Annotated in this window: 58 protein-coding genes and 2 pseudogenes (1 of these 60 running past the window's edge); 31 read left to right on the top strand and 29 right to left on the bottom strand. The window is 72.4% G+C overall.

Translation table 11 applies throughout. The annotated features are described in order from the left end of the window. Positions 1-22: 22 nt before the first annotated feature. Entirely contained in the window at positions 23-964 is a 942-nt protein-coding gene (locus tag ACIRSS_RS07665; RefSeq protein ID WP_400891828.1) for a glycoside hydrolase family 43 protein, read from the bottom strand. Positions 965-1,247: 283 nt separating this feature from the next. Here ACIRSS_RS07665 and ACIRSS_RS07660 point away from each other — a divergent pair, with 283 nt between their 5' ends. The 3 genes and pseudogenes from ACIRSS_RS07660 to ACIRSS_RS07650 all read left to right on the top strand — a co-directional run bounded on the left by ACIRSS_RS07660 (position 1,248) and on the right by ACIRSS_RS07650 (position 1,912). Then, positions 1,248-1,589 (top strand): hypothetical protein, encoded by a 342-nt coding sequence (locus tag ACIRSS_RS07660; protein WP_400891825.1) that lies wholly within the window; start codon positions 1,248-1,250, stop codon positions 1,587-1,589. A gap of 55 nt (positions 1,590-1,644) precedes the next feature. Next, positions 1,645-1,704: pseudogene (locus ACIRSS_RS07655) on the top strand (hypothetical protein); the annotation flags it as partial. Between the two features lie 58 nt (positions 1,705-1,762). Beyond that, a complete protein-coding gene (locus ACIRSS_RS07650) occupies positions 1,763-1,912 on the top strand; it encodes a hypothetical protein (RefSeq protein ID WP_400891822.1) in 150 nt (49 codons plus the stop codon). Positions 1,913-1,959: 47 nt separating this feature from the next. On the opposite strand, the gene ACIRSS_RS07645 is transcribed toward ACIRSS_RS07650, so the two are convergent. From ACIRSS_RS07645 to ACIRSS_RS07635, 3 genes are all read right to left on the bottom strand, one after another. Beyond that, entirely contained in the window at positions 1,960-2,310 is a 351-nt protein-coding gene (locus ACIRSS_RS07645; RefSeq protein WP_400891820.1) for a hypothetical protein, read from the bottom strand. Positions 2,311-2,633: 323 nt separating this feature from the next. Then, the gene (locus ACIRSS_RS07640) at positions 2,634-3,002 is read right to left on the bottom strand and encodes a hypothetical protein (RefSeq protein WP_400891817.1); all 369 of its coding nucleotides are present in this window, start codon (positions 3,000-3,002) and stop codon (positions 2,634-2,636) included. Positions 3,003-3,305: 303 nt separating this feature from the next. Further along, positions 3,306-3,647, bottom strand: coding sequence for a hypothetical protein (locus ACIRSS_RS07635; RefSeq protein ID WP_400891815.1), 342 nt, complete (start codon positions 3,645-3,647; stop codon positions 3,306-3,308). Positions 3,648-3,901: 254 nt separating this feature from the next. Between ACIRSS_RS07635 and ACIRSS_RS07630 the strand changes: the two genes are divergently transcribed. Both ACIRSS_RS07630 and ACIRSS_RS07625 read left to right on the top strand, forming a co-directional pair. Then, a complete protein-coding gene (locus ACIRSS_RS07630) occupies positions 3,902-4,225 on the top strand; it encodes a WGxxGxxG family protein (RefSeq protein ID WP_400891814.1) in 324 nt (107 codons plus the stop codon). Between the two features lie 847 nt (positions 4,226-5,072). Then, positions 5,073-5,543, top strand: coding sequence for a hypothetical protein (locus ACIRSS_RS07625; protein ID WP_400891812.1), 471 nt, complete (start codon positions 5,073-5,075; stop codon positions 5,541-5,543). 130 nt (positions 5,544-5,673) lie between these two features. Here ACIRSS_RS07625 and ACIRSS_RS07620 read toward each other — a convergent pair whose 3' ends face one another. After that, a complete protein-coding gene (locus ACIRSS_RS07620; protein ID WP_400891809.1) occupies positions 5,674-6,609 on the bottom strand; it encodes a hypothetical protein in 936 nt (311 codons plus the stop codon). Between the two features lie 194 nt (positions 6,610-6,803). Between ACIRSS_RS07620 and ACIRSS_RS07615 the strand changes: the two genes are divergently transcribed. From ACIRSS_RS07615 to ACIRSS_RS07580, 8 genes are all read left to right on the top strand, one after another. Continuing rightward, entirely contained in the window at positions 6,804-7,802 is a 999-nt protein-coding gene (locus tag ACIRSS_RS07615; RefSeq protein ID WP_400891807.1) for a polysaccharide deacetylase family protein, read from the top strand. Between the two features lie 742 nt (positions 7,803-8,544). Next, positions 8,545-9,201: a DUF3152 domain-containing protein gene (locus ACIRSS_RS07610; protein ID WP_400891804.1), complete on the top strand. Its 657-nt coding sequence runs from the start codon at positions 8,545-8,547 to the stop codon at positions 9,199-9,201. Positions 9,202-9,454: 253 nt separating this feature from the next. Further along, on the top strand, positions 9,455-10,306 hold the full coding sequence (locus tag ACIRSS_RS07605) for a geranyl diphosphate 2-C-methyltransferase (protein WP_400891802.1): 852 nt from the start codon (positions 9,455-9,457) through the stop codon (positions 10,304-10,306). A 26-nt stretch (positions 10,307-10,332) separates the two neighbouring features. Next, positions 10,333-11,448 (top strand): family 2 encapsulin nanocompartment cargo protein terpene cyclase, encoded by a 1,116-nt coding sequence (locus tag ACIRSS_RS07600; protein WP_400891800.1) that lies wholly within the window; start codon positions 10,333-10,335, stop codon positions 11,446-11,448. A 28-nt stretch (positions 11,449-11,476) separates the two neighbouring features. Then, positions 11,477-12,880, top strand: a complete 1,404-nt coding sequence (locus ACIRSS_RS07595; protein WP_400891798.1) for a family 2B encapsulin nanocompartment shell protein — start codon at positions 11,477-11,479, stop codon at positions 12,878-12,880. A gap of 5 nt (positions 12,881-12,885) precedes the next feature. Beyond that, a complete protein-coding gene (locus ACIRSS_RS07590) occupies positions 12,886-14,274 on the top strand; it encodes a family 2B encapsulin nanocompartment shell protein (protein ID WP_400891797.1) in 1,389 nt (462 codons plus the stop codon). Between the two features lie 106 nt (positions 14,275-14,380). Further along, entirely contained in the window at positions 14,381-15,271 is an 891-nt protein-coding gene (locus ACIRSS_RS07585; RefSeq protein WP_400891795.1) for an NAD-dependent epimerase/dehydratase family protein, read from the top strand. After that, positions 15,268-15,618 (top strand): darcynin family protein, encoded by a 351-nt coding sequence (locus tag ACIRSS_RS07580; protein WP_400891792.1) that lies wholly within the window; start codon positions 15,268-15,270, stop codon positions 15,616-15,618. Before ACIRSS_RS07585 ends, ACIRSS_RS07580 begins: the two co-directional genes overlap by 4 nt. On the opposite strand, the gene ACIRSS_RS07575 is transcribed toward ACIRSS_RS07580, so the two are convergent. The 7 genes and pseudogenes from ACIRSS_RS07575 to ACIRSS_RS07545 form a co-directional block, all read right to left on the bottom strand. Further along, a complete protein-coding gene (locus tag ACIRSS_RS07575) occupies positions 15,615-16,616 on the bottom strand; it encodes a proline racemase family protein (RefSeq protein ID WP_400891790.1) in 1,002 nt (333 codons plus the stop codon). The two genes, ACIRSS_RS07580 and ACIRSS_RS07575, sit on opposite strands and share 4 nt — an antisense overlap. Further along, a complete protein-coding gene (locus tag ACIRSS_RS07570) occupies positions 16,617-17,528 on the bottom strand; it encodes a dihydrodipicolinate synthase family protein (RefSeq protein ID WP_400891788.1) in 912 nt (303 codons plus the stop codon). After that, positions 17,525-18,709, bottom strand: a complete 1,185-nt coding sequence (locus ACIRSS_RS07565; RefSeq protein WP_400893406.1) for an NAD(P)/FAD-dependent oxidoreductase — start codon at positions 18,707-18,709, stop codon at positions 17,525-17,527. Before ACIRSS_RS07565 ends, ACIRSS_RS07570 begins: the two co-directional genes overlap by 4 nt. A gap of 354 nt (positions 18,710-19,063) precedes the next feature. Continuing rightward, positions 19,064-19,183: pseudogene (locus ACIRSS_RS07560) on the bottom strand (FAD-dependent oxidoreductase); the annotation flags it as partial. Beyond that, positions 19,180-19,431: a (2Fe-2S)-binding protein gene (locus ACIRSS_RS07555; RefSeq protein WP_400893404.1), complete on the bottom strand. Its 252-nt coding sequence runs from the start codon at positions 19,429-19,431 to the stop codon at positions 19,180-19,182. The pseudogene ACIRSS_RS07560 and the gene ACIRSS_RS07555, both read right to left, overlap by 4 nt. Continuing rightward, positions 19,431-20,576: an NAD(P)/FAD-dependent oxidoreductase gene (locus ACIRSS_RS07550; protein ID WP_400891786.1), complete on the bottom strand. Its 1,146-nt coding sequence runs from the start codon at positions 20,574-20,576 to the stop codon at positions 19,431-19,433. The genes ACIRSS_RS07555 and ACIRSS_RS07550 overlap by 1 nt, the downstream gene beginning before the upstream one ends. A 37-nt stretch (positions 20,577-20,613) precedes the next feature. Continuing rightward, positions 20,614-21,249: a helix-turn-helix domain-containing protein gene (locus tag ACIRSS_RS07545; protein WP_400891783.1), complete on the bottom strand. Its 636-nt coding sequence runs from the start codon at positions 21,247-21,249 to the stop codon at positions 20,614-20,616. A 105-nt stretch (positions 21,250-21,354) separates the two neighbouring features. On the opposite strand from ACIRSS_RS07545, the gene ACIRSS_RS07540 reads away from it, so the two are divergent. Beyond that, entirely contained in the window at positions 21,355-21,849 is a 495-nt protein-coding gene (locus tag ACIRSS_RS07540) for a hypothetical protein (RefSeq protein ID WP_400891781.1), read from the top strand. Here the strand turns inward: ACIRSS_RS07540 and ACIRSS_RS07535 are convergent. After that, a complete protein-coding gene (locus tag ACIRSS_RS07535) occupies positions 21,846-22,805 on the bottom strand; it encodes a threonine/serine dehydratase (protein WP_400891778.1) in 960 nt (319 codons plus the stop codon). The two genes, ACIRSS_RS07540 and ACIRSS_RS07535, sit on opposite strands and share 4 nt — an antisense overlap. Before the next feature lie 10 nt (positions 22,806-22,815). Then, positions 22,816-24,015: an MFS transporter gene (locus ACIRSS_RS07530; protein WP_400891775.1), complete on the bottom strand. Its 1,200-nt coding sequence runs from the start codon at positions 24,013-24,015 to the stop codon at positions 22,816-22,818. 90 nt (positions 24,016-24,105) lie between these two features. Between ACIRSS_RS07530 and ACIRSS_RS07525 the strand changes: the two genes are divergently transcribed. Then, positions 24,106-24,804 carry an ArsR/SmtB family transcription factor gene (locus ACIRSS_RS07525; RefSeq protein ID WP_400893402.1) on the top strand — a complete coding sequence of 233 codons (699 nt, stop codon included), beginning with the start codon at positions 24,106-24,108 and terminating at the stop codon, positions 24,802-24,804. A 111-nt stretch (positions 24,805-24,915) separates the two neighbouring features. Beyond that, positions 24,916-26,421, top strand: coding sequence for a DUF2235 domain-containing protein (locus ACIRSS_RS07520; protein ID WP_400891773.1), 1,506 nt, complete (start codon positions 24,916-24,918; stop codon positions 26,419-26,421). A gap of 8 nt (positions 26,422-26,429) precedes the next feature. On the opposite strand, the gene ACIRSS_RS07515 is transcribed toward ACIRSS_RS07520, so the two are convergent. Next, positions 26,430-27,203, bottom strand: coding sequence for an NAD(P)H-binding protein (locus tag ACIRSS_RS07515; protein ID WP_400891771.1), 774 nt, complete (start codon positions 27,201-27,203; stop codon positions 26,430-26,432). Between the two features lie 80 nt (positions 27,204-27,283). On the opposite strand from ACIRSS_RS07515, the gene ACIRSS_RS07510 reads away from it, so the two are divergent. Continuing rightward, positions 27,284-28,210 carry an AraC family transcriptional regulator gene (locus tag ACIRSS_RS07510; RefSeq protein ID WP_400891768.1) on the top strand — a complete coding sequence of 309 codons (927 nt, stop codon included), beginning with the start codon at positions 27,284-27,286 and terminating at the stop codon, positions 28,208-28,210. Here the strand turns inward: ACIRSS_RS07510 and ACIRSS_RS07505 are convergent. After that, complete coding sequence (locus ACIRSS_RS07505) at positions 28,200-30,212, bottom strand: phosphocholine-specific phospholipase C (RefSeq protein WP_400891766.1); 2,013 nt, start codon at positions 30,210-30,212, stop codon at positions 28,200-28,202. The genes ACIRSS_RS07510 and ACIRSS_RS07505 overlap by 11 nt on opposite strands. A 148-nt stretch (positions 30,213-30,360) precedes the next feature. On the opposite strand from ACIRSS_RS07505, the gene ACIRSS_RS07500 reads away from it, so the two are divergent. After that, entirely contained in the window at positions 30,361-30,888 is a 528-nt protein-coding gene (locus ACIRSS_RS07500) for a MarR family winged helix-turn-helix transcriptional regulator (RefSeq protein WP_400891764.1), read from the top strand. Positions 30,889-31,103: 215 nt separating this feature from the next. Here ACIRSS_RS07500 and ACIRSS_RS07495 read toward each other — a convergent pair whose 3' ends face one another. Further along, positions 31,104-32,114: a DUF5914 domain-containing protein gene (locus ACIRSS_RS07495; protein ID WP_400891762.1), complete on the bottom strand. Its 1,011-nt coding sequence runs from the start codon at positions 32,112-32,114 to the stop codon at positions 31,104-31,106. Between the two features lie 181 nt (positions 32,115-32,295). Between ACIRSS_RS07495 and ACIRSS_RS07490 the strand changes: the two genes are divergently transcribed. From ACIRSS_RS07490 to ACIRSS_RS07460, 7 genes are read left to right on the top strand one after another with little or no spacing between them, the layout of a single operon-like run. Beyond that, a complete protein-coding gene (locus ACIRSS_RS07490) occupies positions 32,296-33,378 on the top strand; it encodes a polyprenyl synthetase family protein (RefSeq protein ID WP_400891760.1) in 1,083 nt (360 codons plus the stop codon). Continuing rightward, positions 33,375-34,847 (top strand): phytoene desaturase family protein, encoded by a 1,473-nt coding sequence (gene crtI, locus ACIRSS_RS07485; RefSeq protein ID WP_400891758.1) that lies wholly within the window; start codon positions 33,375-33,377, stop codon positions 34,845-34,847. Before ACIRSS_RS07490 ends, crtI begins: the two co-directional genes overlap by 4 nt. Beyond that, a complete protein-coding gene (locus tag ACIRSS_RS07480; protein ID WP_400891756.1) occupies positions 34,844-35,788 on the top strand; it encodes a phytoene/squalene synthase family protein in 945 nt (314 codons plus the stop codon). The genes crtI and ACIRSS_RS07480 overlap by 4 nt, the downstream gene beginning before the upstream one ends. 1 nt (position 35,789) lies before the next feature. Next, the gene (locus ACIRSS_RS07475; protein ID WP_400891754.1) at positions 35,790-36,146 is read left to right on the top strand and encodes a lycopene cyclase domain-containing protein; all 357 of its coding nucleotides are present in this window, start codon (positions 35,790-35,792) and stop codon (positions 36,144-36,146) included. After that, on the top strand, positions 36,146-36,463 hold the full coding sequence (locus tag ACIRSS_RS07470; protein WP_400891752.1) for a lycopene cyclase domain-containing protein: 318 nt from the start codon (positions 36,146-36,148) through the stop codon (positions 36,461-36,463). The genes ACIRSS_RS07475 and ACIRSS_RS07470 overlap by 1 nt, the downstream gene beginning before the upstream one ends. After that, positions 36,460-37,167, top strand: coding sequence for a class I SAM-dependent methyltransferase (locus tag ACIRSS_RS07465; protein WP_400891750.1), 708 nt, complete (start codon positions 36,460-36,462; stop codon positions 37,165-37,167). Before ACIRSS_RS07470 ends, ACIRSS_RS07465 begins: the two co-directional genes overlap by 4 nt. After that, positions 37,164-38,648: an FAD-dependent oxidoreductase gene (locus tag ACIRSS_RS07460; RefSeq protein ID WP_400891748.1), complete on the top strand. Its 1,485-nt coding sequence runs from the start codon at positions 37,164-37,166 to the stop codon at positions 38,646-38,648. The genes ACIRSS_RS07465 and ACIRSS_RS07460 overlap by 4 nt, the downstream gene beginning before the upstream one ends. Positions 38,649-38,710: 62 nt before the next feature. On the opposite strand, the gene ACIRSS_RS07455 is transcribed toward ACIRSS_RS07460, so the two are convergent. Then, entirely contained in the window at positions 38,711-38,875 is a 165-nt protein-coding gene (locus ACIRSS_RS07455) for a hypothetical protein (protein WP_400891745.1), read from the bottom strand. Continuing rightward, positions 38,872-39,585, bottom strand: coding sequence for a TetR/AcrR family transcriptional regulator (locus tag ACIRSS_RS07450; RefSeq protein ID WP_400891743.1), 714 nt, complete (start codon positions 39,583-39,585; stop codon positions 38,872-38,874). The genes ACIRSS_RS07455 and ACIRSS_RS07450 overlap by 4 nt, the downstream gene beginning before the upstream one ends. An 84-nt stretch (positions 39,586-39,669) precedes the next feature. On the opposite strand from ACIRSS_RS07450, the gene ACIRSS_RS07445 reads away from it, so the two are divergent. Beyond that, on the top strand, positions 39,670-40,782 hold the full coding sequence (locus ACIRSS_RS07445) for an FAD-dependent oxidoreductase (RefSeq protein WP_400891740.1): 1,113 nt from the start codon (positions 39,670-39,672) through the stop codon (positions 40,780-40,782). 21 nt (positions 40,783-40,803) lie between these two features. Here ACIRSS_RS07445 and ACIRSS_RS07440 read toward each other — a convergent pair whose 3' ends face one another. The 5 genes from ACIRSS_RS07440 to ACIRSS_RS07420 form a co-directional block, all read right to left on the bottom strand. After that, positions 40,804-41,316, bottom strand: coding sequence for an RDD family protein (locus tag ACIRSS_RS07440; protein WP_400891737.1), 513 nt, complete (start codon positions 41,314-41,316; stop codon positions 40,804-40,806). Between the two features lie 50 nt (positions 41,317-41,366). Continuing rightward, the gene (locus ACIRSS_RS07435) at positions 41,367-42,017 is read right to left on the bottom strand and encodes a response regulator (RefSeq protein WP_400891734.1); all 651 of its coding nucleotides are present in this window, start codon (positions 42,015-42,017) and stop codon (positions 41,367-41,369) included. After that, positions 42,017-43,204 carry a sensor histidine kinase gene (locus ACIRSS_RS07430; protein WP_400891732.1) on the bottom strand — a complete coding sequence of 396 codons (1,188 nt, stop codon included), beginning with the start codon at positions 43,202-43,204 and terminating at the stop codon, positions 42,017-42,019. The genes ACIRSS_RS07435 and ACIRSS_RS07430 overlap by 1 nt, the downstream gene beginning before the upstream one ends. 25 nt (positions 43,205-43,229) lie before the next feature. Continuing rightward, positions 43,230-43,676, bottom strand: coding sequence for a hypothetical protein (locus ACIRSS_RS07425; RefSeq protein WP_400891730.1), 447 nt, complete (start codon positions 43,674-43,676; stop codon positions 43,230-43,232). A 96-nt stretch (positions 43,677-43,772) separates the two neighbouring features. After that, positions 43,773-46,538, bottom strand: coding sequence for a ricin-type beta-trefoil lectin domain protein (locus tag ACIRSS_RS07420; RefSeq protein ID WP_400891727.1), 2,766 nt, complete (start codon positions 46,536-46,538; stop codon positions 43,773-43,775). Between the two features lie 204 nt (positions 46,539-46,742). On the opposite strand from ACIRSS_RS07420, the gene ACIRSS_RS07415 reads away from it, so the two are divergent. Next, the gene (locus ACIRSS_RS07415; RefSeq protein ID WP_400891725.1) at positions 46,743-47,468 is read left to right on the top strand and encodes a hypothetical protein; all 726 of its coding nucleotides are present in this window, start codon (positions 46,743-46,745) and stop codon (positions 47,466-47,468) included. A gap of 3 nt (positions 47,469-47,471) precedes the next feature. Here the strand turns inward: ACIRSS_RS07415 and ACIRSS_RS07410 are convergent, their stop codons facing one another. Then, positions 47,472-48,044 (bottom strand): CGNR zinc finger domain-containing protein, encoded by a 573-nt coding sequence (locus tag ACIRSS_RS07410; protein ID WP_400891724.1) that lies wholly within the window; start codon positions 48,042-48,044, stop codon positions 47,472-47,474. 82 nt (positions 48,045-48,126) lie between these two features. On the opposite strand from ACIRSS_RS07410, the gene ACIRSS_RS07405 reads away from it, so the two are divergent. Both ACIRSS_RS07405 and ACIRSS_RS07400 read left to right on the top strand, forming a co-directional pair. Then, the gene (locus tag ACIRSS_RS07405; protein WP_400891722.1) at positions 48,127-49,287 is read left to right on the top strand and encodes an epoxide hydrolase family protein; all 1,161 of its coding nucleotides are present in this window, start codon (positions 48,127-48,129) and stop codon (positions 49,285-49,287) included. 55 nt (positions 49,288-49,342) lie between these two features. Beyond that, positions 49,343-49,552: a hypothetical protein gene (locus ACIRSS_RS07400; protein ID WP_400891720.1), complete on the top strand. Its 210-nt coding sequence runs from the start codon at positions 49,343-49,345 to the stop codon at positions 49,550-49,552. A 4-nt stretch (positions 49,553-49,556) separates the two neighbouring features. Here ACIRSS_RS07400 and ACIRSS_RS07395 read toward each other — a convergent pair whose 3' ends face one another. From ACIRSS_RS07395 to ACIRSS_RS07385, 3 genes are all read right to left on the bottom strand, one after another. Then, positions 49,557-49,883, bottom strand: a complete 327-nt coding sequence (locus ACIRSS_RS07395) for a hypothetical protein (RefSeq protein ID WP_400891717.1) — start codon at positions 49,881-49,883, stop codon at positions 49,557-49,559. Between the two features lie 170 nt (positions 49,884-50,053). After that, the gene (locus ACIRSS_RS07390) at positions 50,054-50,785 is read right to left on the bottom strand and encodes a hypothetical protein (protein WP_400891715.1); all 732 of its coding nucleotides are present in this window, start codon (positions 50,783-50,785) and stop codon (positions 50,054-50,056) included. Positions 50,786-51,153: 368 nt separating this feature from the next. Then, entirely contained in the window at positions 51,154-51,549 is a 396-nt protein-coding gene (locus ACIRSS_RS07385; protein ID WP_400891712.1) for an Imm7 family immunity protein, read from the bottom strand. 85 nt (positions 51,550-51,634) lie between these two features. Here ACIRSS_RS07385 and ACIRSS_RS07380 point away from each other — a divergent pair, with 85 nt between their 5' ends. Then, positions 51,635-52,315, top strand: coding sequence for an LppX_LprAFG lipoprotein (locus ACIRSS_RS07380; protein ID WP_400891710.1), 681 nt, complete (start codon positions 51,635-51,637; stop codon positions 52,313-52,315). Beyond that, on the top strand, positions 52,312-53,853 hold the full coding sequence (locus ACIRSS_RS07375) for an MFS transporter (protein WP_400891708.1): 1,542 nt from the start codon (positions 52,312-52,314) through the stop codon (positions 53,851-53,853). The genes ACIRSS_RS07380 and ACIRSS_RS07375 overlap by 4 nt, the downstream gene beginning before the upstream one ends. Positions 53,854-53,910: 57 nt before the next feature. On the opposite strand, the gene ACIRSS_RS07370 is transcribed toward ACIRSS_RS07375, so the two are convergent. Continuing rightward, on the bottom strand, positions 53,911-54,539 hold the 3' portion of the coding sequence (locus ACIRSS_RS07370; RefSeq protein ID WP_400891706.1) for a hypothetical protein. Its footprint extends 220 nt past the window's final position; only the last 629 of its 849 coding nucleotides appear in the window; its start codon lies off the right edge, out of view; its stop codon occupies positions 53,911-53,913.

Below are 54,539 nucleotides of genomic sequence, written 5' to 3'. Positions count from 1 at the left end.
CGCTACCCGAGTGAGTGACACCTCAGCCCAGCCGCGGCACATCGTTCGGGAACGAAACCGGTAGCTCGTACAACCCACGCGCCGTCCGCGCGCCACCCAGCCAGCCGTGGAAGTAGATGTGCCCGTCCACGACGTCGGCGCCGCCCGGGGCGTCCACCTTGCCGCCGAGCAGCTCCGTCGACAGGAACTGGGCGTCGGCCTTCACGAACGGGCCGGTCACCGTCGGCGCCGACGCGTAACACGTGTGGTAGCCCGAACTCTGGAACGTGTCCGCCGAATAGAACAGCAGAAACCGGCTGGCGGTCTTCACCACCGACGGCGCCTCGACGACCGCCTTCTCCGCGTTCAGGTCGGCGCGCAGCAGTTCCGTGCGCGGGCCGGTGAACGTGCGCCCGTCGGCTTCGACCTTCTGCGTCCAGATCGCCGCCGGCGCGCCGGTCGCCCCGCCGTCGCTCTTGTAGAGCAGGTAACGGGTTCCGTCCGCGTCGAGGAACGTCTGCGGGTCGATGTCGCCGTGGTCCTCGGGCACGCAGATCAGCGGCTGGTCGCCGGCCGGAGTGAACGGCCCGGCCGCCTTCGACGCCGTCGCGGCACCGACGCACATCTCCCCGCCCGCCGTCTTCGCGCCCGAGAAGTACATGATGAAGGTGCCGTCCGGCAGCTGGGTGACGTCCGGCGCCCAGAACCCGCCGTCCGGTTTGGCCCACGCGGGAACGGCGCCGAGCGCGTCGCCGGTGATGCGCCACGGTCCTTCCGGCGCCGGCGCGGTCGCCACCGGGACCCGGCCCGAACCGGTGCTCGTCGAGAACGCGAAGTAGCCGCCCGGCGTCTTCACGACGTCCGGGTCGGGGAAGTCCTGGTTGATCAGCAGCCGTGGTTCACTGGCGGCCGACGCCGCCGGGCAGACCGCGAACGCGGCCACCAGCGCGAGTACGGGAGCGAGCGTCAGATACCGGTTGCGCATAGGCGATTCTGCTTACCGTCCAAGGGTTTCGGCAATGACAGGCGGACGCGGTCACCGGGAAGCGTGGACTTGCCCGCGCGCCCGGATCGGGTGGATTCGACCGGCCACCGCCGGGTAGCCGCCGTCGCATGCACGCACCGAAAAGCCGTGGCGCCCACAGCGCCGGCCACGCCGTCGGGGAAGCCGAAGGAGCGGCCACGCGCCAGGAAAACCCCTGGGCAGACCGGGAAAGCCGCTCGATCGCCGGTCGCCGTTCTTCGCCGGGCTGACCGCCGCGGCCGGGGTGGCCGTCACGGTCGCGATCGTCGAGGTCGTGCTCGCGGCGTCCGACGTGCTGCTGCTGATCGGCATCGCGTTCTTCATCGCGGTCGGGCTGGAACCGGTGACCGCCCGGCTCGCCCGCCGGATGCCCCGCGCGCTCGCCGCCGGCCTGGTCGTCGTGACCGGGCTGGCCTTCTTCGCCGCCGCGGCCGTTCCGCTTTCCGACCAGGTCGGGCAGCTGCAGGACGGCGCGCCGCACCACCTGGCGCTGCTGCGCGACCCGGGGACGCTCGTCGGCCGCGCCAACGAGGTGTTCGAGCTCGAAGCCGCCCTCCGCGGCATCGGTCGCGCCGGCCGCGCGTGATCCTGATCGGCGACGCCGTGTTCCGGAGGTCGGGGCTTACCTGGTCGGCAACGTCGTGGTGTCGCTGATCGCGGGTGTCCTGACGTTCGCCTGGCTGTGGGGTTTCGGCGTGCCCTACCCGCTGGTGCTCGCCCTGCTCGTCGCCGTCCTCGACCTGGTCCCGGTCGCGGGCCGTGCGGATTCCCGCGCTGGTCACGGTTGTCGCGGTGCTGATCGGCTTCGAGCTGCTCAGCGTGGTCGGCGCGTTCGTGGCGGTGCCCGTCGCGGCGGCCGTCCTCCTGGTGGTGCGGGAGGTGGCCGTGCACCGGCTCGACCGGACGTGAAGCCGCCGCGCGGGGGGCAACCGCGCGGCGGCTTCGACCTGGACCGGTCAGTTGTCCTGCACGGTCCCGCCGTCGGAGATCGCGCCACTGGCGCAGTTGAACGGGGTCTCGCCCTCGGCGTCGTGCTCGCCCGGGGAGAGAACCGGCACGCCGATGCCGTCGGCGACGTGCTGGACCGGCACCTGGACGCCGAGCACGTTGACGTTGTCGTCGCAGACGCCGCCGACCGCGTTCAGGTTGTGCACCGCGTCGAGGTTCTGCACGTTGCCGAGGCCGACCTGGTCGCTGTGGTCGATCGGGTGCCCGCCGACGGTGATGCCGGTCGCGGACGCGGATCCGCCGAGCACCGCCATCCCGGCGGCGAGAGCGGTGGCGACGAAGCCGAGCTGCTTGATCACTTGAAAGAACTCCTTATGCGACCCACCGGACCGTCCGGTGGGGGATCGGGGAAGGGAACCGGGCCCGGCTTCGGTTCGCCGGGCCGCGGCAAGTCGGTTAGGGTGCGGTTCACGCCGGGTGGGACCGGCGCACTTTCTCCAGGTCGTGACCGGTCCCACCCGTGCCGGCGACGTCCGGCGTCGCGGCGGGCCCGGGACGCGGAACCGGAGTGTGCAGCTCGCTCCGCGTTCCGGGCCCGCGCCACGACGAGGACGCGAATCGCCGGATTCCCGTGCCGGCCGCCGGCTTCCGCACACACAGCGGGTGGCGGCGGCACGGAAACTCAGTTGCCCTGGCTCGTTCCGCCGTCGGTCACCGCGCTCGAGGCGCAGTTGTACGGCCCGTCGCCCTCGGCGGAGTTCTCGCCCGGCGACAGGATCGGGACGCCGATGCCGTTGAGCGAGTCGCGGATCGGGACCTGGACGCCGAGGACGTTGACGTCGTTGCCGCACAGGCCCGGCGTGACGTCCACGTTGTGCAGCACGTCGGTGTTGTTCAGGTTGACGAGGCCGACCTGGCCCATCTGGTCGTAGCCGCCGTGGTGGTGGCCGTGGTGGCCGTGGCCGTCCGGGGTGCCGGCGGCGGCGACGCCACCGGCCAGGAAAGCGCCCGCCGCGGCGGCGGCCGTGACGAAGCCGAGCTTCTTCAGCATGGGATTTCTCCTCGATTGACGATTGCGTCGGATGGGGCGGCAGCGAAGGTGTGTTCTCCGCCCTGTGTGAGGGAAACGTACTGACGCAGCGGCAGCGGTTCCACTCGATGCCACCATCGTGTGGGTGCCGCAAGCCCCTGACCGGCCTAGTAGTGATCCGAATGGGTTAAGCGGATCTGTTTCCCCGCAACTGTTTGCCGACCATGGTGCCGCCGCATCGCTTGTACGGCAATGGGTATCCCGGGCACGCCGAAGAGCCCTGCGCCGCTTTCCGGGCGGCGCAGGGCTGACGTTCTTCGGTTTCTAGCCGGGCCAAGCCTCCGCTTCGGCGGTGAGTGCCGTCGTCACGTCGATTTCGCCGGACCGCACCCGCCACGCGAGTGAGCCGGGACGCGGTTCGAGGAGGTGCCAGCCGGTGACGTCTTCGTCGGTGTAGCAAGGGTTTTCGTCGTCACCGATGCCGAGCGCGGCGAAGTACTGGCGGGCGGGCCACGTTTCGGGAACCCAGGCACGGGCCCAGCGCACGACGATGCGTGCGAGGTCGTTGCGGCCGTCCGCCGGGTGGATCAGGCGGTCGCCGGTCGTGCAGATCAAACGTGCCGAAAAGGTCGCCCCCACCGGGGCGACCACGAGCTGACTTTTCATTACTCCCCCGAGCCCACGGACGTGGACGGTGTTTCGCGATGCGGATGCGCGTGTGCGCGAGAAAAAGGGGAAGGACAGCCGGCGGCGGACGCACGCGTCCTTCCACGGCTCCGGCTTGAACCGAGAGCCATCTTACAAAAGCCGTACGGGCACCGGAAACCGGGTCGTGTCGCCCGTTCCCGTGACAGCGGGTGTGAAGGTGAGGGGCCGGGGTACGCGGCCGGTGATCGTCCGCTCGAACGGAAGGAACCGAAATGAACCGAACAGCACGAAACGTCCTGGCCGCCACCGCCGCGGCGGTGGCCATCGCGATGACCGGGGCAGTCCCGGCCTCGGCGGCGCCGGTTTCGCCGGTGGCTTCCCAGGCCGACGCTGGGACCGACCACGACGACAACGGGTTGTGGGGCCTGCTCGGGCTGGCCGGGTTGCTGGGCTTGGCCGGGTTGGCGCGACGCGGGCCGAAGACCGGGGCCATGGCGGGGTATCCCGCCGCGGGACGGACTCCGCGCGCCGGCGAGGCACCGCCGGTCAACACGTACCCGCCCGCCGAAGCACGCCACAACCCGCCTGGCGCTTGAGGTTCGGGCCGAGACCCGGGAGACGGAGCTTCGAAGCGGGGTTCGCCGGAGAGGTGAGTCCTGCGTGTTTCCCGAGGTCTCGGCCATGCCTGGCCAAGCCCACCGGCGCACGCGACCACCGAACCACGCCGCACCCCGCCCGGTTCCCCAGGACTGGGCCGAAACCCACCGGCCGGCCCGGCGCCGCCAAGCGCGCCGGGACGGCCGGGTGCGTCGGAACTCCTCTCCCGCACCGCTTCCGGTGCCCGAGCTCCCCAGGCGCGCCGCACTTGCCCCATCCTCTCTCCCGCACAGAACGTCCCGGCGCCGACGGCACCGGGACGTTCCGCGTTTTTCTCCGAATGGCGCCTTTGTGTCAGGTCTCGGCACCGAGGAAGCCGCCGGAAGACCGGAAACCGGAGCCGGCGGCCGCCACCCAGATTAGCGAGGCACTCAGCGCGCAAGAAGTGCTTTTGCGTCGTACCCTTCTTAAGAGTGGCTTTCCAGCCGTAGGCAAATGCGCTTGGTTACCCATTAATTCCCCCGACAAACGTCACGTCCGAGTGAAACTCGCGTGCCACGCGAGAACCACTCCAGTCATACCTTCCGTGAAGAAACCCGGGCCATTTCAGCCGTTCATCGTAATCGAGCCTCACCAACGAGTGATGCGATCACGTCAGGTAACCAGCGCACGGAATTGCCGACGATCGGCTTCACGCGAACTCGATGTTTGTTCCGCAGATCCCCGACCCCCTGTGCACCGAGCGGAATCGCCGCGTCCGCCGAGGTCAGCGGATCCGCTCGCGGTAATCGCGTCCGGAGATCACGATGATCTCCAGTCGGTATCGGAATTCCGGAGGAGTACGACATGAAAAGTGCACTGGCCCGTGCGGTCACGGTTTTCCTCACCGCGACGGCGGTGACCCTGACCGGAGTGGGCGTGGCGTCGGCGGGCGGACCCGGCGGCAGCGGCTCGTCGAGCACGACGAGCGCGGCGGCCCAAGTCCAGTCCCTGCGCGACCAGCTGGTCTCGCGCGCGGACGGCGGCGACGTCGCCGGCACGCGCGTCACCCTGACCGACCTCGATCCGGTGCTCACGGATCTGGCCCAGGGCAACCGTTACACCATCCAGGCCGACACCCGCGACAAGGCGGCCACGGCCCGGCAACAGAACACCGAAGCGCGCGACGGCGTCGACCGGCTGGCCGCGGACCTGAAGGCCCGCCAGAGCCTCCCGCCGGTTTCCGCGCTGCTCAACGCGCTGCTGCAACGGCTCCTGATCTCGCTGTCTTCGCTGGTGAACGACCTTCTCGGCGGGCTGCCCGTCCCGATCGGCTAGGGACCGGTCGGAGACCCCGGACGGACAGCCGGCGATGGCCCGGTGCGGCTGACCTCACCGCACCGGGCTTTCGTCGTGGACAAGGAGAAAGCCCGGTGCGGATCCGCACCGGGCTTTCGCGCGAACACCGCTATTCGTAGACGACGTACGCGGGCACCGGGCTCAGCGCCAGCACCTCCGCCGGGGTCATCAGGGCCGCGCCGCGGCGGGTGTCCTCGTCGAAGAACAGCTTGAACCCGGGCCGCACGTGCTCCGGCCGGGTCGTCATGAGCGTCTTCCACGTCGCCTTCTTGGCCGCCGCCGAACCGATGCCATCGACGACCTTCACCGGCGCGACGCCGGGGTGCGCGTGCAAGAGCTCTTCGTCGCGCACCACCGACGACGCCACCTGGTGGTACACCATGACCTTGGCGGGCAAGCGGTGCGCTTCGGCGAGGCCGCCGAGGTAGCGCGCGACGCCGTCGAGCTCGTCCCCGGTCGTGCGGCCGAACTTCTTCCCCGGCACCACCCCCGGCTCGACGGCCCACTCGGGGTCGAGCGCGACACCGACGTCCGGCTCGGTCAGCCAGCGTTCGTACGCCTGCACCTCGGGCAGGAAGTCGGCGCGGCCGGGCTGGATGTTCAGCAGCAGCAGGCCGTTCAGGGCGCGCGCGGCGTCGAGGTAGTCCCGCACCGTCCCCTCCGCGCAGCGGCTGCGGTACATGCCGTCGTCGCCGGGCGAGCGGTGCACGGTGGTCGCGATCAGCTCGACGACCGGGGTGATCGGCCGGCCCGCCGGGAAGGCGCGGATCCGCTGGCGCAGCTCGCGGCTCGCCGCCGTCAGATCGCCCGTCATCCGGCCGAGCGCTGGGGACCCCGGTGCGCCGCAGAAGCCGACGAGCAGGCCGTTTTCCAGGGGGTTCGGCGGTGGTGCCGGCGGGGCCGGCGTCGCCGTGACGGGCACGGCGAGGGCTCGGCCGGACCGGCGCGCGCCGCACGCGGTCGCCGCGAGACCGGCCAGAGCGACGGTGAGGACCAGGCGTCGATCGAGGATGCGTCCGGCGGCGGACGCCGTTTTCGGGGCCATCGCAGGGAAATACCCGCGATGATCTTCGCGCAAACGCCGGGCGCGACGATCACCGCATCGTGCCGGGAGCCGTTCCGCGGCCGGGCCCGCTGCCTGCGGAAACGTGGATTTCCGGCCTGTGGCGGGGAAATCCGCGCTCACCCGACCCGGTGGGCCGGGCCGCGCCGCGGCGGCCACGGCTCCACACTTCCCGCATGCGTAGCCTTTTCCGCCTCGGCGCGGGGTTCGCCGCCGTGGCCGCCGTGACGGCGTGCGGCGGTCCGGCACCCGCCGGGACCCCGGCGCCCCGCCCGGCGCCCGCCGCCGCCACGCCCACCCGCGTCACGCCCGCGTCCGCGCGGCAGGCCGGGGCCGACGAGCTCGGGCGGGTGCCGATCCTGATGTACCACCGGATCGCCGGGCACCCGCGGTCGGTGTACGACCGCACGCCCGCCGACTTCACCGCGGAGCTCGAGCGGCTGGCGGCGGAGGACTACGTCCCGGTGACGACGGCCGAGCTGGTGTCCCGCCGGCTCGACCTCCCGGCCGGCGCGCACCCGGTGGTGCTGACCTTCGACGACGGCGACCCGAGCACGTTCGCCCTGACGCCGCAAGGACAGCCGGCGGCGGGCACGGCGATCCGGATGCTGTTCGACGTCGCGGCGAAGCACCGCCGGTTCCGCCCGGTGGCGAGCCTGTACGTCAACGAGCACCCGTTCGGCGCGCCGGACGACGGGCCGGCGCTGCGCTGGCTGGCCGCGCACGGCTTCGAGATCGGCAACCACACGCGCCACCACACGAACCTGCGCACGGCGTCGGAGAGCGAGGTGACGACGGCGATCACGGAGGAGGACGCGGCGATCCGCGCGACGGGCTACCAGCCGCGGACGTTGGCGCTGCCGTACGGGACGCACCCGCGGCGCGCGGAGTCGGCGTTGCGGGGACCGGGTTACTCCTACGAGGGCGTGCTTCTGGTGGGTGCGGGGCCGGCGCCGTCGCCGTGTTCGGCGGCCTTCGATCCCGGGGCGATCCCGCGGATCCGGTCGCAGTCGAGCGGCGCGGAGGCGGAGTACGGCTCGTCGCACTGGCTCGACGTGCTGGCATCGCCGCACGGCCACCGGTACACGTCCGACGGAGACCCGTCGACGGTGGCGTACCCCCGATCGGAGACGGCCCCGGCCCCGGCGTGCGCGAGCGTGGGCCTTGCCTACTGAACCGGCGCGCGTCGATTGGCTGCCGCAGCCGAGGCCCCGGCCTCGGGCGGTCCAGCAGGTGGAGGAGGAACCGGCGGCCGGGGTGCCGCGCCCCCGCCGCCGGCTGCGTTTGCGGCGCGCGGGGGCGGGTGCGGTTCCCCGGCCGCGGTCGCCGCAAGGAAGCGCGGCCGGGGTCGCACGAACGGGCTTCACGACCGAACCGCCGCATGCGTCCTTGACCGCACCGGCCGAACCATCGCGCCTGCAAGCACAAGCGCGCCCCGCGCAGGCGCCCTCGATCGCACCATTGCGCCCACAAGCGAGCCCGGCAACCGAACCACCTCCCCTGAACCTGGCCCCGCTCGCCCGACCGCGCACCCCACAAGCACCACCGATCCCGGCGACTCCGCACCCGACCACGACAGCCGAGCCGACTCCAGCGGCAGTACAACCCGCCGCCCCGGTGGCCGATCCCGCCGGCCCTCCGAACCCCGCACCCACCGAACCCCCGCCACCCATCATCTGGCCATCAGATCCGGACCCCGCGCCACCCACGACCGCCGTTCTCCCACTGGCGACCGAACCCCGTCGCACCACCGAGGAAAGCACCGCCGACAACCTCCTGGAGTCGCCAGCCGCGCCGCCATCACCAGCAGCCTGGTGGCCCCCGGCAGTCCTGGTCTTCGCCATCGCCCTGGCGGTCGCCCTCCTTCTCCTCCCCCGCGCCGCCGAACCGCGGCGCCTGAGCGGCACCCCCACTCCAGTGACCCCCACTGCGCCCATCACCACCCGCGCACCGGAACCCGCCGCTCTTCCCGACGGCCCGCCCGTCACCCCCACCGGCGCCGAGACCTGGCACATCGTCCCCGGTCCGCGCACCCTCGCCGGTACCGGCCCTCGGGACCTCACCTACACCGTCGAAATCGAGGACGGCGTCGACGCCCCCGGGTTCGGCGGACAAGTGGACGCCATCCTCGCCGACCGGCGTGGCTGGATCGGCCAGGGCCGCGTCACCTTCCGGCGGGAAATCGCGCCCGACGCGCGTCCGGACGTGCGGATCAGCCTCACCACCCCCGGCACCAGCCGCGCGCTGTGCGGGTTCGCCATCCCCTACGACTCCTCCTGCCACGTCGCCCACCGGATCGTCGTCAACCTCGCGCGGTGGGTCCGCGGCGCGCACTCCTTCGGCGGTGACCTCACCGGTTACCGCACCTATGCCGTCAACCACGAAATGGGTCACGTCCTCGGCTACGGGCACGTCGGCTGCCCGGCGCCGGGTGCCCCCGCGCCCGTCATGATGCAGCAGACCTTCGGCCTCTCGAACACCTACCTCGCGGAGCTGAACCGCGCCGAGCCCGGGGCCGCCAGGCGAGTCGAGCCGGACGGTGCCGTCTGCCGGCCCAACCCGTGGGTCGGCTGAGGCGGCGACCCACGGTCGCACCTCGTCAACCGGACGAGTCACGGCCGATCTCGAAAGGGTTCCTCCGCGGCCGTCGCCCACCACCGCCCGCAGGGCCGTCGTTGGGCCAGACGGACCACACCCCGGGCAGCGCGAGTGAAGCTCCTTGTCCCCCCGGATCTTCCGCCACTAGCGTCGACGGGGAGGGGACGACACCGGGCTGTCCGGAGAGTTCCTTGCACACCAAGGAAAAACGCGAACGAGGAGTTTCTCGATGACGGCTCTCGACCAGCCCGTGACCCGCACCGCGTACCAGCAGTCGGTCGCCGACTACTGGAACGCGGAGAAGGACCCGGTGAACCTCCGGCTGGGCGATGTCGACGGTCTCTACCACCACCACTACGGCCTCGGCGACTACGACCCGGCCGTGCTCGAAGTCCCGGAGCCCCAGCGCGACCAGGCGATCATCGCCGAGATGCACCGGCTCGAGACCGCGCAGGCCGACGTCCTCCTCGACCACCTCGGCCCGATCGGGCCCGCCGACCGGCTGCTCGACGCCGGCTGCGGCCGGGGCGGCACGAGCGTCATGGCCCACCAGCGCTTCGGCTGCCAGGTCGACGGGATCTCCATCTCCGAGCAGCAGGTCGCGTTCGCCAACGAGCACGTGCGGCAGCGCGGGATCGACGGCTCGGTCCGCTACCACCTGCGCAACATGCTCGACACCGGCTTCGAATCCGGGGTGTTCCAAGGGATCTGGAACAACGAGAGCACGATGTACGTCGACCTGCACGAGCTGTTCGCCGAGCACGCGCGGCAGCTGAAGCCCGGCGGCCGGTACGTGACGATCACCGGGTGCTACAACGACGTCACCGGCGGCCGGTCGCGGGCGGTGAGCCAGATCGACCAGCACTACATCTGCAACATCCACGCCCGCGGCGACTACTTCAAGGCGTTGTCGGACAACGGGTTCGTGCCGATCAACGTCGTCGACCTGACGGCCGCGACGATCCCGTACTGGGAGCTGCGGGAGCAGTCGTCGGTCGCCACCGGCGTCGAGAAGCCGTTCCTGACCGCCTACCGCGAGGGCAGCTTCCACTACCTGCTCATCGCCGCCGACCGCGTCTGAGGCGTCCGGCGACGAGGGAGAGCACCATGACGACCGGCACCGAGTGTCCACAATGGACGAGCGGGGGTACCGCGAGCCTGCTCGCGGGCCCGTTCGGCATCGGCACCGCGGCGGCCCGGATCGCGACGCAGTTCGCGCCGGCGCCCGGGCAGGACCCGGCCTACGCCCATCTGCCGTGGGGAGACGGCAGCGGTCCGCCGTTGTACTGCCCGGTCGCCGGCCGCGTCGACGACGCCCTCGCCGGGGAGGTCGACCGGCGGCTGGTCGCCTGGGCCGAGGAGTGCGGGTTCACCGGCGCGGGCCTCGACCAGATCGCCCACGCCGGCTTCGGCAGGCTGGCGATGCTCGCCCACCCCGACTGCGACGACCCGGACCGGCTGCTCGTCGCGGCGCAGCTGAACGCGGTCTGGTGGGCGGCCGACGACTACTACGCCGACGACAGCACGCTGGGCGCGGCGCCGACCGAACTGCCGCCACGCCTGGCGCTCGTCATGGCGGCCATGGACCCGGTCGCGCCGGCCGGGGAGTTCTCGGCGCCCCTCGAAGAAGCGCTGCGGGCGGACCCGATCCTCGTCGGGCTGCACTCGGCGGTCGGTCACCTGGGGCAGCACGGCTCCCCCGTGCTGGTCCAGCGGGTCTGCTACGCGACGTTCTCGATGTTCGTCAGCTGGGACGCCTACGCGGCGTGGCGCCACACCGGGCGATACCCACCGGCGTGGGAGTACCTGGCGGCCCGCCAGCACGACAGCTTCTACACGTCGATGACCCTCGTCGACGCCGTCGGCGGCTACGAGCTGGCCGCGCCGTTCTACTACGACCCGCGCGTGCGGGAGGCGATGATGCGGGCCGGAACGGCGTCGGTGCTGGTCAACGACCTGCACTCGGTGGCCAAGGACGCGGCCGACGAGAAGCCGGTCTGCAACATGGTCCTGCAGATCGCCGCCGACCGGGGGTGCTCGGTCGAGGAGGCGGTCGAAGCGACCGTCGAGCTGCACAACAAGATCGTCCACGAGTTCGAGGACGGCCACCGGGAGCTGATGGCGGTCCCGTCGCCGGAGCTGCAGCGGTTCCTCGTGGGCGTCCGTTCCTGGATGGGCGGCGGCTTCACCTGGCACGCCACCAACCCCCGTTACCGATCTTGACCTACGAATCGATTGGGTGGTTTTCGCTGTGACCGTCACCGACCCGGTGGACACCGACCAGGCACCACTGAGCCTCGGCCGGGCCGCGGCCCGCACCCTGGCCACCACGACCAAGTCGGTCCCCCAGATGCAAGGCATCTCCTCCCGCTGGCTGCTCAAGATCCTCCCCTGGGTCGAAGTCTCCGGAGGCGCCTACCGCGTCAACCGCCGCCTCTCCTACTCCGTCGGCGACGGCCGCGTCACCTTCACCACCACCGGCACCGACGTCCGCGTCATCCCACCCGAACTCGGCGAACTCGCCCCCCTACGCGGCTACGACGACGAAGACGTCCTCACCGAACTCGCCGCCCGCTTCACCCAGCACACCTACCACCCCGGCGACGCCCTCGTCGAATTCGGCTCCCCCGCCGACCAGGTCTTCCTCATCGCCCACGGCAAAATCACCAAAGCCGGCACCGGCGCCTACGGCGACCAAACCGTCCTCGGCACCCTCGCCGACGGCGACTACTTCGGCGACCACACCCTCATCCAGCGCGACGGGATCTGGGAATTCACCGCCAAAGCCGTCACCACCTGCACCGTCCTGACCCTCCCCCGCCCCGCCTTCGACGACGTCCTCGCCCGCTCCGAGACCCTGCAGGCCCACCTCGACGCCTACGTCGCCGGCGGCGCGTCCGCGCGTAACGATCACGGCGAAGCGGAAATCTCCCTCGCCTCCGGCCACGACGGCGAACCCACCCTGCCCGGCACCTTCGTCGACTACGACGCCCAACCGCGGGAATACGAACTCTCCGTCGCCCAAACCGTCCTACGCGTCCACTCGCGGGTGGCCGACCTCTACAACCAGCCGATGAACCAGATCGAACAACAACTCCGGCTGACGGTGGAGGCGTTGCGGGAACGCCAGGAACACGAACTGATCAACAACCCCGGGTTCGGGCTGCTGCACAACGCCGACTTCGCCCAGCGCATCCCCACCCGCACCGGCCCACCCACCCCCGACGACCTCGACGAACTGCTCGCCCTGGTCTGGAAGGACCCGGCGGTGTTCCTGGCCCATCCCAAGACGATCGCCGCGTTCGGCCGGGAGTGCACCAAAGCCGGGCTGTATCCCGACGCGGTCGACCTCGGCGGGCACCACGTCCCGGCCTGGCGGGGGGTGCCGATCCTGCCGTGCAACAAGATCCCCGTCTCCGACACCCGCACCAGCTCCATCCTGCTCATGCGCACCGGCGAACAGGCCCAGGGCGTGGTCGGGCTGCACCAGACCGGACTGCCGGACGAGTACCAGCCGGGGCTGAACGTGCGGTTCATGGGCATCAGCGAACAAGCGATCATTTCTTATCTGGTGTCGGCGTACTACTCGGCGGCGGTGCTGGTGCCGGACGCGTTGGCGGTGCTGGAAAGCGTCGAACTCGGCCGGGAAGGCTGAGACCCGTGACGGTGACGGAGGAAACGGCGTCCCTGCAGCTGTCGCTGAGCGTCACGGCCGCGCGGACGCTGACCACCACGACCAAAACCCCGCCGCAGATGCGCGGCATCACCACCCGCTGGCTGCTCACCCAGCTGCCCTGGGTCGACGTCCCCGCCGGCAGCTACCGCGTCAACCGCCGCCTCACCTACACCGTCGGCGACGGCAAAGTCTCCTTCTACACCACCGGCGCCCGCGTCCACGTCGTCCCCGCCGAACTCACCGAACTCGAACTCCTGCGCGGCTTCGGCGACGAAACAGCACTCGGAGCGCTGGCCGACGCCTTCGAGCAACGCGAATACGAACCCGGCTCGACGATCGTCGACGCCGGCACCCCGCTGGACACGTTGTTCCTGCTCGCGCACGGCAAAGTCACCCAGCACGGCCGCGGCGAATACGGCGACGACGTCACCCTCGGCACGATCACCGACGGCGACCACTTCGGCGCCGAACTCCTCGCCCGCGACGACGCCACCTGGCCCTTCACCGCCCGCGCCGCCACCCGCGTCATCGCGCTCGTCCTGCCCGCCGACGCCTACGCCCGCCTCAACGGCCGATCGGAGTCGCTCCGCAGCCACGTCGCCGAAGCCATCGGACGGCCCCGCAAACCCCAGAACGCCAAGGGCGAAGCGAGCATCGACCTGTCCGCCGGGCACGACGGCGAACCGATCCTCTCCGGCACCTACGTCGACTACGACCCATCACCACGCGAGTACGACCTCGCCGTCGCGCAAACCGTGCTGCGGGTCCACAACCGCGTCGCCGACCTCTACAACAACCCGATGAACCAGCTCGAACAACAGCTGCGGCTCACCGTGGAAGCGTTACGGGAACGGCAAGAACACGAACTGGTCAACAACACCGACTTCGGACTGCTGCACAACGTCGACCTCAAACACCGCCTCACCACCCGCACCGGGCCACCCACCCCACTGGACCTCGACGACCTGCTCTGCCGACGCCGCAAGACGAAGTTCTTCCTCGCCCACCCCCGCGCGATCGCCGCGTTCGGCCGCGAATGCACCCGCGCCCGCGTCTACCCCGACACCACCCTCCTCGACGGCAAACGCGTCATCGCCTGGCGAGGGGTACCGATCCTGCCGTGCGACAAGATCCCGATCACCGACACCGGCACCACGTCGATCCTCGCGATGCGCACCGGCGAAGACGACGCCGGCGTCATCGGCCTGCGCCCCAAGGAGCTCCCCGACCAGTACCAGCCCGGGCTCAACGTCCGGTTCATGGGCATCAACGACCGGGCCGTGACGTCGTACCTGGTCAGTGCCTACCACTCGGCCGCCGTGCTGGTGCCGGACGCGCTCGGCGTCCTGGATCACGTGGAAACGGGTTACTGACTTGCGTCTGATGCAAGTATCAATTGTCAAAGTTGCGTGGCACGACTACCGCCGTGGCTCCTAACTTCGGAAGCGTCAACGAGTTCCCCGAAGAAGGAGCAGCACCATGCACGTGTTCGTCACCGGCGCGACGGGGTGGATCGGCACCGCCGTCGTCGACGAACTGCTCGGCGCCGGGCACGAGGTCACCGGCCTCGCCCGCTCGGACGCCGCGGCCCTCACGCTCGCCAAGAAGGGCGCCCGGGTCCGCCGCGGCGACCTCGACGACCTCGACGGCCTCCGCGACGGCGCGATCGACGCCCACGCCGTCGTCCACCTGGGCAACAAGCACGACTGGGCGAACCCGGCCGAGAACAACCGGACCGAACGCGCCGCCATCGAGGCGATGGCCGGCGCGCTCGCGGGCACCGACCGGCCGTTCCTGCTCGCCGGCGCGCTCGCGGGCCTGGTCCAGGGCCGGCCCGCGCTCGAAACCGACGTCTCCCCCGCGGTCGGCCCGGACTCGATGCGCGGCGGCGGCGAAAACCTCGCGCTCGAGTACGTCGAGAAGGGCGTCCGGGTGGTCAGCGTCCGCTTCGCGTCGTCGGTGCACGGCGTCGGCGACCACGGGTTCCTGGCCTCCATCACGGCGGCGGCCCGCCGGCACGGCGTGTCCGCGTACGTCGGCGACGGTGCCGCGGCCTGGTCGGCGGTCCACCGCCCGGCCGCGGCCCGGCTCGTCCGGCTCGGCCTCGAGGCCGCCCCGGCGGGCGCGCGCCTGCACGCGGTCGCCGAGGAAGCCGTCACGACGCACGAGATCGCCGAGGCGATCGGGCGCACGCTCGACCTGCCGGTGGCCTCGGTCGCGCCGGAGGATGCGGCAGAGCACTTCGGGTTCGTCGGCCGGTTCTTCGCGACGGACATGTCCGCGTCGAGCGCCCGCACCCGCGAGCTGCTCGGCTGGACGCCGTCCGGGCCGACGCTGGTCGAGGACATCGAGGCGGGTGCGTACGCGTGAACGCGACGGTAACCGCCTTCATGCTGGTCAAGACCACGCCCGAATGGCTGGCCATGACGGTCGAGCAGCGGATCGAGGCCTTCCGCACCGAGATCGTCCCCGCGGTCGAGGAGAAGACCAAAGGCGTCCGGTCGCGCTTCTACGACACCGAGTTCTACTCGGCGCGCGTGACCGACGTCTGGGTGTGGGAGGCCGTCGACCACGAGGCTTACCAGCTCCTGGTCGAAGCCCTGCGCGAAACCCCCTTCTGGGACCGCTGGTTCGAGGTCGCCGAGATCCTGGTCGGGGTCGAGAACGGGTACGCCAGGAACTACGGCGTCGACGCGGTCGCCAGCATCACCTCCTAGAGCACGAAACCCGTCGGGAAGGGGTCATCGGGATCGAGCAGGTAGGTGGCGGTCCCGGTGATCCACGCCCGGCCCGAGAACTCGGGGATCACCGCCGGGACGCCGCCCACCTCCGTCTCGCCCACCAGTTCGCCGGTGAACGTCGTGCCGATGAACGAGCTGTTCTCGAACGGCGTGTGCAGCGGCAGCTCGCCCCGCGCGTGCAGCTGGGCCATCCGGGCGGAGGTGCCCGTCCCGCACGGCGAGCGGTCGAACCACCCGGGGTGGATGGCCATCGCGTTCTGCGATCTGCGCGCGTCCGAGCCGGGCGCGAGGAACTGGACGTGCTTGCAGCCGCCGATCAGCGGGTCGGCCGGGTGCTTCGGCGGCCGCTGGTCGTTGATCGCGGCCATGATCTCCAGGCCCGCACCCAGAATGCGGTCCTTTTCGGACCGTTCGAACGGGATGTCCACTTGGGACAGTTCGAGGATGGCGTAGAAGTTGCCGCCGTAGGCCAGGTCGTAGCGGACCTCGCCGAGCCCGGGCACGTCCACGAGCGCGTCGCGCTCGGCGAGGAACGACGCCACGTTCCGCAGCTTGACCCGTTCGGCGCGCCCGTCGCGGACCGTGACCTCCGCGTGCACGAGCCCGGCCGGGGTGTCCAGGCGCACCACGGTCGTCGGCTCGGTCACCTCGACCATGCCCGTCTCGACCAGCACCGTCGCGACGCCGATCGTGCCGTGGCCGCACATCGGCAGGCAGCCGGACACCTCGATGTACACGACGCCCCAGTCGGCGTCGTCGCGGCAGGGCGGCTGCAGGATCGCGCCGCTCATCGCCGAGTGCCCGCGCGGCTCGTGCATCAGGAACTGCCGGAGGTGGTCGAGGTGCGCCATGAAGTACCGGCGGCGCTCGGCCATCGTGTCCCCGGGGATCGGGCCGACGCCGCCGGTCACCACCCGGGTCGGCATGCCCTCGGTGTGCGAGTCGACCGCCGTGATCGCGCGTGAAGACCGCACCTACGCCACCCCCAGCGCGGCCAGCGCCCGGCCCATGTCGGCGCGGACCTGCTCGCGGTGGACATCGGAGAGCGGCCCTCGTGGTGGCCGGCACGGCCCGCCGTAGCGGCCCACCATGTCCATCCCGAGCTTGATGGCCTGGACGAACTCGGTGCGCGAGTCCCAGCGGAACGCGGCCACCAGGGGCTCGTAGAGGGCGCGGGCTTCGTCGAGCTTGCCCGCCGTGGCCAGCTCGAACAGGCGCGCCGACTCGGCCGGGAACACGTTGGGGAACCCGGCGAACCAGCCGGTCGCGCCCATCAGCAGGCTTTCCACGACGACGTCGTCGGCGCCGCTGATCACGGCGAGCCCCGGCGCCCGTTCGCGGATTTCGAGCACGCGCCGGACGTCGCCGGAGAACTCTTTGACGGCGACGACGTTGTCGATCTGCGCGATTTCGGCGAGGAGGTCGGGCGTGAGGTCGACCTTCGTGTCGAAGGGGTTGTTGTAGACCATCACCGGCAGCCCGACCGACGCGACGGCTTCGAAGTGGGCGAGTACCTCGCCGCGGTTGGCGCGGTAGAGCGTCGGGGGGAGGCAGAGGACGCCGTGCGCGCCGTCCTCGGCCGCCGCCTCGGCCCAGTACTTGGCCTGGTGCGCGCCGGGTCCGTGGACGCCGACGACGACGATCCCGTCGCTTCCGACGGCCTCGATCGCGGTGCGGGCGACGCGGCGGCGTTCGTCGTCGGTGAGCGAGGAGTATTCGCCGAGGGAGCCGTTCGGGCCGACGCCGCGGCAGCCGTTCCCGACGAGCCAGCGGCAGTGTTCGGCGTAGGCGTCGTAGTCGACGGCCAGCCCGGCGGGGGCGGCGTCGTCGGTCTTGTACGGCAGCGCGGCGGCGACGACCACACCGCCGAGATCGCGAGTGCTCATGACTCTCCTTCGGGTGCGGCGAGCTCGCCCAGGCGGATCGGCTGGGCGATCGGTCGGTGGTGGCGATCGGCGCCGCCGCAGAGCTCGGCGACGGTGGGGCCGCACATCCGGCCCTGGCACGGCCCGAGGCTGGCGCGGGTGCCGAGCTTGAGCGCGTGCGGTCCCGGCATGACGGGGTCGGCGACGGCTTTCTTCAGCCGGCCGTAGGTGGTTTCTTCACAGCGGCAGACGATCGTGTCGTCGCGCAGCCAGCCCCGCCAGGCGGCGCCGATCGGGTGGGCGGTGTTCAGCCGGCGCGCGAACGCCCGGGCGCGGTCACGTTTGCGGAGCAGGTCGCGGCTCGCGGTGCCTCCGGCGGCGGTACACCCGGCGATGGCGCCTTCTGCGCGTGCGGCGTCCGCTCCGCCGATCCCGGTGACCTCTCCCGCGGCGAAAACGTTTGCGACGCTGGTGCGCTGGTCGCCGTCGACGCGGACGAAGCCGTCGTCGAGCACGCAGCCGGCGGCGACGGCCAGCTCGGGTTGCGGCACGAAGCCGTGCCCGACGCAGACGGCGTCGACGGCGTGGGTGCGTTCGGTGCCGGGGACGACCGACCAGTCCGCGCGGACGCGGGCGGTGACGACTTCGCGGACCCGGTCGTCCCCGTGGGCTTCGACCACGACGCGGCCGAAGCAGTAGGGGACGCGGTGGCGGGCGAGGGTGGCGGCATACCGGGCGAGTTCGGCGGCTTTGCCGGGGTGGACCTTCCCGGACCATCCTTTGAGGACGGTCACGGCGGTGTTGGCTTCGAGGACGGCGACGACATCGGAGCCGACGGCCAGCAGCGATTCGGCGACGGGCAGCAGGAAGGGCCCGGCCCCGGCGACGAGAACGCGCTTGCCGACGGCGACCCGTTCTCCCTTGGCGAGGGCTTGGGCGGCGCCCGCGGTGTAGACCCCGGGCAGCTGCCAGCCGGGGAACGGGAGGACGCGATCGTGCGCGCCGGTGGCGAGGACGAGGGCATCGGGTTCGAGGGTGTGCTTCTGCCGGGCGGAGCCGTCGGCCGGGCCGCGCAGGATGTGGATCCGGAGGGCGGGTGGCGGTCCGCCCGGGCTGGGGCTGCCGACCCGGGCCGCCGCCGCGCCGGTGCCGCCGGGACCGGCAGCCGCCGAGCCAGCACCGCCAGGCCCGACAGCCGCCACACCGGCACCGCCGACACCGCCGACACCGACAGCCACCGAGGCAGCACCGCCAGGCCCGACAGCCGCCACACCGGCACCGCCGACACCGACAGCCACCGAGGCAGCACCGCCAGGCCCGACAGCCGCCACACCGGCACCGCTGAGGCCGGGATCGCCAATCCCAGCGCTGCCAGGCCCGGGATCGCCGGTCCCGGCGGCCGCGCCAGCGGTGGGGCCCAACTCGGCACCGCCGACCTCGCCGCCGCCCGGGGCTGCGGCTGTGGCTTCGATGGCCCACACCGTGCTCTCCGGCCACCACTCGCAGCGGCTCAGCACTTCCCCGAAACCGGGCGGGTCCGGGTGGAACTTCCGGTGGTACTGCCCGCCCGGCGCGTCCGACTGGTCCACGACCGTCACCTCGGCCCCGGCCCTCAGGGCGTGCTCGGCGGCCGCCAGTCCGGCGGGGCCCGCGCCGATGATCACCACCCGCCTCATGCTTCCTCCTGCCGGGACTGGGTGCGGATCTCGTCGCCGTCGGCGGCTCGGCGGCGGCACGCGCGGACGTCGGGCACTCCGTTCACCGTCACCAGGCAGTCGAAGCACGCTCCGATCCCGCAGAACACCCCGCGCGGCGCGCCGGATCGCGTGGTGCGCCACGACGTTCGCCCGGCCGCCAGCAACATCCCGGCCACCGTCTGCCCCGCGATGCCCGCCAGCGGCTCGCCGTCGACGCTGATCTCGATCACGCCACCACCGCCGGACGGTCCACCGTGAACTCCTCCACCGGCATCGACAGCGGGGACCCGGTCAGCAGTTCACGCAGCAGCCGAGCCGTGCCGACGCTCAGGCCGATGCCCGCGCCTTCGTGTCCCGTTGCGTGCCAAAGGTTCCCGAGCCGTGGGTCCTCGCCGAGGACCGGGAGGTGATCGTCCACATAGGGCCGGAAGCCGCCGTACGCGCGCATCACCGCGGCGTCCGCCAGCGACGGGAACAACCGCAGCGCCTTGACCGCGATCGCGCTCAGCACCGACGGCACGATCGTGTCGTCGAACCCCACGCGGCGGCGCGACGAGCCGATCAGGACCGTGCCGCCCCGCGTCGACTCGACGACAGCCGACGTCTGCAGCTCGCCGTCGCCGGACCCGACCGCGCCCACGTAGTCGGCGTCGTACACCTTGTGCCGGACCACGCCGGGCATCGGCGTCGTCACCAGCACCTCGCCGCGGCGGGGCCGGACCGCGATCGGCGCCCCCAGGCGCGCCGAGACCTCGCCCGCCCACGGGCCGGCCGCGTTCACGACGACGTCCGCCTCGAGGACCTCGCCGGGCACGCGGACCCCGGTGATCCGGTCGCCGCGCACGACCGCGCCGGTGACCTCGGTGCCGGTGCGCAGGCGAGCGCCGTGCGCGAGGGCCGAGCCGAGCAGGGCGAGAGTCGCGCCGGCCGGCTGGACCTGCGCGTCCTCCGGGTAGCGGACGGCGGCCGTCACCGCGCGGGTCAATGACGGTTCGGCCGCGAAAAGGTCCACTGTGGATAGTTCTTCGACCAGCACCCCCGCCGAGGCCTGCGAAGCCGCAAACGCCTTGAGTGCCTTCGCACCGGCTTCGGTCGTGGCCACGACGATGCCGCCCTTCGGGTCGAACTCGCAGCCTTCGCCGAGTTCGGCCGCGATCTCCGGCCACAGCCGCGCCGAGAGCTGCGCGAGCCGGAGCTCCGCGCCAGGACCCTTGTCCGAGACGAGCAGATTGCCTTCGCCATGCGAAGTGGTGCCGCCCGCAGGCCGGCCGCGGTCGACGACTACGATGCCGAACCCGGCGAGGCTCAGCTCCCGGGCGCACGCCGCCCCGACGACACCGGCCCCGATCACCACCACCCGCGTTCGGTTCATCGACCCTCCGGTGTTCGGTAAAGCGAACGATCGGAGGTTAGGTCTCCGGGGCCGCGGGTGTCAACGGGTGCGGCCGCCCGTCGAGCCGTTCGCCGTCGCGGTACTGCAGCAGCAGCACCGAGTGCACGGGCGCCGCCAGCGCCGTGTAGCTGTGCGGCTCGCGGGCGTCGAAAGCGACGTAGTCCCCGGGTCCGAGGTCGACGGTCCGGCCGGCGACCTCCACGCGCAGCCCGCCGGTCTGCACGACGGTGTGCTCGACCCCGACGTGCCCCTGCGACCGCTGCGGCGCGTCGCCGCGGACGACTTGGTCGTAGACCTCGAAAACGCTGTTCCCGTCCTCGATCCGGCGCAGCGGCCGCAGGTCGACGCCCTCGCCGCGGAGCACCTCCACGTCGGCGGCGCGCACGACGGTCAGGCCGCCGCGGGGCCGGTGGTCGAGCAGGTCGGAGATGGCGACTTCGAGGGCGCGGGACAGGCTGAAGACGGTCTCGATGGTCGGGTTGCCGGTGCCCGCTTCCAGCTGCGAGAGGGTCGCCTTGCCGATGCCCGACCTCCGCGACAGCTCGGACAGCGACAGGCCCCGGGCGGCCCGCGCGGCGCGCAGGTTGACGGCGAGCATGTCCCGGATCGACGGCTCGGTCGCGGTCGTCCCGCCGTTCGGTAAAGCGTCCATCGAGCGTCGTCTCCGTTCGGTTTGCCGATCGCGGCCCATGATGCCACGCCGGGCCGCCGTGCCAGAATGGGCGCGCACCGATCACCACCCTGGGGGAACGCTTCCGTGGACATCTCGTCGTCGTTCGTCTACACGCCGGAAATGGCGAAGCAGTCGTTCCGCGCCTGCCACCCGAAAGCCCCGGTCGCCCGCTGGCTGCCGGCCGGGATCTACGTGGTGCTCGGGATCCTGGCGCTGACCGAAGCTCTCCAGGGCGCGGAGCCGGACCCGGTCGGGCTCGTCGTCGGCGTCGTGGTCCTGCTGCTCGGCCTCGGCTGGCCGGTCTTCTACGCGCGGCGCGTCGCCCGGGCGCTGCGGCCCTTCGCCGAGCCCGGGACGACCCGGCTCGAGCTGACCGACGCGGGGTACGCGGCCGAGGCTCCCGGGCGGGCGGTCAGCCGGCTGTGGCCGACGTTCAAGAGCGTCGCGCTGGTGCGGGGGTTCTGGGTGCTGAGGACGGAGTCCGAGGGCACGCTCGCGTTCCCGGCGAGCGTGCTCGACGCCGCGCAGAACGAAGTGTTCCGCGCGGTCATGCGGGAAAAGGGCCTGCTGAAGCGTTAACAGCCGAGCCAGCCGCGGTAAGCCGCCAAGTCGACGTTGCTGCCGCAGACGATGGTGGCCACGTGCCGCCCGGCGAAGCGGTCGCGGTCTTCGAGGACCGCCGCCAGGCCGAGCGCCGCCGACGGCTCGACGACGAGACCCGCCTGCTCCAGGAACAGCCGCAGGCCCGCGATGATCGACGTCTCCCGCACCAAGACCGCGTCGTCGGCGACCTGGAGCAGGTCGTCGAGGACCTCCGGGATGGGGAAGCGGCCAGCGACGCCGTCGGCGATCGTGTCGGCCGAGTCCGTGGTGATGACCCGGCGTTCGCGCCACGACCGCGCCATCGCCGGCGCGCGTTCGGGCTGGATGGCGATCACTTCGGTGCCGGGGGCGAGGGATTTCAGGACGTGGCCGACGCCGGTGGCGAGCGCGCCGCCGCCGAGGGCGACGAGGACGGCGTCGAAGGGGCCGGCGTCGGCCAGTTCGAGGCCGATCGTCGCCGCGCCTTCGCAGGTCTCGACGTCCAGGCTGTCCTCGACGAGCCGGACGCCCCGCCGCCGTGCCAGGTCCGCCGCACGGGAGCGGGCCGCCTCGAAGTCGCCGTCCACCAGCTCCAGCCGGGCGCCGAACGCCCGGATGCGCTCGAGCTTCGCGGCGGGCGCGAACCGCGACGCCACGACGGTCACCTCGATCCCGCGGGGCCGTCCGGACAGGGCGAGGGCCTGCCCGAGGTTGCCGGCACTGGCGCACACGGCGGCGCGCTCACCGCGTTCGGCGAGACCGTGCGTGACGAGCTCGGTGCCGCGGCCTTTGAAGCTGCGGACGGGGTTGGCGGTTTCGAGCTTGACGCTGACCCGGCAGCCGAGTTCGCGTTCAAGGGGTTCGCAGCGGTAGAGCGGGCTGTCGAGGAAGACCGGATCGATCACCCGGCGGGCGGCCCGGATCCGGTCGAGGTCGAGGCGCGTGTCCGGCACGGTTTCGAGCCTAGTCGCGGAAACGAAGCCCGCTGACCAACGCGGGTTCCCGGGTCCGGAGCGCCCAGCGGGTCAGCCGCGGGAGGGGCGCGACGGCGACCAGGAACACCAGCGCGACCAGCACCCACCCCAGCGCGCCGAGGCCGCCGACCGCGAGGGTGAACACGCCGGGCCCGACCATCTGGACCGTCGCCGTGGCCGCTTCGCTCGCCCCCTGGTACGCGCCCTTCGCCTCCTCGCGCATGAGCCGCACCGACAGTCCCCAGTTCGCGGCCACGTAGCTCAGCTCGCCGACGACGTGCAGCACCGCGGCCAGGACGACCACCGTCACCGCGCCCGCTCCCCCGCCGCCGGCGGTGGTCGCCAGGAGCAGGCAGCTCGCGGCCAGGACCACCCCGGACACCACCGCCGTCCGGGCCGCCTGGCGCGCCGTGCGGCCGAAGCGGGCGAACGGGACCTGGAACACCGCGATGCCCACCGAGCTGAGCACGACCACGACCCCGCCGAGCCCCAGCGGCAGCCGCGTCGAGCCGGACAGCCACAGCGGCAACCCGGCCGACAGCATCGCCCAGCACAGGGACAGCACCGCCGTCACGCCGGCGACGCACAGGTACGGCCGGTCGCGCAGCACCTCCCGGGCGCCCGGGCGCCGGGCCGGGCGTCCTGGAGGTGCGGGCACCAGCAGCGTCGCGCCCGCCAGGACCAGGAAGCTCAGCACGTTGCCCACGATGGCCAGGGTGTACGCCCACTTCGCGTCGGCGGTCAGGACGAGCGCCCCGAGGCCGGCGCCGGCGGCGTACCCGACGTGCTGGGCGACCCGCTGCTGCGCCAGTACGCGCAGCCGGTGCGCCGGGTCGGCGACCAGGCCGGTGACCAGCGCCGTCCGGATCGCGGTCCCGCCGGTGGCCAGCGCGGTGAACGGCACCGTCACGGCCAGGAACGAGACCGGGCCGTCGACCACCAGGTAGCCGCCCATCGCGGCGGCGCGCACGAGCGTCACCGCCACCAGCACCGCGCGGGGGCCGGCGCGGTCGGCGAACGCGCCCAGCGGCACCGCGGCGGCCATGCCCACCGCGCTCGCCACGGCCATGCCCACGCCCACCGTCACCACCGGCAGCCCGAGGATCCGGGTGAAGTAGAGCGCCCAGATCGTGAACCACAGGCCGTCGCCGAGCGCGGAGACGCCGCGGCCCCACAGGAGACTTCTCATGCACCCACCCTTCACAAGAGCCTGAATGGTAAGCACGGCAGTCATCGTTCAGCAACCCGTGAATGGTGTTAGGATTCCGGCGTGCGCGGAATGGTCGAACCGGAAAGCGCGGTCCAGGCCGCGATCGTCGGGCTGACGCGGGAGCTGTCGGATCCCGTGCGGCTCACGGCGTTGCAGCTGCTCGCGGCCGAAGGCCCGCACACGATGGTGCAGCTGGCCGACGCGCTGGGCATCACCGCGCCGCGGCTGGGCAACCACCTGGCCCGGCTGCGGGCGGCCGGGCTGGTGACGGTCGAGCACTCCGGGCGCCACGCGCTGTACCGCGTCGGCCGCGACGACCTCCTGCCGGTGCTCACCGCGCTCGCCCGCTACGGCGGCAACGACTCGGTGGCACCCCCGCGTCCGGCGGAGTCCACTGTGGACATCGCGCACACGTGCTACGACCACGCGGCCGGCCGGCTCGGCGTGGCCGTGTTCGCCATGCTGGTCGACCGCGGCGCGCTGCGGCCCCCGGACGGCTCGGCGGCCGACCTGGCCCTGGGGCGTGACGTCTCGGCGTTCCACGACCTCGGCGTCGACCCGGCCGCGGTGGACCCGGGCCGCCGCCGCTGGGCGACGGCGTGCCTCGACCGGACCAACCGCGTCCCCCACCTCGGCGGCGCCCTCGGCGGGCGGGTCCTGGACGCGCTCCTCGACGCGGAGCTCGTCCGGCGCGGGGACGCCGACCGCGAGCTCGTCGTCACGCCGCTCGGCCACCGGAAACTCGGAGCGCTGCTGCCCGGCTTCTGAACCCGCCGTATCCGGCGGCCCCCGTTCCGCCTCCTACAGACCTCGGGACTGTAACCGCGGGCGGGATCGATGCGACTCCCAAGCATCCCGAGTGGAGCGAAGGTGAATCGGATGAGCGAGCCGAGCCGCGCGCGGCGGCACCTGGTCGTCTGCTGCGACGGCACGTGGAACACGCCGGACCAGCAGCAACAGGGCCAGCCGGCCCCGTCGAACGTCGCGCGGATCCACCACGTGGTGGCCGAGCGCGACAACCAGCTGCGGTACTACCACCCCGGCGTCGGGACCGGGCCCGGCCTGCTCGACCACCTCGAAGGCGGGCTGGTCGGCAAAGGACTGTCCGAAAACATCAAGAGCGCCTACGGCTGGCTCGCCCGCACCTACGAGCCCGGCGACGCGATCCACCTGTTCGGGTTCAGCCGCGGGGCGTTCACCGTCCGCAGCCTCTCCGGGATGCTCAAGCGCTGCGGCCTGCCCGCGACGCTCAAGCAGGCGGATTCGACGAAGTTCTGGGCCGAGGTCGACCGGCTCTTCACCGACGTCTACCGGGCCGGGGCCGGCGAGGCGGCCTCACCGGTGCCGATCGAGTTCCTCGGGGTCTGGGACACCGTCGGCTCGCTCGGCATCCCCGACTGGCTCGGCCCGCTGAAGCTCGTCGAGGACCACGTCGGGCACCTCCCCCGGTTCCACGACACGAAGCTCGGCGAGCACGTCCGGCACGCCCGTCAGGCACTCGCCATCGACGAGATGCGCGGCCCGTTCATGCCGACGCTGTGGTCCGAGGTGGCCGAGGACCGCGACGTCGCGCAGGTCTGGTTCCCGGGCGACCACTGCGACGTCGGCGGCGGCCACGACCGCACCGGCCTCTCCGACGCCGCACTCCGGTGGATGATCGACCAGTGCCAGGCCGCCGTCCCGGATCTCGTCTTCGACAAGGCGATGTACGAGCAGATCGCGCCGGACGCCCAGGACGTGCTGCACAACTCGCTCCACAGCGTCTACACGGTCCTGTGCCCGGCGCCGCGGGCGTTCCCGTTCATCACCGCGGGTTCCCCCGACGTCGCGCAGTCCACTGTGGACCGGCAGACGGCACCGCCGATCACGACCGGCCCGTACCGCCCCGGAAAGCGGCTGGAGGCCGGCGCCTCCGCGACCGTCGACGTCTACGCCGGGAAGCCGTGGAACTGGACGGGCCTCTACCTCGAGCCCGGCGACTACGCGTTCAGCGCCGAAGGGAGCTGGCTGAACGGGAAGGTCGCGCACCACCCCGACGGCACCGAAACCGACGCCCGCCTGGACTTCCAGGACGTCCTGCACGCCCTGGCCACGACGTCCTCCTGGCTCCAGACCCAGCTGGCGCGCCTCAACGACGCCGACGCCCGCTCGTTCGGCGGCCGCCGCTGCGAAGACGCGAAGTGGATGGCCTTGATCGGCGCGGTGGCGGCCCCGAACCTCGACGCCCACGACGTCCAGCAGCCCTACGACGCCATCCCGATCGGCGGCGGGGTGAAGCGGTGGACCAACAGGAAACCGGGCTACTTCTACGCCTACGCCAACGACAGCTGGCTGGGCTACTCGAGCAACCGGGGTTCGCTCAGGCTGACCGTCACGCGGCTCTGACCGTCCCTTCAGGTCCAGGTGGTCGCGGCGACGAACCGCTCGAACGTCCGGGGCGGCCGGCCGAGCGCGCGTTCGACGCCGTCGCCGAGGTCGGCTCCCCGGCCTTCGCGCAGGTCCGCGAGCAAGCCGGTGAGCAGCCGCGCCACCGGCGACGGGACGCCGAAGGAGATCTGCCGCTCGACGAACGCCTCGGGCTCGACGTCGACGTACTCGATCTCCCGTCCGGCGGCCCGTGCGATGACGTCCACCGCCTCGCCGAAGCCGACCGCCCGCGGGCCGGTCAGGTCGTAGACCTCGCCGTGGTGCCGGTCGCCCGTCAGCGCCGCCACGGCGACGTCGGCGATGTCCTCCGCGTCGACGAAGGGGGCACCGCCGTCGCCGGCCGGCAGGCTCAGCACGCCGGCACGGATTCCCGGCGCCCACGGGCCTTCGCTGAAGTTCTGCGCGAACCACTGGGGACGCAGGATGGTCCAGCCCACACCCGAGCCGCGGACCGCCTGTTCGGCGGCGTGCAGCGGATGCCCCTCCTCCCCCGCCCGCGGAGCGGACAGCAGGACCAGCCGGGACACGCCCGCGGCGACCGCGTGGTCCACGAACCGCGGCAGTCGCGCGGCCTGCAGGTCGGGTTCGACCAGGTAGCAGGCCGTGACGCCGGTCAGCGCCCAGCTGGCCGGGTCGCCGAGGTCGAAACCGCCGGCCCGGGAGGCGATCCGGGCGTTGCGGACGCGCTGGGCGACACGGCGGCCGGTCTTGCCGGTGCCGCCGAGGATCAAAGTGGTCATGCCCTCAGGCAACCGCGAACCGGCAAGACGATCCATGGGAAAACGTCGATGATTCCTTTGTGATCGTCTACGGTCGGGTCATGGACGTGCTGAGCGACCTGCTGCACCGGGCCCGCGCCGCGGACGCGCTCGTCCGGCAGCTGATCCAGCGGCCGCCGTGGTCGATGACCTTCGCCGACCCCCCGGCGCTCACGCTCGTCGCCACCCTGGGCGGGCACGCGTTCGTCAGCCTCCGGGACGCCGAACCCGTCCGCCTCGCCGCCGGCGACATCGCCCTGGTTTCGGCCGCCGGCCACACGATCGCGGACGACCCGGCCACCGCACCCCAGGTCGTGATCCGGGGCGCGAAGAAGTACCCGCTCACCGCCGACGTGAGCCCGCGGGCGCCGCGCACCTACGGCGACGGCGCACCCGGCGCGACGACGATGCTGCGCGGTGCCTACGAACTCCACGGCGTCGCCGCCGAGCGGCTCCTGGGCACGCTCCCGCCGCTGGCGGTCGTGCCCGCCGGTCCCCGGACGCGGGCGGCGCTCGACCTCCTGGCCGGCGAGGTCGCCCGCGACGAACCGGGCCAGGACGCGGTGCTCCGCCGGTTGCTGGACCTGGTCCTCGTGCTGGCGCTGCGCGCGTGGTGCGCGGCGACGGACACGCCGCCGGCCTGGTACCGCGCACTCGACGACGAGGGCATCGGGGAGGCGCTGCGCCTGCTGCACGCCGAGCCCGCGCACCGGTGGACGGTCGCCTCGCTGGCCGCGCGGGTCGGGCTGTCGCGGGCCGCGTTCGCCGCGCGCTTCGCGCACCTCGTCGGCGAGCCGCCGCTGACCTACCTCACCGGCTGGCGGATGACGCTCGCCGCGGATCTGTTGCGCGACACCGAAGACACCGTCACCGCCGTCGCGAAGGCGGTCGGCTACGCGGACCCGTTCGCGTTCAGCGTGGCCTTCAAACGCCACCGCGGCGCCAGCCCGTCGGACTGGCGCCGCGGCCGGGTGGACGTCAGTCCGTGAGCGTGGCCGGGTCGCTGGTGCTCGGCCGGCCGTTCTCGAGGTGCCCCGCCAGGCGGCGCAGGAACTTCGGGTCGCGGTCCGAGGTCACCGAGACGTCGTACCAGTTGCCGCTGCGGTGGGTGTCGACGTGCTCGACGACCCGCGCGCCCGGCCGGAGCCGGCGCGTCGTCGAGCAGCGGCCGTACGCGTCCGCCACCGTCAGCTGCACGGTCGTGGTGCCGGTGTTGGTCAGGACCAGTGCGAAGTCGTCACCCTCCTGGCGGACGCCCACCTCCGGACCGGCGGTGCCGCCCCGGAACTGCCGCACGAACCCGTTGGGCCCGTAGGCGGTGTAGTCGTACGCCCCGGCGGCGGGCAACGCGGCCGCCAGCGACTTGCCGGCACCCGCCGTGTACGTGCGCGGCTCACCCGACGGCGTCACGACGTAGAAGGCCGCCCCCGCGCGGCCGTGGTTGGCGAAGGTCACCGTCAGCTTGCCGTCCGCCACCCGGGCGTCGGCCGCCAGGTCGTACGGGAGCGCCCGCGCCGGCCGCCGGCCGCGTTCCTGCTTGGGCAGCGCGTTGTGCGCCGGGACGGCGGGCACGTAGTCCGGGTGCCGCTTGCGGTCCGGCGGCTCGTAGCCGGCGGTGTCCGGCAGCGCGGGCACCCGGGCGTCGGTGCGGGCGAAGTCGAACGCCGAGGTCAGGTCGCCGCAGACCGACCGGCGCCACGGCGTGATGTTCGGCTCCTGGACGCCGAAGCGGCGTTCGATGAACCGGATGATCGAGGTGTGGTCGAACGTCTCCGAGCAGACGTAGCCGCCCTTGCTCCACGGCGAGACCACGAGCATCGGGACGCGCTGGCCGAGCCCGTACGGGCCGGCCGGGTTCGCCGCCGAGCCCGCGAAGATCTCGCCCGTCGTGTCCACAGTGGACTGCCCGGCCGACGCGTACGGCGGGACGACGTGGTCGAAGAAGCCGTCGTTCTCGTCGTAGGTGATGAGCAGCGCGGTCTTGCTCCACACGTCCGGGTTCGCGGTCAGCGCGTCGAGCACCTGCGCGATGTACCAGGCGCCGTAGTTCACCGGCCAGTTCGGGTGCTCGCAGAACGCCTCGGGCGCGGTGATCCACGAGACCTGCGGCAGCTTCCCGGCCTTGACGTCGGCGCGCAACCGGTCGAAGTAGCCTTCGCCGGCCTTCGCGTTCGTGCCGGTGCGGGCCTTGTCGTACAGCGGGTCGCCGGGCTTGGCGTTGCGGTAGGAGTCGAAGTACAGCAACGAGTTGTCGCCGTAGTTGCCGCGGTAGGCGTCGTCGATCCAGCCCCAGCCGCCGGCGGCGTCGAGGCCGTCGCCGATGTCCTGGTAGATCTTCCACGAGACGCCGGCCCGCTCGAGCCGCTCGGGGTAGGTCGTCCAGGAGTAGCCCTTTTCGTCGTTGCCGAGGACCGGGCCGCCGCCCTGGCCGTCGTTGCCCGTGTAGCCCGTCCACATGTAGTAGCGGTTCGGGTCGGTCGAGCCCATGAACGAGCAGTGGTAGGCGTCGCAGATGGTGAACGCGTCGGCCAGCGCGTAGTGGAACGGGATGTCCTCGCGCGTCAGGTACGCCATCGTGGTCGAGCCCTTGGCGGGCACCCACTTGTCGTACTTGCCGCCGTTCCACGCGGCGTGCGTGTCGTTCCAGCCGTGCGGCAGGTCCTGGATGAACTGCAGGCCCAGGTTGTCGGCTTCGGGGCGGAAGGGGTAGATGTCGCGCTTGCCGTCGGACTGCGCCCACACCGGCTTGCCGTTCGAAAGGGTCGCCGGCCGCGGGTCGCCGAAGCCGCGTACGCCGCGCATCGTGCCGAAGTAGTGGTCGAACGACCGGTTCTCCTGCATGAGGACCACGATGTGCTCGACGTCCCGCAGCGTGCCGGTGCGGTGGGCGGCGGGGATTTCGGCCGCGCGCGCGATGCTCGTCGAGAGCGCGGAAAGGGCGGCGGTGCCGCCGGCCAGCTGCAGGAAACGCCGTCGGTTGACGTCCGTCATGGGGACTCCGGGGGTGTCGGGGTGGAGAGCCGGGTCATTGTGCGTAGGGCTACGAGAACCTGTGCCGGGCCCGAGGCTAACTCCGGGCGAAACTCCGGTAAACGGCTTGACGCAGATACGGAAGTACGTACTAATGTAGTGCTTCACAATGAATGACTTCTCGAACGACCCCGACGACTCCCTCTACTCCCCCGACGTCCGAAGCGCGCTCGCCGGCTTCACCCGCGGCGAGGACACCGGCGCGCTCGAAGCGGCGGCCGCCGTCCGCGCGGCCGCGCGCAGCCTCGACCAGCTGCGCTCGCACGGCACCGACAGCCGCGGCCTCAGCTCCGGCGCACTCGACCTCCTGATCCGGCTCAGCGCGGCGGAGGCGAACGTCAAGGACCTCGCCGCGTCGGCCGGGGTCAGCTCGCGGAACGTGACGGGCCTGGTCGACACGCTGGAACGGGCCGGGCACGCGGAACGGGTCCCGGACCCCCGCGACCGCCGGTCGGTCCTGGTCCGCATCACCGACGACGGCCGGAGGTGGCTCGAGGAGTTCCGGCGGCCGTCGCAGCTGGCGATGGCGGCGCTGTTCCGCGGGTTCACGGAGGAGGAAACGACCCGGCTGCGCCACCTCTGCCTGCGGCTGGTGGAGAACCAGCAGCACCTCGCCCGGCACCTGGAGAACCGATGACCACGCGCGACACCCGCGGTGTCATGCCGGGAACGCTCTCTTCAGCCATCCGGAAAGGTGGCAGCGGCGCCCGCCCGACTGCCCGGATCATGGAGGTCACGGGCTGAGCTCGAACACGGGCGGGGCACCGCCGCGAGCCGTGTACCCGGCTCGCCGAGCGACAAACTCCGCTCGCGTCGGCATTCGGCGCAATCGATCCGTCGCCGCCCCCTCTGTCAGCTCGCGCGCAACGCGTAACGGCGTTCGGCGTACGCGAGGTCGTCCCGCCACAAGCGGGCCGCCGTGTGGCGCATCAACGGGCGGATCGCCGGGGCCAGCTTCGCCGCCACCGCGAAACCCGGCCGCTCGGAAGCGGCGATCGTCGCCTCGATGACCGCCGTGCGCGGGCGGCCGTCGGGGCCCGGGCCGAGCGGGGTCGCGTGCGTCTCCACCACGCTGCCCAGCCCCTCGCCCTCGACGATGCGCATCACCACCGTGCGCGGCTCGGGGCAGGTGAACTCCGCCAGCACCGGCACGCCCCAGCGGCCCGCCAGCCGGAACGTCACCTCCACCAGGAACCGGTCGTCGGCGTCGGGTACGTCGATCCCCTGCGGCGCTTCGAGCACCCGCAGGCGGCTGAACGAATACGGGTGGAACCACGCGCCGTGCCACGGGTCGAGGCGGTTGGCCACCACGTCCTCGGGTTCGCACGTCCCGGTCAGCGTCGCGACGGCGTCGATGCGGGACGGGCCCGGCGGGCGGGCCGGCACCACCGGCGACTCCGACGGCTGCTCCCCACCCAGGCTGTCCAGGCGCGCCCAGACGAGCACGCCGTCGTCGTGCGCCGGCACCGGGGACCACGTCCCGCACCGGGAGCCGTCGATCCGCAAGCCGTGCCAGCGGCAGACCAGGCCACCGCCGTCGACCCGCGCGTCGGCCAGCGGCGCGCCGAGGTGCGGGCACGCGCCGGGGCCGATCCGGACGTCCCCCTCCGGCCCGCGCCACGCGACCAGCTCGCGGCCGCCGACGGTGACGCCGAACGGCCGGTCCGCGCGCACCTCCCGGCTCGCCGCGACGACGAACCAGTTGCCCGACGGGCGCGCCGAAGCGCGCTTGCCCGCCGCTTCGATCACGGCGGGCGAGCAGTCTCGGTAGGTCGGTTCCTGCTTCGCCCAGCGCGGTTCCGCGAACGGCTGGACGGGCCATCGCCGCGGCCACCGCGCGGCGATCCGGCGGCTGACGTTCATCGGACCATCGTGGCCGATCCGCATCGGGCTCGCAACGTCACCGAATTCGGCTGCCCAGCGAGCGCGAACGCGTTTGTCACGGTAAAACCGGGGTATCAGCCAGGCGATCCGGCGTGCCCCTCGATGCTCGCCGACTGGGTGCATCGTTTTTGCATCGCAAGACGGCGAGAGAGGAGCCCGGATGACCGCGACCTCCACGGCCGCCGGACCGGCGGCGTGGCTCGACGCGCTGCGCCGGCGCTGCGGGACCGACGTCCACGCCTTCGTCACCGAGCGGGTGCGCGAGCACTTCACCGGGCGCGCGGCGGACACCCCCGCCGCCCGCGCGCTGCCGGAGTTCGTCACCGGCGGCAAGTTCCTCCGCCCGATGTTCGCCTACACGGGCTGGCGCTGCGGCGGCCCCGAAGACGCCGCGGCCCTGCGCGCCGCGGCCAGCCTGGAGCTCCTGCACTGCTTCGCGCTGGCCCAGGACGACGTCATGGACGGCTCGGCCCGGCGCCGCGGCCGCCCGTCGCTGCACGTCCGCTTCGCGCGCTGGCACGAGGAACAGGGCCTGAGCGGCTCGGCGGCCCGGTTCGGCGAGTCGGCCGCCGTGCTCATGGGCGACCTGTTCCTCGTCTGGTCCGAACAGCTGCTGCGGGAAAGCGGGCTCGACGCCCGCGCCCTCGCCCGCGGCCGGCCCAGCTACGACCTGCTGCGGTCCGAGCTGGCCGTCGGCCAGCTCGGCGACCTGGTGAACGACGCCCGCACGCTGCCGTCCTGGGCCGACGTCCTCGACGTCATCCGCCGCAAGTCCGGCAACTACACCGTCCGCCGCCCGCTGGAGTTCGGCGCGGCGCTGGCCGGCTGCCCCGAAGACGTCGTCACGGCGCTCGGTACCTACGGCGGCCTGCTGGGCGAGGCGTTCCAGTTCCGCGACGACCTGCTGGGTGTGTTCGGCGACCCGGCGGTCACCGGCAAGCCCGCGGGCGACGACCTGCGCGAGCGCAAGGCGTCCAGCGTGGTCGTGCTCGCCCGGGACCTGGCCGACCGCCGTCAGCGCACCGAGCTGAGCGAACTTCTCGCCCTGGAGGAGGTCGACGACTACGCCGTCACCGCGTGGCGGGCGCTGATCACCGCGACCGGCGCCCGCGACCAGCTCGAGAAGTTCATCGACGAGCGCGTCCGGCGCGCCCTGGAGGCGATCGATCTGGTCGCCCTGCCGCGGCAAGCCGCTTCCGCGCTCACGGTCCTGGCGAACCGCTGCACCGAGCGCGTCCGATGAGGACGGTCACCGGACGCACCGACCACGTCGTCGTGGTCGGGGCCGGCCTCGCCGGCCTGTCCGCCGCGCTGCACCTGGCGGGCCGGGGCCGGCAGGTCACCGTCGTCGAACGCGATCCCGGGCCCGGCGGCCGCGCCGGCCGGGTCGAGACCGGCGACTACCACCTCGACACCGGGCCGACGGTGCTGACCATGCCGTCGATCCTCGCCGGCGCGTTCGCCGCCGCGGGCGCGGAACTGGCCGACCACCTGCGGCTCACGCGGCTCGACCCGGCCTACACCGCGCGGTTCGCCGACGGGTCCGTCCTGCCGGTGCACTCCGACGCCGACCGGATGACCGACGCCGTCCGCGAGTTCGCCGGGCCGGACGAAGCCGCCGGGTACCGCCGGCTGCGCGCGTGGCTGACTCGGCTGTACGCGGCGGAGTTCGACCGGTTCGTCGCGAGCAACATCGACTCGCCGCTCGGCCTGCTGTCGACGGACCTCGCCCGGCTCGTCGCGCTCGGCGGGTTCCGGCGCCTGGACCGGCGGATCGGCGCGTTCCTGCGCGACGAACGCCTCAAGCGCGTCTTCACCTTCCAGGCGCTCTACGCCGGTGAGTCGCCGATGCGGGCGCTCGCGCTGTACGCGGTCATCTCCTACATGGACACCGTCGGCGGCGTGTACTTCCCCGAAGGCGGGATGGCCGCGGTGCCCCGGGCCATGGCCCGCGTCGCGGAAGCGGCCGGCGTGCGGCTCCGGTTCGGCGAACCGGTCCTGGCGCTCGAACGCCGGGGCGCGCGGATCACCGCCGTCCGGACGTCCGAGGGCCGGATCCCGTGCGACGCCGTGGTGCTGACGACGGAACCGCACGAGTCCTACCGCCTGCTGGGCCGCGCGCCGCGCCGCCCGGTCCCGCTGCGCCCGGCGCCGTCGGCGCTGGTGCTGCACACCGGCGGTCCCGGGGACTGGCCGGTCGGGCACCACACGATCTCCTTCGGCCGCGGCTGGGCGTCGACCTTCCGCGAGCTCATCACCGACGGCAGCCGGATGAGCGACCCGTCCCTGCTGATCACCCGCCCGACGGCGACCGACCCCGGGCTCGCGCCGCCCGGGCGGCAGCTGTTCTCGATCCTGGCGCCGGTCCCGAACCTCGAGCGCGGACCGCGCGACTGGGACAGCGAGGCCGAGCCGTACGCCAAGGAGATCCTCGACCACGTCCGCGCCGATCTGCTGCCCGGCTTCGAACCGGAGGCGTGGCACGTCATCGGCCCGGCCGACTGGGCGCGCCGCGGGATGGTCGCGGGGACGCCGTTCAGCTACGCGCACTCGTTCGTCCAAACCGGACCGTTCCGGCCGCGGAACCTGCCGCCGGGCGCGGAGAACGTCGTGCTCGCGGGCGGCGGGACCGTGCCGGGGGTCGGCGTCCCGACCGTGCTGCTCTCCGGCCGGCTCGCCGCCGACCGGATCACCGGGGAAGGAGCCAGATGACCCGCCGCGAGCTGGACGCCGCCGGCATCACCGGGTCCGGGCTGCGCGAGGCCTACCGGCACTGCCGCGAGCTCAACGCCCGGCACGGCCGCACCTACTTCCTCGCCACGCGCATGCTCGCGCCCGCGCAGCGGCCGGCCGTCCACGCGCTCTACGGGTTCGCCCGGCGCCTCGACGACCTCGTCGACGAGCCCGAGCCCGGCGCCACCCCGGACTCGATCGCCGCGACCCTGCTCGACGTCGAAGACGGGTTCCTGAAGGAGCTGGCCGCCGGGACGAGCGACGACCCGTTGCGCGCCGCCGTCATCGACACCGCGACCCGGTACGCCATCCCCGAGCCGCACTTCCGCGCGTTCTTCGCCTCGATGCGGATGGACCTGACCGTGACCGGCTACCCGACCCGCGTCGCGCTCGACGAGTACGTGCACGGCTCGGCCGAGGTGATCGGGCTGCAAGTGCTGCCGGTCCTCGGCACCGTCGTCCCCCGGGACGAGGCCGGGCCGCGGGCCGCCGCGCTGGGCAAGGCGTTCCAGCTGACCAACTTCCTGCGCGACGTCGCCGAGGACTTCGAGCGCGGCCGGGTCTACCTGCCGGCCGACGAGCTGGCCGCGCACGGCGTCGACCGCGACCGGCTCGGCTGGTGCGTCCGGGCGCGCCGGCTCGACGCGGCGGTCCGGCGGGCGCTGGCCGAGCAGGTCGCGGCCACCCGCCGCGTCTACACCTACGCGCGGCCGGGCATCGCCATGCTGCACCCGGCGTCACAGCCGTGCGTGCGGACCGCGTATGTCCTTTACGGAGGGATCCTGGACCGCATCGAAGCCTTGGGCTACAACGTGTTCGCCGGGCGGGCCCGCGTGCCGCGGTACCGGCGGCTGGCCGCGGCCGGCGACGCGCTCGTCCGGGCGCAGTGGGCGCGGCGCCGCCACCCGGCGGTGACGTGACGTGGGCCGCTGGGAATACCTGGTCGTCCTCGGCGCGTGCGTGCTGGTGACGTTGCCGCTGGAGCTGGCGGGCGCTCGCGCGTGGCGGCGGCCGCGGCAGCTGGCGCGCGCGGTGCTGCCGGTCGCGGCGGTGTTCCTGGTGTGGGACGTGCTGGCCATCGCCGCCGGCGTCTGGGACTTCGACCCGGCGTTCGTCACCGGGCTGCGCATGCCGTTCGGGGTTCCGCTGGAAGAGGTGCTGTTCTTCGTCGTGATCCCGGTCTGCGGGATCCTGACGTACGAAGCCGTCGACCTGACCGGGCAGCTGCTGCGCCGGCTCGCCCGGCCGATCGCCGACCGGCGGCGGGTGCGGCGCTGATGCCCTGGGGTTACACGGTTCCCGCCCTCGCCGCCGTGCTCGCGGTCGTCGCGGCGGAGGTCTTCCTCCTGCGCACCGGGCTGTTCCGGCGGACCACGTACTGGGTCACCATGGTGATCGTCATCGCCTTCCAGATCCCGGTGGACGGCTGGCTGACCAAGCTGTCGGCGCCGATCGTCCGCTACTCCCCCGCGGGCATCACCGGCTGGCGGTTCCCGTGGGACATCCCGGTGGAGGACTTCCTGTTCGGCTACGCCCTCGTCACCGCGGTCCTGCTCCTGTGGGAACGCGGGAAGTCGCGAAAGGACAGTGCATGAAAGGCAACGGCCTGCCCCGCGCCGAAGTGCCGGCGGCGTTCGACGCGGGCGCGGCGGCCTACGACCGGCTCGTCGGGCTCAACCCCGGCTACCACCGCGACCTGCGGCTTTCGGCGCGGCGGCTCGTCCGGCCGGGGCACCAGGGGCTGCGGATCCTCGACGCCGGCTGCGGCACGGGCGCCTCGACGGCCGCGCTGCTGGCGATCGCCCCGGACGCGCGCGTCACCGCGATCGACGCGTCGGGCGCGATGCTGGCGCGGGCGCGCGCGAAGTCCTGGCCGTCCACAGTGGAGTTCCGGCACACCCCGGTGGAGAAGCTGGCCGGCGTGGCGGGCCCGTTCGACGCGATCCTCGCCGCGTACCTGCTGCGCAACGTCGACGACCCCGACGCCACCCTGCGGGCGTTGCGCGGGCTGCTGCGTCCCGGCGGACAGCTGGCGCTGCACGAGTACTCCGTGCGCGACTCCCGCCGCGCGCGCTGGGTGTGGAACGCGGTGTGCGGCGCGATCGTCATCCCGCTGGGCTCGGTCACCACCGGCGACGCCACGCTCTACCGGCACCTGCGCCGCAGCGTCGTGGCCTTCGACGGCGTCACCGAGCTGTGCTCGCGCTTGTCCCGCGCGGGTTTCACCGACGTCCGCACCGGCACGATGCCGGGCTGGTCCCGCGGGATCGTCCACACGGTCCTGGGCACCGCGCCGTGATCGCGGGCCGCGACCGCCGGGCCGAGACCCACCCCGCCCCCGGCGGGCTGCCCGACGCCGGGCGGCTCGGCCGCCGTCCGCGCGCGGCCGTGATCGGGGGCGGTATCGCCGGGCTCGCCGCGGCGACCGGGCTCGCCGAGCGCGGTGTCGAGGTGACGGTCTTCGAGCGCGAGAGCTACCTGGGCGGCCGCGCGGGCGGCTGGCCCGAGCGGCTGCCGGACGGCACCGGAGTCACCATGAGCCGCGGGTTCCACGCGTTCTTCCGCCAGTACTACAACCTGCGGGCGCTGCTCACGCGCACCGACCCGGGCCTGGACCGGCTCGTCGCGGTGCCCGACTACCCGCTCGTCGACCCGCACGGCCGCACCGACACGTTCGCCGGCCTGCCGCTGACGCCGCCGTTGAACGCGCTGGCGTTCGCCTTGCGCAGCCCGACGTTCCGGGCGCGCGACCTGGTGCGGCTGGACGGACGGCGGGCGCTGCCGCTGGCGACCGTCCGCGTCCCCCGCGTCTACGAGCAGCTGGACCACCTCGACGCGGCGTCGTTCCTCAGCGCGATCAACTTCCCCGCGGCGGCGCGGCACCTGGCGTTCGAGGTGTTCTCGCGCAGCTTCTTCGCCGACCCGAGCGAACTTTCCGCGGCCGAGCTCGCGACGATGTTCCACCTGTACTTCCTGGGCTCCTCGGAAGGCCTCCTCTTCGACGTGCCGGCCGAGCCGTTCCCGCAGGCGCTATGGAACCCGCTCGGCGACTACCTTTCCGGGCGCGGCGTGGACATCCGCCTCGGGACGGCCGTGCGCGAAGTCGTGCGGGAGGACGACGGGTTCTTCGTCGACGGGACCCGGTTCGACGCGGCCGTGCTCGCCTGCGACGTCGCGGGGCTGCGCCGGATCGTCGCGACCTCGCCCGGGCTGGGCACGCCGTCGTGGCGGGCGGCGGTCGCGGGGCTGCGCACGGCACCGCCGTTCGTGGTCCGCCGGCTCTGGCTCGACCGGCCGGTGCGCGCCGACCGGCCGGCGTTCCTGGGGACGGGCGGGCTGCCGCCGCTGGACAACATCAGCGTCCTGGACCGCTACGAGGGCGAAGCCCGCCGCTGGGCCGCGCGCACGGGTGGCTCGGTCGTCGAGGTGCACGCGTACGCGTCGCCGGACGGCGCGGGCCTGGACGAACGACTGCACGAGCTGTACCCGGAGACGGCGGCGGCGCGGGTGCTGGGCGAGATCACGGTGACGCGGCAGGACTGCCCGCTGTTCCCGGTCGGCGGGTTCGCGACCCGGCCGGCCGTGGTGACCCCGGAGCCGGGTCTGGTCCTGGCGGGCGACGCCATCCGGGTCGACCTGCCGGTGGCCCTCATGGAACGGGCGGCGACGACCGGCTGGGCGGCGGCGAACGAGCTGCTGACCGGCTGGGGCGTGGCGGGGCACCCGCTGCGGTCGGTGCCGAACCGCGGACGGCTCCGCCTGCTCGACCGCCTGGTGTGACTCAGCGCGCGGTCCGACGTGCGCGGGATCCACGCCGCACTCGGGACAAGGGGCGTCCGCGGTCAGCGACCACCGGCAGGCGCGGCACGTGGGCAGCGGGTCGACGCCGGACTCGAACGCGTCGGCGCGGGCGGCGTCCCGGCGGCCTTCTCCCGGCGGCGGCGCGCCGCGAAGTCCTCGCTCTGCGCCTGCCGGCTGGTCACGCTGCCGGCCTGGTGATCACTCACCGGCCGAGGTTGTCGAGCATCAAGCCGAGCGTGAACTCGAACCGGTCGTGCCCGGCGCCCGAGGTCAGCTCGGCGGCGTAGCGGCGGGTCTGCGGGAACGTGTCGGCCGGCAGCGCGGCGAACCGGCTCAGCAGCTCGTCCCGGCCGACGACCCATGCGTCGTCCGGGTGCTTCCGCCGCTGCCGGACCAGCGACTGCTCCCAGGCGTAGGCGCTGACGTACAGCGACAGGGCGTCGAGGGCCCAGGCGGCGGTCCGCGGCTCGATCCCGCCGGCGAGCAGGATCGCGAAGAGCCCTTCGCGGACGCGCAGCGCGTCGAGGTTGGTGGGGACCGTGCCCAGCGCCGCGCGCGAGACCCCCGGGTACTTCAGGTACTGGTCGCGGATCTGCGCGTACGCGTCGAGGATCTGCGTCCGCCACCTGGCCGGGTCCGGTTCGGGCAGCACCACCTCGGAACAGAGCCGGCCGACGAGCAGGTCGTCGATGTCGTCCTTGTTGACGATGTGCGCGTACAGCGACGACGGCCCGGTGCCGAGCACCGCGGCGACCCGGCGGATGGTCAGCGCGTCGTAGCCCTCGGTGGCCACGACCTGCAGGGCCGCGTCGGTGATCCGGTCGACCGTGATGGGCTTCTTGGGCGACGACGCGGCGGAGTCCCCCGCGGGCTGGGCGTGGCGGGCGGCTCGGCGTTGCCGGGGGTCGGCGGGCATGCCGGTCACTCTAGCTTGCGACGAACTTAGTTCGCGTGTTAGAACTTAGTTCGTAATGGACGAACTAAGTTCGTGAGGTGCGAGATGCGAGTATCCGTCGCCGGAGCCGGCTTGGGAGGTCTGTGCCTGGCGCAGGGCCTGCGCCAGGCCGGGATCGAGGCCGAGGTCTACGAGCGGGACCCGGCGATCACCGCGCGGTTCCAGGGCTACCGGCTCGTGCTGAACCCGGCCGGGTTCGCGGCACTGCAAGGCTGTCTGCCGCCACGCTGGCACCCGTTGCTGGACGCGATCGTCGGCGACGCCTACGGCGAGCGGCTGGTCCTGGACCCGCGGCTGAACAAGATCGGCGAACTCGGCCCCGGCCGGACCGGGACCGTGGTCGACCGGCACGTGCTCCGCCACCTGCTGCTGACCGGGCTCACCGTCCACACCGGAGCCGCTCTGACCGGCTACGACGTGCTGGACGACGGCAGGGTCGAAGCCCGGTTCGCCGACCGCGACCCGGCGGTCGCCGACCTGCTCGTCGGCGCGGACGGGATCGGCTCCCGGGTCCGCGCGACGCTCTCGCCGCGGACCACGCCGATCGACACCGGCGTCCGGTTCGTCATCGGCCGCACGCCGCTGACCGAGCAGTTCGCCGGCCTGAGCCGGGCGTTCGGCTCGAAGATCGCCGGCGACGGCGTGAGCCTGCTGCTCGGCGCGATGCGCTTCCGCACCCCGCCGAAGCAAGCCGCCGAAGAACTGGCACCCGAGGTGACCCTCCCCGACGTCCGCGACTACGTGCGGTGGGCCATGATCCTGCCGCCCGCCGGATCGGCCGGCCCGTCGCCGCAGGAGGCCGTTCTGTCCAAAATGGACGGCTGGCACCCGGACCTGCGCGCGCTCGTCGAGCAGTCCGATCCGGACAACAGCACCCTGCTGTCCATCCGGGTGGTCGAGCCCGGCGAACGCTGGGCACCCGGCCCGGTCACGCTCCTCGGCGACGCCATCCACGCCACCTCCCCGACCGGCGGCAACGGCGCGAACACCGCCCTGCGCGACGCCGACCTGCTGCGCCGCTGCCTGGCCGACGGCCGCCAGGACCTTCTCGGCGCGGTCGGCGACTACGAGCGGCAGATGTTCGAGTACGGCGCCGAAGCCGTGCGCCACAGCCTCGACGCGCTTCCTGCCTTTGTCCCGCAACGGGAATCGGTCTGACAAGCGGCGAGCACGGTCGTGCTACGCGCGCTCGGCGCGGACCACGAGCGTCCGCGCCACCAGGTCGCCGATCCGCTGCCGGCGCTGGGTCGCCACGATGCTGACCACGGCCACGAGTCCCAGCAGCAGCCCGTCGACCGTGAGGAGCACCCACCGGATCAGGTAAGCGCGCGCCTTCGGCTGCCCGCCGCGCAGGGTCTGCACCCGCAGGCCCATCACCAGCATCCCGGGCGTGCTCCCGCCCCGGCGCACCGGAACCCAGATCTGGATGACGATGTCGCAGGCGTAGGTGACGGCGAGGAACGCGACCGCCGGCGCCCACAGGATGAGCTTCGGTGGCACGAAACCCCACCGCACCAACGGAATGGCGACCAGGCCGGCGCCGAGCGCGGCGAAAACCCCGATGCCGACGGCAAGAGCCCAGTCCAGTACCGCTTGGACCACCCTGCGCCCGGCCATCCCCCACCGCTCCGCCGGCTCACCCGCGCGGTCGGTGGCGGGTGGTTCCGGGGCCGATCCGGGTGAAGTGGTCACCGCGCTGACAGCACACTCGGCGAGTCTTCCACATCGGTCAAGCACCGCCGTCAGCCGAGCAAACCGCGTTGCCACGCCCAGATCGCGATCTCCGTGCGGTTGCGGAGCCCGAGCTTGCGCTGCACGCTCCCCAGGTGCGTCTTGACCGTCGACAGCGAGACGCGCAGGTCGTCGGCGATCTCCGCGTTGGTGCGGCCCCGCGCGACCGCGAGCACGACGTCGGACTCCCGGTCGGTCAGGAGAGCAGGCGTCCCCTCCGCGCGCCGCCGGGCTTTTTCGGTGAACCGGGCCAGCAGGCGCACCGTCACCGACGGCGAGACCATCGCCTCGCCGTTGGCGGCAGCGCGCACCGCGTCGACCAGCACCCGCGGCCCGGCGTCCTTGAGCAGGAACCCGCAGGCGCCGCCGAGCAACGCGGCGTAGACGTTCTCGTCGGCGTCGTAGGTCGTCACCACCACCACCTTCAGCGGGTCGGCCACCGCCGGCCCGGCCAGCAGCTCGGTCGCCCGCAGGCCGTTCACCCGGGGCATCCGGATGTCCATCAGCGTCACGTCGGGCCGCAACCGCCGCGCCAGCCGGACCGCGGTCTCGCCGTCGGCGGCCTCGGCGACCACCTCGATGTCCGGGGCGGCGTCGAGCACCAGCCGGAAACCGGTGCGCACCATCACCTGGTCGTCGGCCACCAGCACCCGGATGGTCATCAGATCCCCCGCGGCAACGCGTCGAAGGGAGCGTCTTCCCCGCCGAGCGGCAAGCGGGCCGCGACCCGCCACCGCGAGCCCGCCTCGGGCCCCGCGGTCAGGGTGCCGCCCAGCATGGCCAGCCGCTCGGTCATGCCGACGATCCCGAACCCGCCGGGCGAGGGCAGCGGGGTCGCGGGCACGCCGTCGTTCCGGATGTCCAGCGCCAGCTCGTCGGCCTCGACGCGGGCGGAGACGGCCACTTCGGTCGCCGCCGGCGCGTGCCGCCGGACGTTGGTCAGCGCCTCGGTCACGACGCGGTGGATCGTCGTGGCGAGCTGGGCCGGCACCGGCAGCTGGTCCAGCTCCTCGGCGATTTCCGCCCGTGCGAAGGAGCCGGTGGCCGCGCGCACCGCGTCACCGAGGACGGCGCCGGCGGGCGGCGGCACGCCCTCGGTGTCCCGCAGCATGCCGACGAGCCGGCGCGCGGCGGCCAGCGCCGCGCTCCCGGCCTCCTCGATCTCGCGGTAGACCGCGGCGTGGCCGTCCTCATCGGGTTTCGCCTCGGTGATCGCGCGGGCGGCCTGCACGCGCACGACAATGCCGCTGACGTGGTGGGACACCAGGTCGTGCAGCTCCCTGGCCAGCTGCAGCCGTTCGTGGCCGCGCACCCGCTCCAGCGCGTCCCGCTCCCGGCCGTCCGCCGCGCGCAGGATGAGCCCGACCCCGAGGCAGGCGCCCCAGTACGCCGCGGCCGCCACGGCCAGCAACGCCGCCGGGCCGTCCGATCCGTAGCGCAGCAACGGCGCCGCGATCATCACGACGCCCAGCGCCGGTGCCAGCGCGGCCGCCCGCTTCGGCTCGAGCTTGCGGCCGGCCGACGCGGCGAGCACCCCGGTCGCGACGATTTCGGCGATCGGCGGCTGGCTCCGCGCGCCGGTCATGATCGGCACGGCGGTGCCGAGCACCGACAGCGCGGCGACGGCGCTCCCCAGGACGCCGATGTGGCGGGGGAAGCGCCGCCGCAGCACCACCAGTACCGGGACAGCCGTGCCCGTCGAGGCCAGTCCGCCCAGCGGGACGGCCCAGCCGGCGCCGCCTCCGGGCGTGCGCAGGACCAGCAGCACATCGGCGACCATCGCCGCGGCGAGCACCACGATCTCGGTGCCGAGCATGCCGCGCCGGGCCCGGGCCCCCGTTCCGCGCATGGTTGTCATGATCCACCGGCCGGGATCACCCCGCGCGCCGGGCTCCGGCGATGTAGCGGTTGGACGGTGGCAGGTAGCTGACCACGGTCGCGACGACCGCGACCCCGCAGCTCGCGTAGCCGGCCCACGACGGTTCCGTCGTCAGCAGTGAAGCGGCTTGGAGCAGGGTGATCACGGTGAGCGTGACGCGGGCCCAGTTGCGCCCGGCCTTCAGCTTGAACGACAGCCACAGGTAGACGAGCGCGATGACCGCGGCGATGGCGACCGGGACGGCCTGCGCGACCAGCGTGAGCCGGTCGAGCTGGTCCTGCGTCATCGACGGGTTGGTGCGGCGGAGCGCCGCCGCGATTTCGTCGCGCGCGCTCAGGATGAGCAGCGCGCCGGCGATCGCGGAGACCGTGGACACGAGGAAGCCGAAGAAGGCGGCGATGATCGTGCCGGGCGGGTTCGCCCGGACCGTTTCGGTAGTCATACCGGGAAGTTAGGTCCCGCCGCGGCCCCGCACCCGCTGAGCCGCGGCCGTCTCGTACTTTCGGCCGAGGGAACACTCCCCGCGCGACTCGCCCGCTCAGCCGCGGGACCACTGCTGGTTCGCCGCGCCGGTGCAGGGCCAGATCACGAACGGCGTGCCGTCGGCGGTGCCGTGACCCTTCACGTCGAGGCACTTGCCGGACCCGACGTTGACGACCGCGCCACCGGACTGAACCCGCCACTGCTGCGTGGCGGCCCCGGTGCAGCCGTGGATCTGCACCGCCGTGCCGTCGGCCGTCGCACCGCCGGCGGTCTCGAGGCACTTGGTGTCGAAGACCTTGAGCTGGTTCGTCGCCGTCGAGGTCCACGCCTGGTTGCTGCCGTTGTTGCAGCCCCACAGCGCGGGTACGGTGCCGTCGGCCTGGTTCGCCGCCGGGACGTCGGCGCACTTGCCCGACTCCGCGGACTTGAGGATGCCGTCGGTGTCGCCGCGGGCCCACTTCTGGTTGGCGCCCCCGGTGCAGTCCCAGAGCACCAGTGCGGTACCGGGTGCCGTACCGTGCGCGCTCGCGTCGAGGCACCGGCCCGATCCGGCGTTGACGACCGAGCCGTCGGCGCCGACCGTCCACTGCTGCGCGGCGGAGTTGTCGCAGTCGTCGATCCGGACGGGTGCCCCGTTGTCCGCTCCGCCGGTCAGGCACTTGGTGCCGTAGACCGTCAGCTGCCCGGCCGGGGTCGCGGTCCAGCTCTGGTTGGCGCCGCCGGTGCAGTCCCACAGGGCGACGGCGGTGCCGTTGGCCTGGCTCGCCGCCGGAACGTCGGTGCACAGCCCGGACTCCCGGCCTTTGAGGATGCCGCCGAGGTCGCCGTCGGCGTTCGGGGTGACGGAGACGTTGTCGAAGAGGTTCGTCTGGTAGCCGACGACACCCAGGCCGACGAGCCCGGTGGTGAACGCCGTGTCGGTGACCGCGCCGAGCACGACGCCGTCGACGCTCGCGGTGATCCGGTTGCCGCTGAACCCGAGCTTGACCGTGTGCCACGTGTTCAAGCCCAGTGCCGCGCGGGAACCGGAGGCGAGGGTGGTGAGCACGCCACCGCTGCTGTTCTTGGCGATCGACCACGCGCCCGTGTCGGCGACGCGCAGCTGGTAGGCGGCTTGGTGGCTCTGCGGCCGGTTCTGCAGGCCGGCTCGCCCGAGCAGTGTCACCGTGCCGGCCTGCTGCATGTCGAGGTCGGTGCTGACGGTGTAGTTGCTCCAGTGCGGGTCGCCGGCGAGGGTGAAGGCGTCGCTGTCGTCCTGCCACTCGATCGGCCGGACCGGGGCGACCTGCTGCAGGCACTGCCCGCCGCGTCCGGCGGCGCAGGGGCGGACCTCGAACGAGCCCTGCATGTCGGAGAAGTACCTGGCGGCACTGTGCGCGGGGTAGCCGTCGAAGGTCTCGGAGTAGGGCAGGCCCAGCGTTCCCGCCGCGGGACCGGTCGCGGTGCCCTTGCCCTGCCCGGTGGTCGTGGTGACCGTGTAGATCCGGTTCGGCTGCAGGGTCAGCGAGTACTTCCCCGACGACGGGACGACGTCGGCCTGCTTCACGAAGTAGTCGGCGGCGTTCGAGGACCCGAGGTCGGTGGACCAGACGTGCACCGTGCCGCCGCTGAGGTTTCCGGAGACGGTGACGTCGACCGTCTGCGCGGCCGTCGCGCTGGTGGTTTCGTAGATGGTCGAGTAGTCGGTGCCGTTGACGGGTTTCAGGGAGATGTAGCTGCCTCCCGCGCGGTTCCCGCCGAGGTAGCCGCTCGCCGAACCGGTGAGGAACTTCCAGCCGGGCTGGGTGAACTGGGCCACCTGCGCGTTGGCCCACAGGTTCTTCCCGAGCTGGTAGGCGCCGGACCACGGTGTGTTCGCGGTGGCGAGACCGACCGTGCTGTAGGGCAGGTTGGAGTACAGGGCGGCGATGAGGGGCCAGTTCATGAAACCGGTCATCCGGCCGTCGAGGTAGCCCCGGGTGATCGTGCGGATGTACGCGGCCGAGCCGGCGTTGAAGTCCTGCGAGCCGAACTCGCTGGCCCACAACGGTTTCCCGGTGGCGACAGCGTTGGCCGATGACGCGCACGTCGTCGCGTCGGAGAGGTAGCCGCACGGGTAGTGGGAGCCGACGACGCCGACGGCCGCGTCGAACCGGCTGTCGGCGAGCATGTCGTCGGCGGTGTTCCAGCCGGTGTCGTCGCCGACGATCTGCACGGCGCCGTAGCCACGCGCGTTCAGTGCCGAGCGCAGGTTTTCGTACCAGGTCTTGTCGTGCCCGCGTTCGTTCCAGCCGCCGAGGTAGCCGATGGTCAGGCCGTGCTGCTTGGCGCAGTCCAGCCAGGAGATGTCGTAGTCGATCATGTCCTGGGACCAGAAGTTCCCGCCACCGACCCAGCCCGGCGCCGCCCACGGCAGCGCCACCAGCTTGATCGCCGGGTTGCGGGCGACCGCCTGTTCACCGAGCCAGAACTCGTAGCCGGCGTTGCAGTCGATCTCACCGCGCACGTGCTGGTGGCTCGGCTCGGCACCGTCGGTGGAGTTCGCGTCCCCGCCGATCTCGAGCTTCAGCAGCTGCACCGCGGCGCCGTAACCCGGTTTGAACAGGTAATCGAGGAGCTGGGCCCGTTGCGCAGGCGGGTAGTCGATCAGCAGCCGCGAATTCCCGCCACCGCCGCTGATGGCGCCGACGCCGTCGAAGGTGCGCCCGGTGCTGCCGCCGTCGACGGCGATCGTGGTGGTGGCCGCGGCCGCGGGCGTCGCGACGGCTCCCAGCGACGCGGCGGCGAGCAGAGCCGCCGGGAACAGGAGGAAAAGCCGGCGGGGTAGCGTGCCGCGGCGCATGGGAGGTCTCCTTCGGGCTCAGCAGGAAGGGCGCTCGGAGTCGGACATCCGCGGTACCAGCACAGTGCCCGGCCCGACGTGGAGTCAAGGCCCGCCGGCGATCGTGTCTCGTGATTGGTCCGGTCCAGTGCGCCCTCGGCCTCGGCCTGCCTGACGCAGCAAATCCGGTTCCGTGCGGAGCGCCGGCGAGGGAGGATGCCTGCCATGGGCTCGGACTGGTGGTGGACGTTGGCGTTACCCGGCGGAACGCTGACCCCGGCGACGGCCGAACGGCTGCTCGCGCTGGCCGGCGCGGCCGGGCTGTCGCCCCACCGGCCGGGCGGCGGGATCAACGGCTTCGACAACTCCCCGGGCCACGAGGGCGAACATCGGGTGCTGGACCGGGAAGAGCTGGTGCCGGCCCTCGCCACGGGCTCGTGGAGCACCAACTTGTGGACCCGGTCCGAGGCGGACGTCCTCGTGACAACCAGGCCCGGAGCGCACGGCTGGGACTCGGTGACACTGTCGCTCGACTCGGTTCACTGCCGGCGGGAGCCCGATGCCCGGGCCGAACCGTTCCGGGAACTGCACCGGCGGCTCACCGAACTGTGGATCGCCATCGCGGACGAGACCGGCGCGCTGTTCGGCCGCGTCGAGGACGAGTGGTCGCTGGAGCAGATCTGGTCCGAGCTGCCCGATCCGACGCTGCGCGCCACCCCGCCGGCCCCGGGTTCGTGGCCGGACTGGCTGAGCTGGTCGACCTACTTCGGCGCCGAGCGCCACCGGCAGCTGGCACCCCTCCCCGCGGAACTGGGCGCCGGCGTCCGCCGGACTCGCCGCGGCGCAGCGGTCATCGAGCTGCTGACCGACCCGGCCGCCGTCGATCCCGTGCGGTTCGCTCGGCTGCACCGCGAGTACCGGCGGGCCGTCGGAGCCGGCCTTCCGTCGTGATCGTCACTGCCGGGCCGAGTTTTTCCGCTGGTTGGCGGTGAACCGCGCTTTCTTCTGACGGTTCCCGCACGTGTTCATGTCACACCACCGGCGCGTACGGCTTTGGCTGGTGTCGAAGAAAGCGGCTTGGCACGTCGGCGAGGCGCACAAGGCCAGTTTCCCGTCCCGTTCGCCGGCGATGATGCTGATCGCGTCGGCGGCGATCACGCCCAGGGCATCCTCCACAGAGGACGCCGAGCCGAGTTGCCAGCGCCGGTCGCCTTCGGGCGTCAGGATCGCCGCGGCGCGGCCTTGAGCGCTGCGCTCGTTGATGATCCGGACAGCGGACTCGGGAAGCGCGTCCTCGGTGGCGGCCGCGGTGGCGGTGGCGTGGATCGCTTCCCGCAGTTCCCGGGCGAGTTCGAGCTGGGCGGCTGTGCAGGACTGCACGGCGAGGCCGTTCACGTTCAGCCAGTCGACGAGCCGCTCCGGCGTCGGAATGCGCTCCAGGGCGTTGCCCCGACGCTCGGTCAGCGTGCCCGTGAAGCTGGTCGCCAGAACGCTACCCAGCCGGAAGTCGGGGAACCCAGCACGCATGGAACCAGCTTAGCAGGTTGCCCCTCGGCGGCGAGACGTGTTAGAACCGTCTAAGCCGGTTCACACGACGCCAGGAGGTCTCATGCCCGACGTGCACGCATTCGCAGCCCACGCGACCGACGCCGACCTCGACGACCTGCGCGCGCGGCTGGCCGCGGCGCGGCTGCCGGAAGCCGAGACGATCGACCGCGCCGCGTCCGGCCCTCGCCGGTGGGACCAGGGCGTCCCGCTCGCCGACCTCGCCGAAGTCGTGGACTACTGGCGAACCGGGTACGACTGGCGTGCGTTCGAAGCGCGCCTCGACCGGATCGGCCAGTTCCGCACGGTCGTCGACGAGCTGGGAATCCACTTCCTGCACCGCCGGTCCGCGCGCCCGGACGCCACTCCCCTGCTCTTGACCCACGGCTGGCCGGGCAGCGTCGCCGAGTTCGTCGACGTGATCGACGAGCTGGCCGATCCGGAAGACGCGGATGCGCCGGCGTTCCACGTCGTGGCCCCGTCGTTGCCGGGCTTCGGCTACAGCGACAAGCCGGCCACCACCGGCTGGGGCACCGAAAAGATCGCGGCCGCCTGGGTCGAGCTCATGAGGAGGCTGGGCTACGACCGGTTCGCCGCCCACGGCGGCGACTGGGGAGGCGTGATCACGACGATCCTCGGCGGCCGGTTCCCGGAGAGCGTCATCGGCATCCACACCACGACGGCGCAGGCACCGCCCGGGCTGCCCACGGACGGCCTGACGGCGCCGGAACGCAAGTGGGCGCAGGAAACCCGCGACTTCTGGCGCGACCGCGCGGCGTACGCGAAGCAGCAGGCGACGCGGCCGCAGACCATCGGCTACTCGCTCGTCGACTCACCGGTCGGGCTGCTCGCGTGGATCCTCGACAAGTTCGCCGAGTGGACGGACACGTCGAACAGCCCGTTCGAGACGATTTCCCTCGACCGCGTCCTCGACGACGTGACGCTGTATTGGCTGACGCGCACCGGCGCGTCGGCCGCCCGCATCTACTACGAAAGCCACGACTCGCTCGACCCCGCCCTCCGGGTCCACGTCCCGTCGGCGATCAGCGTGTATCCCCGCGACATCGAGAAGTGCCCGCGCCCGTGGGCGCAGGAGCGGTTCCGCCGGATCGTCCGGTGGGGGTCACCCGAGACCGGGGGCCATTTCCCGTCGCTGGAGGTTCCCGGGTTCTTCGTCGAGGATCTGCGAGAGGGGCTCGCGGCGGTGCTGGCCGCCAGTCACTGAACCCGGCGACACGCACGACCCCTTGTGACTACTATGTAGTGTGGGAGATGAGCCGATGACTCGCGACAACGCCAAAGCGGCACCGCCGCCGGGAATGCTTCTCGCCGCCTTGGTTTTGCTCGCAGGTGCCGCCGTCGGAGCAGTGATGGCTGTAAACCACAGCAGTACGCTGTATTTGGTACTCGGAATCGTCCTCTTCATCTTGTGCGCGTTTCTCGGAGTGGTTTTTCTCTACGCCTGGTTCAAGGGCCGGAACCAGACTTGACCAATCAGCCGCAAGCTTGCGGCAGGATCGCCCTGGCCGCGTCGAGCAGGTCGACCTCAGCGGCGCGAACCTGCGGGGCCGAGGCCAGATCCACCATGTCCTGCCAGTAGTAGCCCAGATGCGCGAAGCGGTACTCATCCTCGGTCATCCAGTCTTCCCCGGGCACGATCCCGCGCGCGAGCCCGGCGACCGAGAGCCTGCCCTGCACCAGCTCCTCGGCCAGTTCGCCCAACCACCACCGAACCGCCTCCCGCCCACCGGGGCTCGTGATACCCATGCCCAGCCCTCGCAACCCGGTTTCGCGATAGTCCACCGGCACCGAACCGGGCACTACGTCAACCCTTCCGAATCCAGTTCTCGGCACCACACGACGGGCAGCGCAGCCGATACTCACCACTGACGCCACCGTCATTCGGAAACCATTCGACTTCCAGAAAGTCGTCACCATTCTCTGGGCAACGCACGTTTTCCCGAGCGCCCTCGGTGACGCGCCTGGCCGCCTCAATCCACGCTGAGCGGGCCATCAGCACCCTCCCCCGGAACCAGCTCGGTCTCGGGCCATGACTGTGGCGCGGGGCCGAACGCGCGTCGGGCTGCTCGGACTGCCAGGGCGGCCACGGTGGCGTTGGCGCCACCGCCGATCACCGCGCCGATGCCGAACGGAGCCACCCGGCCGAGCACGATGATGCCCTGCTTGGTGCCGTACTTGGTGATGAAGTTCTTGCCCAGGACGCTGTTGATCTGGCGCAGCGTCGCCGCGGGCACCCTGTTGACGAGCTGGCCGGCCCAATGCCGACCGGTGCGCTCGGCGACCTTTCCGACAATGGTCGAGGAACCCGACTGGCCGAGCAGGATCCCCATGACCAGCGTCCGCCGGCGTTCGATCTCGTCCAGCCGAACGCCGTGGACCTCGGCGACCGAGAGCACGAACAGGGTGCTTAGCTCGAGCGAAGAGAAGGCCTCGCCCGCCGACAGTGCCAGCGCGACCCCGGTGCCGACAGCGGGCGCGGCCGCAGTGGCCCCGACCGCGGCTCCGGTGCCCGCCAGGGCACTGACGTACATCCGCTCCAGGGTGCGAACCACCTCGGCCGGTGTCGCCTCCGGATTGCGCTGACGCGCCCGGGCGATGTTCTTGCGCACCAGCGGTGTCGGCAATCCAATGGCCTTGTCCAGCAGCTCGAGGACCGGCCCGCTCGACGCCGGGACCGGTCGGTCAAGGGCATCAGAGGCCACAGCGAGCTCCTTCGCGTCGTCAAGCCGTCGCCCAGTCTCGCACCCCGTAGCCAGAGCCCATCGATCGCCACGCCCGCCGCGTCACGCCGATCTTCACCGGAACACGAGGGTATGCAATGGCGTCCCGGGCGCGGCCGATGAGCAGGATGATGTGGGAACCCCGACACCTCCCGTCGAGGCGTGAGTTCCCCGGACCCGGCCCGGCTCGAACGGGCTGCCACCCCCACCACGCGACGGGCAGGACGCACCCTTACCCGGGTAGATACGCCTTGGGCGGGCTCCGCGCAAGCGGAGCTCGGAGCACGTGCAGTGGCGACCGAATTGCGCCCTCGCGCTCATGCCGATGAGCGGATGCGTCGTCTTCGAGGTCAGTTTGCCTCGGGATCTTCCAATGTGGGGATCACCGGTGACAAAAGGTGGTCGGCGTGCTCAGTGACCATGCCCCGCGCCAGCCGGAAGACACGGAACTTCAGCATGTGCTCGGTATGCTCGTCGTCGTGGACGTACAGCAGCCCGTATGACCCGGGGGCGAGCTGACCGACCTTGGCGAACAAGTCGACCATCGCTGGTCCGTGCTGCCCGCTGCGATTCGGGTTCCCGCCCAGATGGATGTAGTAGGTGCCATTCATCGGCTGAAGATCCATCAACGCGTAGCCGGCGTGCTCGTCGACCAGGCTTTGGATCTCCCCGAGCCGAAGCGGCGGTTCGTCGTCGAGTGCTTCGGCGGTCGGGCGAAGCGTTATCCACCCGTGGTACTCGAACATGGCGAGAGTCCAAGACGGGTTCTGCCCAGTCCCCGGTCGCGAGGCGGTTCGTGCCGAGGCGTGCCTCCTGCTCTAGGGTGCACACATGATTCTGCGGCGCACCCTGCTCGCGTTGGTGGCCCTGAGCGCGGCGATCGTCACCGGCTGCTCCTCGAACGGCGACGCGTCGCTGCCCGAAGCCGGTGCCCTGCTCAAAGACAGCGCGACGGCCATGGGCGGCGTCACCAGCACGCACTTCACGCTGAAAGTCAACGGCACCGTGCAGGGCCTCAGCGTGCACAGCCTCGACGGTGACCTGACCAAGGCCAACGGCGGTGGCGCGAAGGGCACCGGCACGCTGGAGCTGCTGGGCCAGGTCGTCGACGCCCAGTTCGTCCTGGTGAACGGCTCGCTCTACATCAAGGGACCCACCGGCGGGTTCCAGCAGATCCCCGCGGCGCTGAGCTCCTCGATCTACGACCCGTCCGCGATCCTCGACCCGCAGCGCGGCATCCCGAAGGTGCTGTCCTCGGTCCAGAACCCGAAGACGGACGGGAAGGAAGACGTCGACGGCACGCCGACGTACCGCGTCACCGGAACCGTGCCGAAGGACGCGCTGGCCGCCTTGGTTCCCGGGGTGTCCTCGGACGCGAACGCCACCTTCTGGCTCCGGCAGGACGGCGGCCACCTGCCCGTCAAGGCTTCGCTGGGGTACCCGGGCGGCGCCAGCGTGGACGTCACGCTGTCCGACGTGGACAAGCCGGTCACCATCACCGCGCCGGCGTGACCGGGCTGAACGGCGTGCGCGGCGGCCGCGCGCTCGCGGTCGGCGCCGGCGGTCTCGCCGTGCTGCTCGGCGCCCTGGACACCTACGTCGTGGTCGGCCTGCTGCGGCAGATCATCGACGACCTGAGCGTTCCGGTGAACCGGCTGGAGATCGTCACGCCGGTCATCACCGGCTACCTGCTCGGCTACGTGGCCGCGATGCCGCTGCTCGGCCAGTTCTCCGACCGCTTCGGCCGCAAGCTGCTGCTGCAGGCCTGCCTCGGCGGTTTCCTCGCCGGGTCGGTCGTCACCGCGCTGGCCGGCACGGTGCCACTCCTGGTGGTGGGCCGGGTGATCCAGGGGACCGCCGGGGGCGCGCTGCTCCCGGTCACCCTCGCGCTGGCCGCGGATCTGTGGCCGGGCAACCGCCGCTCCGCCGTGTTGGGGGCGGTCGGCGCCGCGCAGGAGCTCGGCAGCGTGCTCGGGCCGCTCTACGGCATCGGGCTGGCCGCCGCGACCGGCTGGCGCGGCGTGTTCTGGGTGAACGTCCCGCTGACCGTGCTGGCCGCCGTCGCGGTGCAGGTTTCCGTGCGTGGTGGGAAACCCGCCGAGCGGCCGCGCGTGGACCTCGTCGGTGTCCTGCTGCTGGCGCTCACGCTGGCGTTGCTCGTCATCGGCCTGGACAACCCGAACCCAGGCGAGCAGGTACTGCCGTCGTGGGGCGTGCCGTTCCTGATCGGCGCCGGGCTCAGCCTGGCCGCGTTCCTCTGGTGGGAATCGCGCGCCAAGGTCCGGCTCATCGACACGGCGAACGTGTCACTGCGGCCGTTCCTCACCGCGCTCGGGACGAGCGTCGCCGCGGGGGCAGCGTTGATGATCACGCTCGTCGACGTCGACTTGTTCGCGCAGACACTGCTCGGCCGCGACGACGGCGGCAGCGTCGAGCTCCTCCTGAGGTTCCTGGTCGCGCTGCCGGTCGGCGCGCTGCTCGGCGGCCTGCTCGCCACGCGGATCGGCGAACGCTGGATCGCGGGCGCCGGGATGCTGATCGCCGCCGGCGGCTACCTGCTGATGTCCCGCTGGCCCGCCGACGTTCTCGCGGCCAAGTCGGTCCTGGGGCTCCCCCGCCTCGACGTCGACCTGGCGCTGGCCGGACTGGGGCTCGGCCTGGTCATCGCCCCGCTGTCGGCTGTCGCGCTGCGTGCCGTGCCGCGCGCCCAGCACGGCGTCGCGTCGGCCGCGGTCGTGGTCGCGCGGATGACCGGGATGCTGGTCGGCGTCGCCGCCGTGTCGGCGTTCGGCCTGCACTACTTCCACACGTTGACCGCGTCGCTGAACCCACCGCTGCGGATCCTGTTCCCGTCCGCACCGGCCTACGACCGGGCACTCGCCGACTACCTCGGCGCGGTCCGCGAGGCGCTGCTGACGGAATACCGGGCGATCTTCCTGATCACGTCCGTGGTTTGCCTGGCCGGCGCGGCCGTCGCCGTGTCCATCGGCAGCCGGACGCCCCGGGCCGTCGTGAGCGGTGAGCCGGGCCGGTCATCCACGGCACCTTGATCAGGCGTACGAGTCGGTCATCTCACGAAAGCCTGCTGAGAGGCGCGCGTTCCGCTGCTACTTCCTCGCGAGTGCCCAGGGCATGAGTTTCTCGGCGAGCGCCCGGCTGAACGGACGCACCAGGTCTTGCAGCTCGGCGCAGGCGGACTCGCCGATGTGCGCGTAGGGAGTCACGCTGTTCTCGTCGGTCGCTTTCTCGATCTCCGCTCGGCGGGCCGCACCGTCGGGGGTGAACGTCGGGTCGGCGTCGCCGGTGAGCCAGTCCCGCTCACGGAGGCCGGTGATGGCTCCGCTCCAGTCCGCCTCGGACCACGCCCGGGACGTACGCAGGGTATCGGCGGGGACGGCGCCGGATGCGGCGTGGGTGACCAGAGCTTCGACGCCGCTGAGGCCGGCTGTCAGCAGGGCGGCCACGTGGGCGTCGCCGCGGTACTCGCGGAGCAGGGTCTGCGCGTGCCACAGGACCAGGTGGGGTTCGGTGGGCCACGGCAGGGCCGCGTGCGCGGCGAACAGGGGGCGGCCGGTGACGTCGCCGGTGACCGTCTCGGCGGCCGTGCGCAGGAGGGCGGCGGCTCGGCGCATCTCGGGTGAGGTGATCGCGTCGCCCAGGGTGCCGCGCAGGGCCTGATCGGCCGCGGCGTAGCGGGCGGCGATGACCGCGGCCGGGTCGGTCACGGACCAGACGC

The organism is Amycolatopsis sp. NPDC101161 (assembly GCF_044768185.1).
Lineage (GTDB): Bacteria > Actinomycetota > Actinomycetes > Mycobacteriales > Pseudonocardiaceae > Amycolatopsis.
Note: the sequence above shows the minus strand (reverse complement) of the source record. Positions and strands in the feature narration are given on the sequence as shown.

Excerpts from the sequence above, each read along its gene's own strand:
- ACIRSS_RS07400 (WP_400891720.1), top strand. The coding sequence starts at position 49,343 with ATGACTCGCGACAACGCCAAAGCGGCACCGCCGCCGGGAATGCTTCTC.
- ACIRSS_RS07525 (WP_400893402.1), top strand. The coding sequence starts at position 24,106 with ATGGTCGAACCGGAAAGCGCGGTCCAGGCCGCGATCGTCGGGCTGACG.
- ACIRSS_RS07415 (WP_400891725.1), top strand. The coding sequence starts at position 46,743 with ATGGGCTCGGACTGGTGGTGGACGTTGGCGTTACCCGGCGGAACGCTG.
- ACIRSS_RS07665 (WP_400891828.1), bottom strand. The coding sequence starts at position 964 with ATGCGCAACCGGTATCTGACGCTCGCTCCCGTACTCGCGCTGGTGGCC.
- ACIRSS_RS07620 (WP_400891809.1), bottom strand. The coding sequence starts at position 6,609 with ATGGCCCCGAAAACGGCGTCCGCCGCCGGACGCATCCTCGATCGACGC.
- ACIRSS_RS07480 (WP_400891756.1), top strand. The coding sequence starts at position 34,844 with ATGACCCGCCGCGAGCTGGACGCCGCCGGCATCACCGGGTCCGGGCTG.
- ACIRSS_RS07380 (WP_400891710.1), top strand. The coding sequence starts at position 51,635 with ATGATTCTGCGGCGCACCCTGCTCGCGTTGGTGGCCCTGAGCGCGGCG.
- ACIRSS_RS07630 (WP_400891814.1), top strand. The coding sequence starts at position 3,902 with ATGAACCGAACAGCACGAAACGTCCTGGCCGCCACCGCCGCGGCGGTG.
- crtI (WP_400891758.1), top strand. The coding sequence starts at position 33,375 with ATGAGGACGGTCACCGGACGCACCGACCACGTCGTCGTGGTCGGGGCC.
- ACIRSS_RS07605 (WP_400891802.1), top strand. The coding sequence starts at position 9,455 with ATGACGGCTCTCGACCAGCCCGTGACCCGCACCGCGTACCAGCAGTCG.
- ACIRSS_RS07585 (WP_400891795.1), top strand. The coding sequence starts at position 14,381 with ATGCACGTGTTCGTCACCGGCGCGACGGGGTGGATCGGCACCGCCGTC.
- ACIRSS_RS07405 (WP_400891722.1), top strand. The coding sequence starts at position 48,127 with ATGCCCGACGTGCACGCATTCGCAGCCCACGCGACCGACGCCGACCTC.
- ACIRSS_RS07490 (WP_400891760.1), top strand. The coding sequence starts at position 32,296 with ATGACCGCGACCTCCACGGCCGCCGGACCGGCGGCGTGGCTCGACGCG.
- ACIRSS_RS07625 (WP_400891812.1), top strand. The coding sequence starts at position 5,073 with ATGAAAAGTGCACTGGCCCGTGCGGTCACGGTTTTCCTCACCGCGACG.
- ACIRSS_RS07420 (WP_400891727.1), bottom strand. The coding sequence starts at position 46,538 with ATGCGCCGCGGCACGCTACCCCGCCGGCTTTTCCTCCTGTTCCCGGCG.
- ACIRSS_RS07530 (WP_400891775.1), bottom strand. The coding sequence starts at position 24,015 with ATGAGAAGTCTCCTGTGGGGCCGCGGCGTCTCCGCGCTCGGCGACGGC.
- ACIRSS_RS07550 (WP_400891786.1), bottom strand. The coding sequence starts at position 20,576 with ATGAACCGAACGCGGGTGGTGGTGATCGGGGCCGGTGTCGTCGGGGCG.
- ACIRSS_RS07520 (WP_400891773.1), top strand. The coding sequence starts at position 24,916 with ATGAGCGAGCCGAGCCGCGCGCGGCGGCACCTGGTCGTCTGCTGCGAC.
- ACIRSS_RS07445 (WP_400891740.1), top strand. The coding sequence starts at position 39,670 with ATGCGAGTATCCGTCGCCGGAGCCGGCTTGGGAGGTCTGTGCCTGGCG.
- ACIRSS_RS07615 (WP_400891807.1), top strand. The coding sequence starts at position 6,804 with ATGCGTAGCCTTTTCCGCCTCGGCGCGGGGTTCGCCGCCGTGGCCGCC.
- ACIRSS_RS07640 (WP_400891817.1), bottom strand. The coding sequence starts at position 3,002 with ATGCTGAAGAAGCTCGGCTTCGTCACGGCCGCCGCCGCGGCGGGCGCT.
- ACIRSS_RS07435 (WP_400891734.1), bottom strand. The coding sequence starts at position 42,017 with ATGACCATCCGGGTGCTGGTGGCCGACGACCAGGTGATGGTGCGCACC.
- ACIRSS_RS07545 (WP_400891783.1), bottom strand. The coding sequence starts at position 21,249 with ATGGACGCTTTACCGAACGGCGGGACGACCGCGACCGAGCCGTCGATC.
- ACIRSS_RS07500 (WP_400891764.1), top strand. The coding sequence starts at position 30,361 with ATGAATGACTTCTCGAACGACCCCGACGACTCCCTCTACTCCCCCGAC.
- ACIRSS_RS07515 (WP_400891771.1), bottom strand. The coding sequence starts at position 27,203 with ATGACCACTTTGATCCTCGGCGGCACCGGCAAGACCGGCCGCCGTGTC.
- ACIRSS_RS07430 (WP_400891732.1), bottom strand. The coding sequence starts at position 43,204 with ATGCGCGGAACGGGGGCCCGGGCCCGGCGCGGCATGCTCGGCACCGAG.
- ACIRSS_RS07410 (WP_400891724.1), bottom strand. The coding sequence starts at position 48,044 with ATGCGTGCTGGGTTCCCCGACTTCCGGCTGGGTAGCGTTCTGGCGACC.
- ACIRSS_RS07495 (WP_400891762.1), bottom strand. The coding sequence starts at position 32,114 with ATGAACGTCAGCCGCCGGATCGCCGCGCGGTGGCCGCGGCGATGGCCC.
- ACIRSS_RS07450 (WP_400891743.1), bottom strand. The coding sequence starts at position 39,585 with ATGCCCGCCGACCCCCGGCAACGCCGAGCCGCCCGCCACGCCCAGCCC.
- ACIRSS_RS07510 (WP_400891768.1), top strand. The coding sequence starts at position 27,284 with ATGGACGTGCTGAGCGACCTGCTGCACCGGGCCCGCGCCGCGGACGCG.
- ACIRSS_RS07425 (WP_400891730.1), bottom strand. The coding sequence starts at position 43,676 with ATGACTACCGAAACGGTCCGGGCGAACCCGCCCGGCACGATCATCGCC.
- ACIRSS_RS07635 (WP_400891815.1), bottom strand. The coding sequence starts at position 3,647 with ATGAAAAGTCAGCTCGTGGTCGCCCCGGTGGGGGCGACCTTTTCGGCA.
- ACIRSS_RS07505 (WP_400891766.1), bottom strand. The coding sequence starts at position 30,212 with ATGACGGACGTCAACCGACGGCGTTTCCTGCAGCTGGCCGGCGGCACC.
- ACIRSS_RS07385 (WP_400891712.1), bottom strand. The coding sequence starts at position 51,549 with ATGTTCGAGTACCACGGGTGGATAACGCTTCGCCCGACCGCCGAAGCA.
- ACIRSS_RS07570 (WP_400891788.1), bottom strand. The coding sequence starts at position 17,528 with ATGAGCACTCGCGATCTCGGCGGTGTGGTCGTCGCCGCCGCGCTGCCG.
- ACIRSS_RS07465 (WP_400891750.1), top strand. The coding sequence starts at position 36,460 with ATGAAAGGCAACGGCCTGCCCCGCGCCGAAGTGCCGGCGGCGTTCGAC.
- ACIRSS_RS07470 (WP_400891752.1), top strand. The coding sequence starts at position 36,146 with ATGCCCTGGGGTTACACGGTTCCCGCCCTCGCCGCCGTGCTCGCGGTC.
- ACIRSS_RS07600 (WP_400891800.1), top strand. The coding sequence starts at position 10,333 with ATGACGACCGGCACCGAGTGTCCACAATGGACGAGCGGGGGTACCGCG.